The organism is Pantoea alhagi (assembly GCF_002101395.1).
In the GTDB taxonomy this organism is placed as follows: domain Bacteria; phylum Pseudomonadota; class Gammaproteobacteria; order Enterobacterales; family Enterobacteriaceae; genus Mixta; species Mixta alhagi.
In genome coordinates, this window is the sequence record NZ_CP019706.1 from 2,355,580 (window position 1) to 2,412,633 (window position 57,054).

A 57,054-nucleotide genomic window follows, 5' to 3' on the forward strand; every position below is an offset into this window, starting at 1 on the left:
GTCAGGCCGTTAGCGGTATGAAGCCCTTTTTCGGCGTTGAGTCAGACGGCTTTTTTATCGCCACCACCGGCTATACCGGCGAAAGCGGCTATGAAATCGCACTGCCGGGCGAGCAGGCCGGTGAATTTTGGCAGCAGCTGTTGGCTGCGGGCGTAAAGCCTGCCGGACTGGGGGCGCGTGACACGTTGCGTCTGGAGGCGGGGATGAATCTCTACGGCCAGGATATGGATGAAGGCGTCTCGCCACTGGCGGCGAATATGGGCTGGACGCTCTGCTGGGAGCCAGCCGATCGTCAGTTTATCGGGCGCGAGGCGCTGGAGCATCAGCGTGAAAAGGGCACCGAGAAACTGGTCGGCCTGGTGATGAAGGAAAAGGGCGTGTTGCGTAATGGCTTGCCGGTAATGTTTACCGATGCGCAGGGCAATCTGCAGCAGGGGATCATTACCAGCGGCTCTTTTTCTCCAACGTTAGGCTGCAGCATCGCGCTGGCCCGCGTTCCGGCGGGTATCGGCGAGCAGGCCATCGTACAGATTCGTAACCGGGAAATGCCGGTCAACGTCACTAAACCTATTTTTGTTCGCGCCGGTAAACCGGTCGCTCAGTAACCAGTGCAGGAGAATGCAGTGATGAGCAATGTGCCAAATGAATTAAAATATCGTGAAAGTCATGAATGGGTGCGTAAGGAAGCGGACGGCACTTATACCGTTGGCATTACTGAACATGCGCAGGAGCTGCTGGGTGATATGGTATTTATCGACCTGCCGGAAGTGGGCAGCAGCTTTGCCGCCGGTGACGACTGCGCGGTCGCGGAATCAGTCAAGGCGGCTTCTGATATTTACGCCCCGTTAAGCGGCGAGGTTGTGGCGGTTAACGATGCGCTGGAAACCTCGCCGGAGCTGGTTAACAGCGAGCCTTACGCTTCCGGCTGGTTGTTTCGCCTCAAAGCCAGCGATGAATCTGAACTGGAGCAACTGATGGATGCGGAAGCCTATCTGGCCTCCATTGATGAGTAATCTCCAGCAGGCTGTCAGCGGATAATGCGCTGACTTCCAGGTGTTAGCGGTCGGCTGCGGCTGGCCGCTTATGTTGATAGCGGTAGCCGCCCCTCAGGATTGACGATTCATGACTCAGACACTCAGCCAGCTTGAACATACTGGCGCCTTTATCGAACGCCATATCGGTCCCTCTGCCTCACAGCAGGAAAGTATGCTGCAGGCCATCGGCGCCCGTTCGCTCAGTGAGCTTATCGGCAGCATTGTTCCTGTTGATATTCAGCTGCCAGGCCCGCCCGCTATTGGCGATGCGCTCACGGAACATCAGGCGCTGGCGGAGCTAAAAGCAATCGCCAGCCGTAACCAGCGCTGCAAAACCTATATCGGCATGGGCTATACGCCGGTGCTGACGCCGCCGGTTATTCTGCGCAACATGCTGGAAAATCCAGGCTGGTACACCGCCTATACCCCTTATCAACCGGAAGTCTCACAGGGGCGTCTTGAGGCGTTACTGAACTTCCAGCAGCTGACGCTGGATTTAACCGGGATGGATATCGCTTCCGCCTCGTTACTGGATGAAGCCACCGCTGCCGCAGAAGCGATGGCGATGGCAAAGCGCGTCAGCAAGCTTAAAAATGCCAACAAATTCTTTATTGCTGATGATATCCATCCGCAAACGCTGGACGTAGTAAAAACGCGCGCAGAGACGTTTGGCTTTGAAATCCTGGTGGATAAGGCGGAGCGCGCGCTGGATCACGAGGCGCTGTTTGGCGTGCTGTTGCAACAAACCGGCACCACTGGCGAAGCGCACGACTATAGCGCGCTGATCGGCGAATTAAAGGCCCGTAAAGTGGTGGTGAGCGTGGCGGCTGACTTTATGGCGCTGGTGTTGCTGGAAGCGCCGGGCAAGCAGGGCGCGGACATCGTTTTTGGATCCGCCCAGCGTTTCGGCGTGCCGATGGGCTACGGCGGCCCACATGCAGCTTTCTTTGCCGCACGCGATGAATTTAAACGGTCAATGCCGGGGCGTATTATCGGTGTATCGCGCGATACCGCGGGCAACACCGCGTTACGAATGGCGATGCAAACGCGTGAACAGCATATCCGCCGTGAAAAGGCGAACTCTAATATCTGTACCTCACAGGTTCTGCTGGCCAATATCGCCGGTTTTTATGCCGTGTTCCACGGCCCGCAGGGACTGAAGCGTATCGCCAGCCGCATCCATCGCCTGACGGATATTCTGGCAGCCGGGCTGCAAAAAGGCGGCCTGACGCTGCGTCATCATAGCTGGTTCGATACTCTTACCGTGGAGGTTGCTGACAAGGCGGCAGTGCTGGCGCGCGCGCTCAGCTTTGGCGTTAACCTGCGTACTGATATTCATCAGGCGGTGGGTATTACGCTGGATGAAACCACCAGCCGCGAAGATATCGCCACGCTGTTTGCCATTCTGCTGGGTGATGAGCACGGGCTGGATATCGATGTGCTGGACGCCGCCGTTGCCGCTGACAGTCGTTCTATTCCGCCTGCGTTGCAGCGTCAGCAGCCGATTCTGACTCATCCGGTATTTAATCGTTATCACAGCGAAACCGAGATGATGCGTTATATGCACAGCCTGGAGAAAAAGGATCTGGCGCTGAATCAGGCGATGATCCCGCTCGGCTCCTGCACCATGAAGCTGAACGCCGCCGCTGAAATGATCCCGATCACCTGGCCAGAATTCGCCGAGCTGCACCCGTTCTGCCCGGCGGAGCAGGCTGCGGGCTATCTGCAAATGATTGGTCAGCTCTCGCAGTGGCTGGTGCAGTTGACCGGCTATGATGCGCTGTGTATGCAGCCTAATTCTGGCGCGCAGGGTGAATATGCTGGCCTGCTGGCGATTCGCCGTTACCATGAAAGCCGTAATGAAGGCGAGCGTCATATCTGTCTGATCCCGAGCTCAGCACACGGCACCAACCCGGCCTCGGCGCAAATGGCGGGCATGACGGTAGTGGTGGTGGCCTGCGATAAACAGGGCAATATCGACCTGCATGATTTGCGTCAGAAAGCAGAGCAGGCAGGCAGCGCGCTCTCCTGTATTATGGTGACCTATCCCTCTACGCACGGCGTATACGAAGAGACTATCCGCGAGGTTTGCCAGATCGTTCATCAGTATGGCGGCCAGGTTTACCTTGACGGCGCGAATATGAACGCGCAGGTCGGGATCACCACGCCGGGCTATATTGGCGCAGACGTTTCTCACCTGAACCTGCATAAAACCTTCTGTATCCCGCACGGCGGCGGCGGCCCGGGAATGGGGCCAATCGGCGTGAAAGCGCATCTGGCGCCGTTTGTGCCAGGTCATAGCGTGGTGCAGATTGATGATATGCTCACGCAGCAGGGCGCAGTATCCGCCGCGCCGTTTGGCAGCGCGTCAATTCTGCCAATCAGCTGGATGTATATTCGCATGATGGGCGCGGAAGGGCTGAAACAGGCCAGTTCGGTCGCTATCCTTAACGCCAACTATATCGCCAGCCGTCTGCAGTCCGCCTATCCGGTGCTCTATACCGGACGCGACAATCGCGTGGCACATGAATGCATTCTGGATATTCGTCCGTTAAAAGAGCAGACCGGCATCAGCGAGCTGGATATCGCCAAGCGTCTGATTGATTACGGCTTCCATGCGCCAACAATGTCATTCCCGGTTGCCGGTACGCTGATGGTTGAGCCGACTGAATCAGAAGGAAAAGCTGAACTGGATCGCTTTATCGATGCGATGCTGGCGATTCGTATGGAGATCGATCGCGTGGCGGACGGCGAGTGGCCGCTGGAAGATAACCCGCTGGTTAACGCGCCGCACACGCAGCAGGAAATGGTGGGCGAATGGACACATCCTTACAGCCGTGAGCTGGCGGTGTTCCCGGCGGGCAGCACCAATAAATACTGGCCGACGGTGAAGCGCCTGGATGACGTATTCGGCGACCGCAATCTGTTCTGTTCATGCGTGCCGCTTAGCGATTACCAGTAAGCCTGTTTAAGTGATAAAAAAGGCCGGATCTGTTCCGGCCTTCTTGTTATTAAAGCTGCTCGCCGTTGCTGGCAATCACCTGCTGATACCAGGCGAAGCTCTTTTTCTTTGAACGCGCCATGGTGCCGGTGCCGTCATCGTTTTTATCCACATGGATAAAGCCATAGCGCTTGTTGTACTGACCGGTGGTGAACGAGACGCAGTCAATGCAGCCCCACGGCGTATAGCCCATCAGCTCGACGCCATCTTCCAGTACCGCTTTTTTCATCTGCTCAATATGCGCGCTCAGGTAATCGATGCGGTAATCATCTTCAATAAAGCCGTCGGCATTCGGTTTATCAATAGCGCCGAAGCCGTTTTCCACGATAAACAGCGGCTTTTGATAGCGCTCATACAGGATATTCAGCGAATAGCGCAGGCCGACCGGATCGATCTGCCAGCCCCAGTCGGAGGCCTTGACGTGCGGATTCGGCACGCTGCCTTCGAAACCGGTAATCGAGTCACCTTCGCCTTTGGTATTCGCCTGCACCGCATTACTCATGTAATAGCTGAAGCCGATATAGTCACAGCAGCCGTTGCGCAGGATCGCTTCATCTCCGGCTTCCATTTCAATGTGATAACCTTTGCGCGCCCATTCATGCAGCGTATAAGCAGGATAATAGCCACGCATCTGTACATCGCTGAAGACATAGCGGCGGTGCATTGCTTCCTGAGCAAACATCACATCATCCGGATGGCAGGAGAAAGGATAAACCGGCACCATGGCGATCATGCAGCCAATCTGGAAATCGGGATTGATGCGATGGCCCAGCTCTACCACTTTGGCGCTGGCAACAAACTGATGGTGCATCACCTGATACATCGCCTGTTCCGGTTTTTCATGATCGGTGAAGACCACGCCTGAACAGCAATAGCCGAACAGCGGATAGTTCCAGGTACGCTGGTTATTGATTTCGTTAAAGGTCATCCAGTATTTCACTTTGTGCTGATAGCGGTTCATGACCACTTCGCTAAAACGCACAAAGAAATCGACCACTTTACGGTTCAGCCAGCCGCCATACTGTTTCACCAGATGCCACGGCATCTCAAAGTGTGACAGGGTGATCACCGGTTCGATACCATGCTTCAGCAGCTCATCGAACAGGTCGTCGTAAAATTGCAGCCCAGCTTCGTTCGGCTCCAGTTCATCGCCATTGGGAAAAATGCGCGTCCAGGCGATAGAGGTACGGAAGCATTTAAAACCCATCTCGGCAAAAAGCGCGATATCTTCTTTGTAGCGATGATAAAAATCTACCGCCTCATGGTTTGGATAGTTATAGCCGGGCTGTACGCCATCGGTCATCACGCGATCGACCCCGTGTGAGCCGCCGGAGAGCACGTCACAGATGCTGATGCCTTTACCGCCCTGATCCCAGCCACCTTCAACCTGATGCGCGGCAACGGCGCCGCCCCAGAGAAAATCCTTCGGTAATTGCTGCTTTGTCATAAAGAGATCCTTACTGTTGCAGTAAAAAGGTCTGGCTTACACAGCACCCAGTGATATTACGCGGCGGCAGGAAAATATTAGTGCAGCCGTTATCAAGGGCGCAGGAAAATATAACGGTTTGATTGCAAATGTTGACCGGAGTGTAGCAAAGCGCGGAAGAATGTCACGTTATAACGAAACGTGACAAACGTGATTTGTTACCTGAGAAAAACAGCCTGTTTTATTTCGCCTGACGGCTGGCGAGTTTACGCCCAATCGTTTCAATAATATACATGACGGGCACCTGGCTGGTAATATCAAAGCCGCCATTCATGCGTATTAATGGCATATGACAGGAGATATTAAAATCGGCCAGTTTAGCCAGCGAGCTGGTTTCGCTGTTGGTAATGGTAATGATTTTACAGCGGTGCAGGCTGAACTGGCTCGCCAGTCTGAGGATTTCCCCGGTTTCCCCCGATATGGAAAGAATAATCGCGAGGGCATCTTTATACATATCGTTACTCACCGGATAATAGGGGTCATCAATATAATTACTGAACTTACCTACATTAGAGAAAAAGCGTGCGCCATATTTCCCTAATGTCCCGGAGGTACCTGCGCCAACAAAAATAATACGCTGCGCCGCCAGAATATGCTCCACCGCCTGGCTAATTAAATTTTCGAACTCATCGTTATTAATACTTTTAAAAAAGCTGACGATTTCATTAACGCCATAATTAACGGGGCGCTGTTGCTCCTGCTCCAGATATAATTTAAAACGAATGCGAAACTCGGAATAACCGTCACACTGCATTTTTCGACAGAAGCGTAATACTGAGGTGGTAGAGACGCCAGCGGCATCCGCCAGTTCGCGAATGGTCATATACATCACCTTGTCACCGCTTTTGATCACGGTGTTGTATACCATCATCTCTGTGTCATTGAGCGTTGAAATTATACTGTGAGTAAACATGCTGTATCCGCCAGTGATCCCTGCGCCATACCTTACCAGATTTTGCCTTAATCGCCGACGGGCGCGTACAGGTTACAGAATGAGATAAATTTAATTAAGCTTACACGTGTACACTGAAATGATTGTTAGCTAGTCTGTGTGAATAAAGCTGAACAGGGGAGTCAATAACGATGCCCTTTGCATGCACAAAATATCAGCGGGACGGAGGGAGTAAGACATGGTGAATAAAAGCGGATTGTCGCCGGGATACTCGTTGGCGGAGGAAATTGCCAACAGTATCAGTCACGGTATTGGCTGTATTTTTGGGATCGTTGGGCTGATCCTGCTGCTAAGTCAGGCGCTGGAGGCGAATGCAGGCGCGATAGCCATCACCAGCTACAGTCTGTACGGCGGCAGTATGATTTTGTTGTTTCTGGCCTCGACGCTGTACCACGCGGTTCCACATCCACGTGCGAAATTTTGGCTAAAAAAGCTGGATCACTGCGCCATCTATCTGCTGATTGCCGGCACCTATACGCCCTTTTTGCTGGTGGGGCTGAAGTCTCCTCTGGCGCATAGTTTGATGGTGGTTATCTGGAGCATGGCGCTGGCGGGAATTATTTTTAAGCTGGTTTTTATCCATCGCTTTAAAGTGCTGTCGCTGGTCACCTATCTACTGATGGGCTGGCTGTCTGTTATCGTTATTTATCAGTTGGCGATAAAGCTGGCACCCGGCGGCGTCTGGCTACTGGCGGCGGGCGGCATCACCTATACGCTGGGGGTGATCTTTTATGTGGCGGATCGCATTCCTTACAATCACGCAATCTGGCATGGCTTTGTGCTGGGCGGCAGCATCTGTCACTTTTTAGCCATCTATCTTTACGTACTGTAAGCGAACAGGCATAAAAAAGGCGGCTGCATAGCCGCCTTTTACCTGCTGTTTCAGTCAGGCTTCCGCCAGCGAATAGGGAAGCGGCTGAATGGCCAGCTGGCCGCCTTCATCGCCCTGCACACGCAGCACGCTTTCCGCTTCCAGGTCGTTATTCAGTACCGCCTGAACCCATACATCGCCCGACTCCAGCTGCACCGCCGCCAGAATAGAGCCGGTGCGCCGCCAGTTTTCACCCATTCTGAGTTCCAGCGCATCGCCAGCCTCAGGCACGCGTCCTGCTTTACCTGCCAGCCAGTAAAGGGCCCGCTTGTTGGCGCCACGGAATTTGGCACGCGCCACCATCTCCTGACCGGTATAGCAGCCTTTCTTGAAGCTGATCGCCTCCAGCGCCTGTAAATTAACGGCCTGAGGGATCAGCTGCGCGCTGTTTTTTTCATCCAGCACCGGCAGGCCCGCTTCAATATCCAGCGCCAGCCACTGCTGGCTGTCGTTCAGCTGCGCTTCGCCTTCCAGCGCCTGTTTCAGCTCGCTGGCTTTTTCCACGGTGGTCACCAACAGAAAACGCTCAGCTGGAGTACCAAACCACAACAGCGTGGAATCACCATCCTGAATCACCGGTGTTTGCGCATCCGGCAAAGCGGCAAAACGGTTAGTCAGCGCGGCTCTGGCCTGAAAGCCAGCAACGCCAAGCAGCACCGCGCTGTCGTCGGCAGCGATGGTGACTTTAGAAAACACGGCGTATTTTTTCAGTTCGGTAACCTGCGTATCACGCAGACCGCGACGCACCAGATAGGCATAGCCTTCGTCACGGTGAAACAGGCGCAGGTTGCTCCACATTTTGCCTTTGGCATCGCAGTGCGCGCAGGGCAGATGCTTTTCGGCGGGCAGAGCGGCGACATCCAGCGTCACCTGGCCTTGTAAATAAGAGGTGCTGTCAGCGCCCTGAACGGAAACCAGCGCCCAGTCTTCCAGTGAAATCAATGTCAGCGGCAGGCGGGATGAGGCAACCGGCTGGCGCGGTGGAAAAGTAAAGTCAGGCATAGCGAAATCCTGAAGAGTCAGTGAATACTAAAAGTGTCTTCATATTAAAAGAGCAAGAGGGCTTTGCAACCTGTTTCCGGAAACGGACGCACAAATCGCTTGATAACCCTGTAACTTGCGAGCGTGCTATGCGGCACTCTACGCAGGAGAGGAATTTGCCTGTAACAGGCCGGAAAAAAAGCGCTACACTAGCCAGCATATTTAAGCTAACCGATGACGGAACACATGGATATTAACGATAAATCCCGTATTCACTGGGCGTGCCGCCGTGGCATGCTGGAATTGGACATCGCCATCATGCCCTTCTTTAAATATGAGTATGATTCGTTGAGCGATGACGATAAGGCGCTGTTTATCCGTCTGTTGAAGAGCGACGATCCGGATCTGTTTAACTGGCTGATGAACCACGGCGAACCGGCGGACGCCGAGCTAAAACGCATGGTGCAACTGATCCAGACGCGTAACCAGCAGCGTGGCCCGGAACGTGGTGCGGTGGCAATCTGAATTGACGCCGTCGGCATTAGCCCGGCGCGTTACCCTGGCGCTTTATTTGACGATCGCCGCCGGACTGCTGCTGTTGCCCTGGCCAATGCGGCTGATCCCCCTTATTGTCAGCCTGCTGCTGTTATTAATCATTGAGCTACGGCATCGCCTGCATGTACAGCAGCGCTGGCGCGGAGTATTAACCACGGATGAAAACCGCTGCTGGTGCTGGCAGCAACAGAGTGGTTGGGTAACGCGTCCGCCTTTTGTGCTGCCGTTTGGTGTTATCCTCTCACTGCGTACGCAACAGGGGAAACGTTTTTCACTGTGGCTGATGCGAGATAGCATGAGCGAAGCGAGCTGGCGAGCGCTGCGGCGTCTGGCAAAAGGTTATTTTTGACCGATGAATCCCGGGCAATATGCACCCGGGATAGCCTGAGCAGTAGAGCAGATCAGAGTAATGCTGCGGTTTCCGTCAGGATCTGTTCACACCACTGCGCGATGCGTTCATCGCTTTCTTCAAACTGATTCACATCATCCAGCGCCAGGCCAACAAACTGTTTGCCGTCGGCGGTAAGGGGTTTCGGGCTGGTAAATTCATAACCTTCGATTGGCCAGTAGCCGACAAACTGCACGCCCATCGGTGCCAGCAGCTCATGCAGCATGCCCAGCGCGTCAAGAAACCATTCGCCATAGCCCAACTGATCGCCCATGCCATACAGCGCTACCACCTTACCGCGCAGGTTAAGGGCCGCAATCTCCTGCCATTTTGCCTCCCAGTCTTCCTGCAGCTCCCCAAAATCCCAGGTTGGAATGCCAAGGATCAGCATATCGTACTGCTCCATTAGCGCCGGAGAATCATCCTTCAGGTTATGCAGCGTCACCAGCTCCTCGCCGATAAAATCACGAATTTTCTCGGCGGCCATTTCGGTATAACAGGTGCTGGAACCGTAAAAAAGGCCAATCTTCATACGGAACATCTACTCATAAATAGCTCAATGGGCGCAATTGTATCAGAAGGCCGCCGCTTTCAGGCATAATGCGGAGAAATTCACACGTTTGCGCAAAGAGGCAAAAGTGCAGGATAACGATCTTATTGAACAGTTTCTGGATGCGCTGTGGATCGAACGCAATCTGGCGCAAAACACCCTGGCTTCGTATCGTCAGGATCTGCAATCGTTAATCGGTTGGCTGAAACACCATGAGCGAACGCTGCTTCAGGCAGAGGCGGCAGATCTACAGGCTTTTCTTGCCGATCGCGTGGAGGGCGGTTATAAAGCCACCAGCTCAGCGCGCCTGCTAAGCGCTATGCGTCGTCTGTTTCAATATTTGTATCGCGAAAAGCTACGGGCAGATGACCCCAGCGCGTTACTTTCTTCGCCGAAACTGCCGCAGCGTCTGCCGAAAGATCTTTCGGAAGCGCAGGTCGAACGTTTACTACAGGCACCCAGCGTTGAGCAGCCGATTGAGCTGCGTGATAAGGCGATGCTGGAACTGCTGTATGCCACCGGGTTACGTGTTTCCGAACTGGTAGGTTTAACGGTCAGCGACGTCAGCCTGCGTCAGGGCGTGGTTCGCGTAATTGGCAAGGGTAATAAAGAGCGGCTGGTGCCGCTGGGGGAAGAGGCGATACACTGGCTGGAGCAATATCTGGAATATGGTCGCCCCTGGCTGCTGAATGGGCAGGTCATCGATGTGCTGTTTCCCAGCAATCGTGCGCAGCAGATGACGCGTCAAACGTTCTGGCACCGAATTAAGCATTACGCCACGGTGGCAGGCATCGACAGCGAAAAACTTTCGCCACATGTGCTGCGGCACGCGTTCGCCACGCATCTGCTGAACCACGGCGCGGATTTACGTGTCGTACAGATGTTGCTGGGACACAGCGACCTCTCCACCACACAGATTTATACGCATGTCGCCACTGAGCGTCTGCGTCAGTTACATCAACAGCATCATCCGCGCGCCTGAGGCCGTGGAATAATAAGGGAACAGGATGAAAAAAACATTTGCTATCGTCGCCTTGCTGGCTGCCGCTGTTACCGGTGTCGCGCAGGCCGACGACGCTACGATTCAGCAATCACTACGCAAACTGGGACTGCAACAGACTGAAATCCAACCTTCTCCGCTGCCGGGCATGAAGACCGTGCTCTCGGAAAGCGGCGTGCTGTATGTCACCGAAGATGGAAAGCATTTTATTCAGGGTCCGCTGTATGACGTCAGCGGCGCGCATCCGGTGAATGTTACCAATCAGCTGCTGCAGAAAAAGGTTGATGCGTTAAGTAAAGAGATGATCGTTTACAAAGCGCCAAAAGAGCAGCATGTGATAACTGTTTTCACTGATATTACCTGCGGCTACTGCCGTAAGCTGCATCAGGAAATGGCGGATTACAACGCGCTGGGCATCACCGTACGCTATCTGGCTTTCCCGCGTGAAGGGATGAATGGTCAGGTGGCGAAAGAGATGAAATCTATCTGGTGCGCGGCCGATCGCAATAAGGCCTTTGATGCAGCGATGAAAGGCGACGAAGTTTCCCCCATCGACTGCAAAATCAATCTCGATCAGCATTATCAGCTGGGCATTCTCTACGGTATTCAGGGCACGCCAGCCATCCTGCTGGAAAATGGCATGATGATCCCAGGCTATCAGGGGCCGAAAGAGATGAAACAGCTTCTTGATAAACAAAAAAGCGGTAGCTAATTAGCAGTGAATAAACCCACGCAACTCCGCCGTCGTGAGGCGGCAAACAATGCGGCGCTGCCAGCGGATCTTCACCCGCTGCTGCGCCGTCTCTATGCCCAGCGAGGCGTAATCGATGAGCGCGCCCTGGAGCGCGGCGCAAAGTTTCTGCATCCGTGGCAGGGCCTAAGCGGTATGGATCGGGCGGTTGCCTTGCTGCATCAGGCGCTGCGCGATGAGAAACAGATTATGATCGTCGGCGATTTTGATGCCGACGGCGCGACCAGCACCGCGCTTACCGTACTGGCGCTACGCAGCATGGGCGGCCGGAATGTGCAATATCTGGTGCCTAACCGCTTTGATGATGGCTATGGCCTGAGTCCGGAAGTGGTAGAGCAGGCGGCAGCGCGCGGCGCGGAGTTAATTCTGACGGTCGATAACGGTATTTCCTCACATGCGGGCGTGACCTGCGCGCATCAGAAAGGGATCCCGGTGCTGGTCACCGATCACCATCTGCCGGGCGAGACGCTGCCTGCGGCAGAAGCGATCGTTAATCCTAACCTGACCGACAGTACTTTTCCTTCAAAGGCACTGGCCGGAGTTGGCGTCGCGTTTTATTTGATGCTGGCGCTGCGGGCGCATTTGCGCGAGCAGGGCTGGTTCGACAATGGGCTGAGCGTTCCTAACCTGGCGGAGCTGCTGGATTTGGTGGCGTTAGGCACGGTGGCAGACGTGGTGCCGCTGGATGCCAATAACCGCATTCTGGTCTGGCAGGGCATGAGCCGCATCCGTGCAGGCAAGTGTCGTCCGGGGATCCGCGCGCTGCTGGAAATCGCCAATCGCGATGCGCGCCAGCTGGCCGCCAGCGATCTAGGCTTTGCGCTGGGGCCGCGTTTGAATGCGGCGGGTCGTCTGGATGATATGTCGGTCGGCGTGGCGCTGTTGCTGACGGAAGATTTAGCGCAGGCGCGCATGCTGGCCAGCGAACTGGACGCCTTAAACCAAACGCGTAAAGAGATCGAGCAGGGGATGCAGGCTGAAGCGTTGACGCTCTGTAATCAGCTGGAGCGTAGTAGCGAGACGTTGCCTTTAGGGCTGGCATTTTATCATCCTGAATGGCATCAGGGCGTGGTTGGCATTCTGGCTTCGCGCCTGAAAGAGCGCTTTCATCGTCCGGTAATCGCCTTTGCGCCAGCGGGCGACGGCACTCTGAAAGGCTCTGGTCGTTCAATCGCCGGGTTGCATTTGCGTGATGCGCTGGAGCGGCTGGATACGCTGCATCCCGGTTTGATTCTGAAGTTCGGCGGCCATGCGATGGCTGCCGGGTTGTCGCTGGAAGAGGCGAAGTTCGGGCAGTTCAGCGCGCTGTTTAGCGAGCTGGTGGGCGACTGGCTGGATGCAGAAGCCTTACAGGGCATGATCTGGTCCGACGGCGAGTTGATGGCACAGGAGCTGACCTTACCCACCGCAGAGATGCTGCGCGATGCCGGTCCCTGGGGACAGGCGTTTCCGGAGCCGGTATTCGATGGCAAATTCAAGCTATTACAGCAGCGGCTGGTAGGCGAACGTCATCTGAAGGTAATGATTGAGCCGTTAGGCGGTGGCCCGTTACTGGACGGTATCGCGTTTAACGTGGATACGCGCCTGTGGCCTGACGCCAGCGTGCGGCACGTAGAGCTGGCCTATAAGCTGGATGTGAACGAGTATCGCGGCAACCGCAGCGTACAACTGCTAATCGAGCATATCTGGCCGCTGTAAGCATAAGCTGGCAGGAGGGATCTATCTCTTCTGCCAGCGCTTGTCTCTCACTCAAATTTATTATTCGCTCATTTATTACCATCATATAATTTAAAAAAAACCAAGCGGCGGAGTATCCAGGGATGGATTGACGACGTCTTTACGGAACGGCCCGGCTGCTGCTGACGCCCTGAAACCCTGAAACCCAACATCAGCCCCGTTCGCCGCGACATTGCCGTACAAAACTACAATCTCACTGCCTTTTCGGTTAAACTCCCCTGTTATATCTCATGTCACTTCTTAAAAGATCCTAAAGCCATGTTTGAAATCAATCCGGTGAAAAATCGTATCCAGGACCTCACTGAGCGCAGCGACGTTCTTAGGGGGTATCTTTGACTACGATGCCAAGAAAGAACGCCTCGAAGAAGTAAACGCTGAACTCGAACAACCCAACGTCTGGAACGAACCTGAGCGCGCCCAGGCTCTGGGTAAAGAACGCTCCGCGCTGGAAGCCATCGTCGACACCCTTGACCAGATGACCCAGGGCCTGGAAGATGTGGCTGGCCTGCTGGAACTGGCGGTTGAAGCGGAGGATGAAGAAACTTTCAACGAAGCTGTCGCCGAACTGGACATCCTGGAGAAAAAACTGGGCGAGCTGGAATTCCGCCGCATGTTCTCCGGAGAATATGACAGCGCCGACTGCTACATCGATCTCCAGGCGGGATCCGGCGGTACGGAGGCTCAGGACTGGGCCAGCATGCTACTGCGTATGTACCTGCGCTGGGCGGAAGATAAAGGCTTCAAAACCGAAGTCATCGAAGTCTCCGATGGCGAAGTCGCGGGCATCAAATCGGCCACTATCCGTATCGCCGGTGAATACGCCTTTGGCTGGTTACGTACAGAAACTGGCGTCCATCGCCTGGTGCGTAAAAGCCCGTTCGACTCCGGCGGCCGTCGTCATACCTCCTTCAGCTCCGCCTTCGTCTACCCGGAAGTGGATGACGATATCGATATCGAAATCAACCCGGCGGACCTGCGTATCGACGTCTATCGCGCATCCGGCGCGGGCGGCCAGCACGTTAACCGTACGGAATCAGCGGTGCGTATCACCCATATTCCAACCGGCACCGTAACCCAATGCCAGAACGATCGCTCTCAGCATAAAAACAAAGACCAGGCCATGAAGCAGATGAAAGCCAAGCTTTATGAACTGGAAATGCAAAAGAAAAATGCCGAGAAACAGGCGCTGGAAGACAACAAATCTGATATCGGCTGGGGCAGCCAAATTCGCTCCTACGTGCTGGATGATTCACGTATCAAAGATCTGCGCACCGGCGTAGAAACCCGTAACACCCAGGCTGTGCTGGATGGCGATCTGGATCGTTTCATTGAAGCAAGTTTGAAAGCAGGACTCTAAATATGTCTGAACAACAATCACAAGGCGCTGATGATGCGCTGGAACTTAACAACGAACTGAAAGCGCGCCGTGAAAAACTCAGCGCGCTGCGTGAACAGGGCGTGGCGTTCCCGAACGACTTCCGCCGCGACAGCGTCTCTGATCAGCTGCACGCCCAGTACGATGATAAAGAAAACGAAGAGCTGGAAGCGCTGAATATTGAAGTCAGCGTGGCGGGTCGTATGATGACGCGCCGCATCATGGGTAAAGCGTCATTTGTTACGCTGCAGGACGTTGGCGGACGTATTCAGCTTTACGTCGCGCGTGATGACCTGGCGGAAGGCCTCTATAACGAACAGTTTAAAAAGTGGGACCTGGGCGACATCCTTGGCGCGCGCGGCAAACTGTTTAAAACCAAAACCGGCGAGCTTTCTATCCACTGCACCGAACTGCGCCTGTTGACCAAGGCGCTGCGCCCACTGCCGGATAAATTCCACGGCCTGGCCGATCAGGAAACCCGCTATCGTCAGCGCTACCTGGATCTGATCGCTAACGAAGAGTCGCGTAAAACCTTCCGTATTCGTTCGCAGATCATGGCCGGCATCCGCCAGTTCATGGTTGGCCGTGACTTTATGGAAGTGGAAACGCCGATGATGCAGGTGATCCCTGGCGGTGCTTCTGCACGTCCGTTCATCACGCATCACAACGCGCTTGATATCGACATGTACCTGCGTATCGCGCCGGAACTCTACCTGAAACGCCTGGTTGTAGGCGGTTTTGATCGGGTGTTTGAAATCAACCGTAACTTCCGTAATGAAGGTATCTCGCCGCGCCATAACCCTGAGTTCACCATGATGGAACTCTATATGGCCTATGCAGATTACAAAGATCTGATCGAGCTGACCGAAAGCCTGTTCCGCACGCTGGCGCAGGATGTACTGGGCACCACTGAAGTGCCATACGGCGACCAGATGTTTGATTTTGGCAAGCCGTTTGCCAAACTGACGATGAAAGAAGCGATTCAGAAATATCGTCCGGAAACCAGCCTCGCCGATCTGGAAGACTTTGATAAAGCGGTGGCGATTGCGCGCTCGCTGGGTATCAAAGTGGAAAAAAGCTGGGGCCTGGGCCGCGTCGTTACCGAGATCTTTGAAGAGACGGCGGAAAGTCATCTGATCCAGCCGACCTTTATCACTGAATATCCGGCAGAAGTCTCTCCGCTGGCCCGTCGTAACGACACCAACCCGGAAATCACCGATCGTTTTGAATTCTTTATCGGCGGACGTGAAATCGGCAACGGCTTCTCCGAGCTGAACGATGCTGAAGATCAGGCTGATCGTTTCCGTCAGCAGGTAGAAGCGAAAGATGCCGGTGATGATGAAGCCATGTTCTTCGATGAAGATTACGTTACCGCACTGGAGCACGGCCTGCCGCCGACCGCTGGTCTCGGCATTGGTATCGACCGTTTGGTAATGCTGTTCACCAACAGCCACACCATTCGTGACGTTATCCTGTTCCCGGCGCTGCGTCCGTCTGCGAAGTAATTCAGCGACGTTTTGTCAGAAAGGGACGCTCAGGCGTCCCTTTTTATTTTGGTTCCCGCCCCTCGGTTTCTGCTGCTCTCTGTTGAGATCCTCTTTTTCCTTTGCCATGCTCAAAAGATTCTTTCTGTGGGGAGTTGAGAACATGCAGCTAAAAGCGCGTCCCGGCTTTATTCGTCACTGGCAAGAACTGGAAGCGCCAGATGAAGCGCATTACAGCGGCAGTAGTGAGCACATGGGCATCGGCGCGCCGCTGGGGCGGGCGCTGGGATTAACACGCATCGGTATCCATCACGAGCGCCTGTTGCCCGGGCGTCGCCTCTCTTATCCACATGCTGAAAGCGCAGAAGAGGAGTTCGTCTATGTGCTGGAAGGGCAGCCTGATGTCTGGATCAATGGCGAACTCTACCCCTTACAGCCGGGCGATGCGGTGGCTTTTCCTGCGGGTACGGGGATTTGTCATACCTTTATCAATAACGGGACGGCGGAAGTCAGATTACTGGTGGTGGGTGAAGCAAACAAAGAGGAAAATCGCATCCATTACCCGCTGAACCCTGATTATGAGGCGACCCGAAACGATCGGTGGCGCGATCCGCCGTTGCAACCCCTGGGCGCGCATAACGGGCTGCCAGATAAGCCGCGAGAGTAGGATGCCGGGCTGGCAACCGGTGCTTACGATTTTATCTCTGCCGTTAGCCAGTCCGAAAACTGTGAATAAGGCACATAAAGCGCGGTATTCTTATACAGCGTTTTACCGTTTGTCTTGTCGTTAATCTTTGCGCTGTAGCCGACTATTACCCCAGCCAGCGTATCGTCAGAAGCGTTATAAACCGCGCCGCCAGACATTCCCTGTACCACGCCTGCGTCTGCCGCGACCACCACACAGCCCGGTTTATTCCAGCTGTTTTTCAGGCTGCTATTCGCCAGGTTTTTACCGGATGAAGAGACCGGCATCGCAGTATAAAAACTGTAGCCGTAGAGATTTATCCGGTCGCCCATAAAGCCGTTACGAAAGCGTGGTGGCAGATTTTTCTCGTCATTCTTATGGTAAACAATCGCCAGATCGCACTCAGGATGCCAGGCCTTAACCTTGTATAAAGAAAACTTCGCGACGTGGGCGGCGGTCAGGCTATAGTCCGCAGTCAAAGGAATAGTGGTGCCCAGCGTGCCCAGGCCCAGCACCGTGGGAATGCCGGTTACGGTCATATCAACGCGCTTTTGGGCCTCTTTACTGTATTCATAATGACCGACAGAACAACCAGTCAAACTTAAAACCAGCAGGGCAAAGCTCTTACGCATAACCACTCCACGATATAATTATTAAGCGCCGTTAATACCTTGTCAGGATATCGGCAGCCGCTGCGCTTTCTTTAGTGCCTAATATATCTGCTAAAAATCACAATAACGTTACATTTTGCCGCATTGAACGATGGTGAAGAGCAACTTTATCAAAATACTGCCGTTAATGGTTAAGGACGCTTAAAGGAATCCTCTTAAAGGCGATGTGCGCTGCGTAACTCTCCAGTGCCGGATTATTGCTCGTAGCGCAATAAACCCTTGCCGGTTTCGGGGTGTTTGTCACATTAACGCTGTGCTTTAATAGCCGCGTGACGCAATAAATAGATGCAGCATCACAACGCGTCATCCAATCCGCTGCCTGACAGCGGCCTGCCTGGAGTCTGCAATCATCGTTTCTGGAGAATGTTATGCCTGTTTCATTACTGGCGCTGGCGCTGAGTGCGTTTGCAATCGGCACCACTGAGTTCGTTATTATGGGGTTACTGCCGGAGGTGGCGGGCGATCTGCGCGTGTCGATCCCTTCCGCCGGCTGGCTGATCAGCGGCTATGCGCTGGGCGTCGCGATCGGCGCGCCGGTAATGGCGCTGCTGACCGCACGGTTACCGCGCAAGCGCACGCTGATCCTGCTGATGTCGATTTTTATTATCGGCAACATCCTGTGCGCCCTGGCTTATAGCTATAACCTGTTGATGCTGGCGCGTATTGTTACCGCGCTGTGTCATGGTGCCTTCTTTGGTATTGGTGCGGTGGTGGCTGCCAGCCTGGTTGCGCCTAATCGTCAGGCTTCAGCGGTTGCGCTTATGTTCACCGGCCTGACGCTGGCTAACGTACTGGGCGTGCCGCTCGGTACCTGGTTTGGTCAGCTGTTTGGCTGGCGCGCCACCTTCTGGGGCGTAGCGGTGATTGGCGTGCTGGCCTTTGTTGCACTGATCGTGAGTCTGCCGACCAATAAAGATGAGAAGCCGGTACATCTCGGCAGTGAAATCAGTGCGCTGGCGAACGGCAAGCTCTGGCTGTCGCTGCTGATGACGGTCTGCTTTGCGGCAGCCATGTTTGCTCTGTTTAGCTATATTGCTCCGCTGCTGTTGCAGGTTACCGGCATCAGCAATCGCGGCGTGAGCTGGACGCTGTTCCTGATCGGCGCGGGTCTGACGGTAGGCAATATCATTGGCGGTAAGCTGGCGGACTGGAAAGTCTCTTTCAGCCTGATCCTGAGCTTTGCGCTGATTGCGCTCTTCTCGCTGGCCTTTAGCTGGACCAGTCACGGACTGTGGCTGGCGGAAATCACTCTGTTTCTGTGGGCGATGGCAACATTTGCTACTGTTCCGGGGCTGCAGATTAACGTGGTGCGCCACGGTAAGGAGGCGCCAAACCTGGTTTCTACCCTCAACATTTCTGCGTTTAACGTGGGCAATGCGCTGGGAGCCTGGGTTGGCGGTGCGGTTATTGAAGGCGGCTACGGCCTGACTGCGGTGCCGGTGGCAGCCGCCGTGCTGGCTGCAATCGGCCTGATTGTCTGCCTGATTACCTTCCGTTGCGCCAACGGTAAAGCGCAGCCGGTAAACGCGTAATTCAACCGAGCGTTAATGCGCTGGCGGCCTCGTGTCGTCAGCGCTGCCCGCCTGGCTACTTTCCTCCATATTGTATCCCTTTCATTGCCTTATCCACGCTGTTTCCAGATGTTCTTATAAAAACCTGAATCATCAATCTGCTCGCCGGGAATTGTTTGGTCATCCATCGTATAACTCTTTCTGTTACCCGAACGTGTTATGCCTAATTGCGCGCTAAAGTGTGCGCTTATACCACATTGGCTTATTAACGCTTCATGTTACCTTATCTGTTTTATACAAGAGTGTTAATCTATGAAGATACACAAAATCATCACACCAAACTTTTATAAGAAGTTTAAATGTGCAGGATCGGATTGCTTAAATGATTGTTGTCACGGATGGAGTATTTACATAGATAAAAAAACACATGATAAATATATTAACTCTCCCCATCAGGAAATAAAAAACACGGCTAAAGAAAGCCTGAGGCTCACCAGGAAAGGTAAAAATAAATACTCCGTTATTCGCTTTAATGAAAACGGGAAATGCCCATTTTTTACAGCAGATAAGCTGTGTAAAATTCATCAAAAAATGGGCGGCGAAGCGCTCTCCAAAACCTGTGCAGGCTATCCCAGAACAGAGAGTACCTGGGGCGATCAGCTGCGCCGCAACATGTCCATGTCCTGCTCAGAGGTCGCACGGCTGGTGCTGTTTGAACAGGAGAGCATGCTACAGCATGAAGAGATCAATTTGATTGCATCCTCCGCTAAAAAAAATCTCAGCCACAATCACCGGTTAGGGCAGAAAAACCAGCTTATACACCTGTTTGCCTGGAATCTGGTGAGTGCGCAAAGCAACGGTATTGAAGCCAACCTGTTAGCGCTGGCGCAGTTTATTATTTATCTGCAGCGTATAAACTTTGATCTCTCTAACCGACTGCCTGAAGCGGAAGCCTTCTGTAACGAGCTAATTTTGGCGCTTAACAGCAGTCAGTTGACAGAGCATAGCGTCGCAAGCGAGCAGGCTGCTCTGTTGAAACTACGCGCCATCATGGCGATCTTTAAAGATGATATAAATGCAACGGTGCGTAATTTATCACTACGCGATAATTATATTTTAATTGCTGAGTATCTCGACAAAACAGACTCGTCTGATATTGCCGCAATACAGACGAAATTTGCCCGGGTTAATCAGCAATGGCAGCAGCTATGTACCACCTCCTGCCTGAAAGAACCCTGGGTTATGCGTAATTATTTCCGCTACCAGATCTATACCAGCTACTTTCCAGGTAACGATCTTTCCCTTATTATGAGGCAGTTTTACCGCATGGTGATGGACTATTTTTTCCTGAAGTTTTCGCTTTCCGTGAAGTCGCTGCATCAGGAAATTAACCAGCAGGATGTAGTAGAGCTGTTCGCCGATTATTATCAATACGCCATAACACCTTGATGGCGGATAAACTCAATAAAGCCATTGATGAAATCAATGGTGGCGATGATCTATCCTGCCTGCTGCTGTTAGGTTAATTGCGCTGACCGGTTAATCAAGCAGCGCTTCGAGCTTCACCTGAAACTGCACGGCCTCATGCTGCAGATGCTGGCTAAAGGCGCTAACCAGCGCCGACGCCGGACGATGCAGCGGGCGGATCAGGCTCACCGTAAAGGGCACTTCCACGCTAAAACGCCTGATGGCAATGCCGCTGGCTGCATAATCAAGCGCCGTCAGCGGATTCACCACCGAAATGCCGATACCTGCCCGTACCATCGCACATACCGACGCCGCGCTGTGTGTTTCCATAACCATCCTGCGGTGTACGTTCTGTTCATGAAACAGCGCATCCAACAGCTGACGATAACTATCGCTGCGCGACAGGCTGATATAGCTTTCCCCGGCAAAATCCTGTGGCGTAAGCTGCTTGCGCGATGTTAAAGGGTGCCCGGCAGGCAAAACGCAAACCTCATTCAGCGTTAACAGCTCGATGCGCTCCGTACCGGCGGGCGTAATATGAGTTTCGGTCAGGCCGAGATCGTGGCGCTGGGCTGACAGCCACTCTTCCAGCAGCGGGGACTCCTGCGGAATGATATTCAGGCTGAGGTCGGGATAGCGCTGTAAAAAAGGCTGGCAGAGCGGCGGCAGCAAAGATTGAGAGAAAACCGGCAGACAGGCTATGGAGAGTTCGCCCTGGCGAAACTGACGCAACCCTTCCGCTGCGCTGATAATGCGATCGAGACCGTACCAGGATCGTTGCACCTCTTCAAACAGACGCAGGCCCTGCACGGTAGGCTGCAAACGACCACGCACGCGTTCAAACAGGCTCAGCCCGGTCAATTTTTCAAAGCGAGCCAGCTCGCGGCTAACGGTTGGCTGAGAGGTATGCAGCAGTTCGGCGGCGGCGGTAAGATTGCCGCTGGTCATCACCGCGTGAAAAATCTCTATATGCCGATGGGTGATGTTAGCCATGATCTCTCCGGAAGCGAAAGCCATATCATATTTGCATAAACTCTGCAGAAACAGATATTTTTCTCTCTAAAAGGGCTATGGCGTAATAGAGAAAATTTCAAGGAGACCTCTTATGCCGCGCCCACTTAATCACGCTGACAGCGCCCTGAACGCTGCAAATCTGCTGCCGCTCACCGAACGCTATGATGGTCCATTCTGGGCTTATGACGCTGATATTATTCGCCAGCGTATCGCCCAGCTACAGCAGTTTGACGTAGTGCGTTTCGCTCAGAAAGCCTGCTCTAATATCCATATTCTGCGTCTGATGCGTGAAGCGGGCGTGAAGGTCGATTCTGTTTCACTGGGCGAAATTGAGCGCGCGCTGGCGGCAGGCTATGTGGCGGGTGGCGATGAGATCGTGTTTACCGCTGACGTGCTGGATAAACCCACGCTGGCACGCATTGCCGAGCTGCGCATTCCGGTCAATGCCGGATCGGTGGACATGCTGCATCAGCTAGGCGAGCGCTCGCCGGGTCATCCGGTTTGGCTGCGGGTTAATCCAGGTTTTGGCCACGGACACAGTCAAAAAACCAATACCGGCGGCGAAAACAGCAAGCACGGTATCTGGCACAGTGACTTGCCGCAGGCGCTGGACGCTATTCAGCAGTACGATCTGCAACTGGTCGGCATTCATATGCATATTGGTTCCGGTGTGGACTATGGTCATCTGGAACAGGTATGCGATGCGATGGTAAGCCAGGTTATCGCGCTGGATCGGGATATCACGGCGATCTCTGCCGGCGGCGGGCTGTCGATCCCTTATCGTTACGGTGAAGAGGCGATCGATACGCAGCACTATTACAGCCTGTGGCACAGCGCGCGCGAACGTATTGCGGCGCATCTGGGCCATGCGGTGAAATTAGAGATCGAGCCGGGGCGTTTCCTGGTGGCCGAGGCAGGGGTTCTGGTTGCGCAGGTTCGGGCGGTAAAAGAGATGGGCAGCCGCCATTTTGTGCTGGTGGATGCAGGCTTCAGCGATCTTATGCGTCCTTCGATGTACGGCAGTTACCATCATATTTCACTGCTTTCTGCTGACAGCGCTGCTGCGCAAAGAGAGCAGCGTGAAACCGTGGTGGCGGGGCCGCTATGTGAATCGGGCGACGTCTTTACCCAGCTGGAAGGCGGCAAGGTTGAAACCCGCCTGCTTCCGGCAACGTCACCGGGCGATTATCTGGTGTTCCATGATACCGGCGCGTACGGCGCATCGATGTCTTCCAATTACAACAGCCGTCCGCTGATCCCGGAGGTGCTGTTTGATGGCGACGAGGTGCGCGAAATCCGCCGTCGCCAGACCATTGAAGAGCTGCTGGCGCTGGAGCTATAAACAGGGGCCGTTTCTGCTGCGCTAGCGGGAACGGCCTGCTTTTTACGCCAGCAGCTCTTTACGCAGCAATACAATCTCTTCTGCCAGATCCCGGCAGAGCATAGCGTTCATCAAATGATCCTGCGCATGTACCAGGATCAAGGTCACCGGTAACTTTCCTTCGCCCTCATCAGCCCCGATCAACTGCGTTTGAATACGATGCGCTGCTTTAGAGGCTTCCGCCGAGGCAGCCAGCGCTTCGTCCGCCTGCTGCCATTCACGTCGGCGCGCTGCCTGAATAGCGCTCATCGCATGAGAACGCGCCTCACCAGCGTTAATCAACAGTTCCATGATGACCTGTTCAAAATCCATACTCACCTCGATTATTGGTATACCAGATTTGAGTTAATTATCTTATTGGAATACCAAATAAGCGAACTGCGTTAAAGCTCACAGAAAAAAGCGTGCATTCGGCTAATTTTGGTATGCCATATCAGGGAAGGGTTGGGTTGTCACAACAGGACGATTACTCACTTACCCTGAGGTTATTGCTTATGTCTCTACAGGATCGACTGATTGACTCGCTGGGAAGCTTCGCCACGCGCTTTAACAGTTATCGCTATATTATGGCGATCAAAGCCTCTTTTATTACGCTGATGCCGGTCATTATCGTGGGCGCTTTTTCAGTACTGATCTCCAATATGGTACTGGATGCTAAAAACGGCCTGGCCAGTTTCCAGGCACTCTCTTTCCTGGCCGATCTCAAACCCATCACCACCAGTATTAACTACGCCACGCTCAGCTTCCTGAATATCGGCGCGGTATTTTTAATCGGTATTGAGCTGGGGCGGATTAACGGCATCAAAACGCTGTTTCCCGGCCTGCTGGCGGTAATTTGCTTTATTGCCGTTACGCCGACCACGCTGCAGATGATGGTCGACGGGCAGATGCGGCTGGTGACCGATGTGCTGGCGAAGCAGTTTTCCGATACCAAAAGCCTGTTTCTCGGCATGTTTATCGCCATCTTATCGGTAGAAATTTACTGTCGGCTGGAGAATGTCGAGCGGCTAAAAATCAAAATGCCCGATACCGTACCGCCTAATGTTTCCGCCTCTTTCTCCGCGTTGATCCCGGCGATCATCACCGTGTCGGCTATCGCCACCTTCGGCTTTATTTTCCATCGGGTCAGTGGGCTCTACCTCTACGATGCGGTTTATCGCGTGGTGCAACAGCCGCTGGAATCGGTGGTGCAGAGCCTGTGGGGCATTTTACTGCTGATGTTTGTCGCTCAGCTGTTCTGGGTGATTGGCATTCATGGCAATCAGATGATTAAACCGATCCGTGAACCGCTGTTGCTGGGAGCGATTCTGGTGAATATGAACGCCTTCGAGCAGGGAAAAGAGGCACCCAATATCATTACCATGCCGTTTTGGGATGTCTATATGAGTATTGGTGGCTCTGGCCTGACCATCGGCCTGCTGACGGCGGTGATGCTGGCAACCAAACGAAAAGAGATGCGCGAGATCGCCAAGCTTTCGTTTGGACCAGGGTTGTTTAATATCAATGAGCCGGTAATTTTCGGCATGCCGATTATGCTGAATCCTATCCTGGCAATTCCTTTCATTATTACGCCGCTGGTAACCGGCACCATCGGCTATTTCGCAACGCTCACGGGGTTTGCGGGTAAAGCAGTGGTGATGGTGCCCTGGACCACGCCGCCGATTATTAATGCCTGGCTCTCTACCGCCGGTTCAATGGGCGCGGTGGTAACTCAGCTGGTGTGTATTGTGGTTTCGGTGCTGATCTATCTGCCGTTTGTCAAAATTGCCGCACGCCGCGCCGAAGCCGCCGAGGCAAAAGCGCTGCAGCAGCCAGAACTGGCACAGCCTTAAGGAACCGGGATGAGCAAAGTCACTATCGATATTCCCGCCGATTTTATACTGGGCGCGGCGGCGTCCGCCTGGCAAACCGAAGGCTGGCACGGTAAGAAGGCGGGGCAGGACTCTTATCTGGATGCCTGGTATCAGCACGATCGACATGTCTGGCATAACGGCTACGGCCCGGCGGTAGCGACCGATTTTATCAATCGCTACCGGGAAGATGTGGCGCTAATGAAAGCCTGTGGGCTGACGCACTATCGCACCTCCATTAACTGGTCGCGCTTTCTGCTGGATTATGAAACGGCGGAAGTGGATGAGGAGTACGCCCGCTATTACGACAACCTGCTTGATGAGATGGAGGCCAATGGCATTGAGCCGATGCTCTGCCTGGAGCATTACGAGCTACCGGCGACGCTGCTGGAAAAGTATGGCGGCTGGGGCGCGAAAAAGGTGGTGGATCTATTTGTTCGCTACGCAGAGAAGGCGCTTGCGCGCTATGCCCATCGGGTTAAACGCTGGTTTGTGTTTAACGAACCGATTGTAGTGCAAACCCGCGTATACCTTGACGCGCTGCGCTGGCCGTATCAGCAATGTACTGCGACCTGGATGCAGTGGAATCATCATAAAAATCTGGCGACCGCGCGCGTTGTGGCGTTGTTTCGCGCCGGAGGCTGGCCGGGCAGCATCGGAACGATTTTAAACCCGGAGGTAACATGGCCGCGTTCCGGCGCGCCGCACGACAGATATGCCGCAGAGATGTATGACCTGTTCTATAACCGGGTGTTTCTCGATCCGGCGATCAAAGGCGAGTATCCGCCAGCGCTGCTGCAGCTGTTAGCACAGCATCAGGTTGCGTGGGAGTACAGTGATGAAGATTTGGCATTGATCGCGGCGCATCGCGTCGATGAAGTGGGGTTGAATCTTTACTATCCGCATCGGGTAAAAGCGCCGTCGCGCGCCTGGCATACCGAAACGCCGTTTCATCCCACTTATTATTATGAACCGTTTGAGCTGCCGGGCCGCAGAATGAATCCGTCACGCGGCTGGGAAATTCAGCCACGCATTGTGGCGGATATCGCCTGCCGGATGCGTGATGAGTATGACAACTTTCCGTGGTTTATTGCAGAAAACGGCATGGGAATTGAGAACGAAGCGCGTTTCAGAAATGCACAGGGCGAGATTCAGGACGATTACCGCATCGATTTTATCGCTGAGCATTTATATGAAGCATTGCTTGCCCGTCAGGCGGGCATTAACTGTCGGGGCTATATGCTCTGGGCGTTTACCGATAACGTTTCGCCAATGAATGCCTTTAAAAATCGCTATGGCCTGATTGAAATCGATTTAGAGAATCAGCGTCAGCGACGCATGAAGAAGTCAGCGCACTGGTTTCGCCAGCTGCGCGATAGCCGCCAGCTGACCCTGACGCTGGATGATCAACCCCGGTAAGGAGCCGCAAATGAAACGTATCATACTGGCCTGCGCCGCAGGTATGTCGACCTCAATGGTGGTGACGCGCATGGAGAAAGAGGCGGCGGCACGCGGCCTGAGCTACCAGATTTATGCTATTCCGGAACAAGAGTTGCGTGAGGAGCTACAAAACTATGCTGGCGAGGTGGCCGTGGTGCTGCTGGGGCCGCAGGTACGTTTTAAGCTGGAGGAGAACCGCAAGCTGACCGATAGTCATCGGATCCCGATCGCAGTGATCGATACGCTGGCTTACGGCACGCTAAATGGCGCAAAAGTACTCGATCAGGCGCTGGCTTTGATAAACTAGCGACGTGTTGCCATCTGTTGTTACCGGTTAATCAGGCGCTACGGGATGGTGTAGTCAACGGACTAAGGGTGATGAAGTGGATAAGGGCGCAGCGCCGCAAGAGAGAAAGCAGTACCAGGAGATTGGCGAACATTTGCGCCAGCAAATTGTGGCCGGGCTTTATCCGGTTGGCTCACGCTTACCGCCGGAGCGCCATCTTGCTGAGACGTGGGGCGTGAGCCGAACGATCGTTCGCGAGGCGTTGCTGATGCTGGAGCTGGAGGGAACGGTCGATATTCGTCAAAGTTCTGGCGTGTATGTGATGCGTATTCCCAGCGCCAGCAGCGATGAAGAGGAAGCTTTTTTCCGCAGCGATGTCGGCCCATTTGAGATGTTGCAGGCGCGTCAGCTGCTGGAGAGTAATATTGCCGCTTTCGCTGCGCGCATGGCGACCAAAGCCGATATTGAGAATTTACGCCGTACGCTGGAACAGGAGCAGCGCGCAATTGCGCTGGATGATACCAGTCAGGATAACGATCGCTTGTTTCATCTTTTATTGGCGGGTGCGACGCAGAATCAGATGCTGATGGATACGGTAAAAAGTATCTGGCGGCATCATGAAAATAATCCACTGTGGCAGCAGTTGCGCAGGCATATTGAGACGCGCAGTTACCGTTTGAAGTGGCTGAGCGATCATCAGACGATTCTGGCCGCTTTGCGGCGACGCGATGTGATGGGAGCCTGGCAGGGCATGTGGCAGCATCTGGAGAATGTGAAGAATACGCTAATGGAGCTGTCGGATGCCGATGCACCAGATTTTGATGGTTATCTGTTTGAGTCAGTGCCAATTTTTCAGGGTAAGCTGGTATGAGCCGCTGGCATATTGTTCCGTTATCTGAGGCTCCGCAGTATCAGCCGCAGCTGGTGGAGTGGCTGTGGCAGGCGTTTGGCGATCAGCAGAGCCGCGCTTTTTTCGCCAGCGTGATAGAGAGCAGCGTGCGCGGTGCTGATTTCCCGCAGACGTTTGTGGCGCTGGATGGCGTGCGCCCCGTGGGGACGGTAGGCGTCTGGCGTTGCGATTTGATTAGCCGTCAGGATCTTTTCCCGTGGCTGGCGGCATTGTATGTGGATGAAAGCGCGCGCGGAAGTGGGTTAAGCGCGGCGCTGCAAAGTTATGCTGAAGCCTGGTGTCGGGCACGGGGTTTTCCGGATCTCTATTTGTATTCGTTGTGTGCGGATTATTATGAGCGTTTTGGCTGGCGTTATATCGGCGATGCGTTGGATTATCCGGATGTGGTGGTTCGCTTGTATCACAAGGCGCTGTGATAAGCGTTAGCGCGCGGGGTTTCAGTTCGTTCGGTCTCTGGCTGAGTTTAGGGTAGTTTCAGTCTGTTCGGCGGCTGGCTGAGTTTAGGGTAGTTTCAGTTCGCTCAGCGGCGGGCAGGCGCTGCGTAAAGACGTCGTGAACCCATCCCTGGGGACTCCGCCGCGTCATCCCTGACGCGGAGGCTTTACTCCGCTACCTGCCCGCCGCTTCACTTGCTCTTGTGCCTTTTGCTGCCGCCTCACTCGCTCAGCACCGTATTGGGTCGGTGTTGAACATTAATTACTTGTGCATATAATAAAATTCAACTTCATATTCATTGTCGCTTAAAACTATCACTCGATCAGGAGATGTAAAGGCTAATGAAAAATCATACGTCCCATTTATCGAAAATAGACTCAATATGAAAGCTGATAAATCTTCAACACAAAGAGATATACAAACTTCCCCTACATAGAATATATTGCAGTTAATGTTTTTTTGCACATTCAGAGTACTTGCGAACAAACTAATTAGGGAATTAATATTCAAAGGGATATTAAAAGATTTCCTTTCAATAAAATTATCAATTTTATTTATCTCCTTTAGCATTTTTCGATGCCATACGAAGTCATCCTCATGTAATAACGATATTTTAAAGGAAGTCACACCATTCAACTTAGTAGCGTAACTTTTTGCTTTCGTTAAATTTAATTTGTTTTGTAAACTAATTTTCATAATAGATATGATGATCGTAAGTTGCAGGGTCATTAATTTTCTGATACCTATCACTTTTGAAATCGTATGTTATAGGATCAGCGCCAGGTTTAGGTTGCCCTGCGTGTGCGTGAAGTCCAGTTGCCCTTGGGTCTGCCGTGTGTTCAACAACAACCTTTTTATGTCCGTAAGCATCAGTATATTCATAATATCGCCCATGCGAGCTTAAATCTTCTGAATATTTGTAATTGGTTTGACCTCTTCGTTCAGGATCGTTTCCAACTTTCCATTGCCTGTGAGGTTGCTGAGAACGAGGAATGTCAGCAAGATCTTTTGCTTTATTTAATGCCTGGCGACGATTTCTTGATTCGCCATAAATAAGATCAAGTGGATCGCTAAGACGAGTGCGCTTTCCTGAAACTGCCCCCGGCTGATTTATCTTTTGCTGCCCTGATAATGCCTCCAGCTCCCGGGCGGTGTTTAGCCGCCTTATTCCCAGGATGGATGCCCCGGCAATGGCCACGCCCCTGGTGGTTTCATTCAGCACCTGATTATAGCCCGCAGGCGCCTCCCCACCAAGTTGTTCAGCCGTTTTACGGAACCCCTCAACGTTACCGTTGTAGATACCGCCTGCGGCCAGTAACCGGCCAACGTTTTTACTGTTAAGGGTATGGTAAACAGCCGGCTGGCTTCCTCCCCTGAGCTGCCCTGAAGAGGTGGGAGTGGGTTTTCCACCAGAATACCGGTAGTCGCGCTTACTCACCGCAAGATTGAACGCGGCGATGATGCTGTTTGCCCCGTCAAATCTGAACAGCGTCTTATCCCGGCAAATAAGCATGCCGTTATCGTCGATGTAAAACAAACCGGCGGGCAGCACAGAGACATCATTCAGGCAGACAACCTCACCACGCTCCGTCAGGGCTTTCAGTTGTTCCTTTGAACGCCTTCCGTATTCGGGAAGCGTTGCGGCAAGCGGATGGGCGGATTTGGGGAAGATGTTGACGATGTAGAGCGAATTGTTCCAGCGGTCATCAAACCGGTAGTCCTGTTCGATGTGTCGCCATGCCGCAAGAGGGCTGATAATCCGTTCAAATGATGCAGGGGCAAGGGTATCCCGTGACAGGCAGATAAGGCGGTTCCCTGGCAGACTCGCTCCCATATTAAACATCCTGTTTAATTTATGTGCGCGGGGAGTTTACGCTATGCATGAACAAAAAAACAAACATCTACTCATTAACGTCAGGTAGATGCTTGTTCTGTTGGCCCTGAGTGATAGTCACTGTTATTACATTCTTTTTAACCCGGCGGGCTAACAGAATGCCTGCGCACCAGCGTGGGGTTAAACGTATTTGTCACTTCCGGCAGCGGCTGATTATTTGCTAACGCTAATGCCAGCTCGGCAGCCTGCTGCGCCATCGTCACAATCGGGTAACGGATGGTAGTTAAACGCGGGCGTACATAGCGCGACACCAGCACATCATCAAAGCCAATTAACGACATCTCCTCCGGCACGCGAATGCCATTATCGCTCAGCACGGCTAACGCACCCGCCGCCATCGAATCGTTATAACAGGCGACGGCGGTAAAATTTCGTCCGCGACCTAACAGCTCTGTCATCGCCTGCTCGCCGCCCACCTCGTCCGGCTCGCCAAATGCCACCAGCCGATCGTTACAGGGCAAACTGTGCTCCTTCAGCGCATCGTAATAACCCTGCAAACGCTCCTCGGCATCGGAAATCGTATGCGTCGAACAGATAAAGGCGATCTGATCGTGGCCCTGCTGAATCAAATGCCGCGTTGCCAGCCAGGCGCCATAACGATCGTCCAGCGCAATACAGCGCTGCTGAAAAGCAGGCAAGGAGCGGTTAAGCAGCACCATGCCTGGCATCTGCTGCATCAGCTTCTCCAGCTCCTCGTCAGGGATCTTCTTGGCATGTACCACCAACGCCGCGCACCGATGACGCATTAGCTGCTCAATCGCCTGCCGCTCTTTAACTTCATTATGATAACCATTACCAATCAGCAAAAAATTGCCGGTCTGCCAGGCAATCTCATCAACGGCCTTCACCATCGCACCGAAAAACGGGTCGGAAACATCACCAACAACTAAACCTATGGTCTCCGTCGACTGCTGCGCCAGCGCACGCGCGTTAGCGTTCGGGTGATATTGCAACTCCTCCATCGCGCTAAACACCGCCAGACGAGAATTTTCACTGGCCTTGGGCGAATTATTGATAACGCGAGAGACGGTGGCGACAGAAACACCCGCCAGTTTGGCGACATCCTTTATCGTAGCCATGAATAGAGAACCTTCCGGGGTAAACGCTTACACATACCAAGAGTGTTGCGGAAAAGACCCACAAGTTCAACCGCACAGAATGTCAGCCCCGTCGCAAAGCGCGCCGATTATTGCGCTTTTATTTTTCATGCGGGAAAAGCTACTATGCCTCTCTTTACCTTTCGCTGACGCCTGCGCCCGCACGATGACGATCAAAAAAGTTCCACATCTCGCCCACTGGGGCGCCTTTACCGCCGTAACCGAAAATGGCCGCCTTATCGGCTGCGAACCCTTTTTTGCCGACAGCAATCCTTCACCGATGCTGCAAACCATCCCGCAACTGGTCTATTCGGACAAACGTATTCAGCAGCCGATGGTGCGTCGCTCCTGGTTAAAGGCGCGGGAAAACAGCGATCGCACGCTGCGTGGACGTGAGGATTTCATCGCGGTGGACTGGGAAACTGCGCTTGATCTGGTAGCAGAGGAAAATCAGCGCGTGCGCGAGCGTTACGGCGCCAGCGGCATCTTCACTGGATCCTATGGCTGGTCTTCAGCTGGACGGGTAAACCATGCGCGAACGCTGGTCCGGCGCTTTTACTTCAACGGCGGCGGCGGGGTTGATCAAACAGGTAACTACAGTTGGGGCTCTGCACAATTCTTCCTGCCTTATGTGATCGGCACTTATATGCCGCTGACCGGACGCGTAACCGACTGGCCGAGCGTTATCGAACATGCGGAAGTGGTGTTGGCTTTTGGCGGTCTTGCGCTGAAAAATGCGCAGGTTGCATCGGGCGGAGCGGGCGAACATACCCTGAAACCAGCCCTGAAGCAGCTGGCGCGAAAAGGCACACGCGTTATTAACGTCAGTCCGCTACGCGATGATTGTCCCGCCTTCCTGAATGCCGACTGGATCGCGATTCGCCCCAACACGGATGTTGCTCTGATGCTGGCGCTGGGTTATGAAATTGAACGCCTTGGCGCGGCGGATCGTGACTTCCTTGATAGTCACTGCGTTGGTTATCCGCAGCTGCGGGCGTATCTGCTGGGACAAAGCGACGGCATAGCGAAAACGCCGCAGTGGGCCAGCGCCATTACCGGCGTGCCGGCGGAACGCATCGCCGGGCTGGCGCGTCAGCTGGCGGGTAAACGCAGCTTTATCACCTGTTCCTACGCGGTACAGCGCGCGCATCGCGGTGAACAACCTTACTGGATGATGATTGCGCTCTCCGCCATGCTGGGACAGCCGGGCCTGCCGGGTGCGGGCTTCTCGTTTGGGCATGGATCCATGAACAGCGTAGGCAATCCCAGAATCGATACGCCTGCACCGCAGTTGCCCACCGGACCTAACCCGGCCGGGCTGGCGATCCCGGTTGCGCGCATTTGCGATATGCTGCTGCAACCTGGCGAAAGCTATGCCTTTCAGGGAAAAACGCATCACTATCCAGATATTCATCTGATGCACTGGGCGGGCGGTAATCCTTTCCATCATCATCAGCAGCTCAACCGGCTGGTTGAGGGCTGGCAGCGGCCAGATACGATTATTGTGCAGGACATTGTCTGGACGGCGGCGGCGAAAATGGCCGATATCGTCCTGCCAGTGACCACTACCCTTGAGCGTAACGATATTGGCGGATCTTCGCGCGATCGCTATGTTTTCGCCATGCATCAGGCGGTTGCCCCACAACATCAGGCGCGTAACGATTTCGATATTTTCGCCGATCTGGCGGAGCGCCTCGGCTATCGCGAGCGCTTCACTGAAAACCGTAATGAGATGCAATGGATCGCCCATCTTTACCGGCAGTGCGGTGAAGCGCAGCAGCACAAAGGGGTGCAGTGGCCGTCATTTGAGCAGTTCTGGCAGCGCGGCTATGCCGAAGTGCCAGCCAGCGAGCGCGACTATGTTTTTATGTCTGACTTTCGCGCCGATGCTCAGGCCAGCCCGCTGAAAACACCCAGCGGAAAAATTGAGCTATTTTGTCAGGCTATTGCGGATTATCAACTGGACGACATGGCGGGGCATCCGGAGTGGCGCGCGCCGCAGGAGTGGCTGGGCAGTGAACAGGCGGATCGTTTTCCACTGCATCTGATCTCTGTTCAGCCCGCAGATCGCTTGCACAGCCAGCTTGATGCAACGCCAAACGTCCAGGCGAATAAAACCGCCGGTCATGAAACGCTGTGGATGCATCCGCAGGATGCAACGGCACGCGGCATCAGCGATGGCGATGAAATCGAGGTGTTTAACGCGCGAGGCATGATGCTGGCCGGGGTGCAACTGAACCCTGGCCTGGCACCCGGCGTGGTGGTCATCTCTACCGGTGCCTGGTTCGACCCGGGCTTTGGCGGAGCCTGGCAACCCTGGGATCGTGCCGGGAATCCTAATGTACTGACGCTGGATATTGGTACCTCGCTATTAACGCAGGGGCCAAACGCAATGTCCTGCCTGGTAGAGATCCGTCAGCGGAAAACATTGCAAAAGAGCTGATAAATCACATAGCTGGTTACATTTTGCGGGCAACTGTTGCGAATCATTGATAGCCGCCCCTCTCTGCCGCTTGGTACATTTTAAGTCCCAGAGGTATTGATGGGTGAACATCAACAAGTTTTTGATTACACCAACCTGCGCAGATGCGCAGGTTTTTTTTGCCCGCATTAAGGTCATGGACCATGCCCCGCATACAAAAATTTCTTGGAAAAGATCAGATTAAAGCGCCGTTCAATCCGTTTCGGTTTCGCCTTATTTGTCTGGGGGTGGTGGGGTGTCTGGCTGTTTTGCTGGCCCGTGTCGCCGATCTCCAGTTAATCAATCATCCAATGCTGGAACACGAAGCGGATCAGCGCTCGTTGCGTACCGTTACCCTGCCCACGAACCGGGGTACCCTGCTGGATCGCAATGGCGAAACGCTGGCGCTTAGCGTTCCTTCACGCGACATCATTGCCGATCCGCAGCGCGTACTGGAAGCGCAACCCGATTTCACCAGCCCTAAATGGCAATATCTGGCTAATGCGCTTAATCAACGCCCGGAACAGATACAGCAGCAAATTACCGCTAACCCGCATCGCCGCTTCCTTTATCTGGGGCGTAAAATCGAACTGGGCATCGCCAAAGATATCAGCAAGCTGCATCTGAAAGGCATCAGCACCGTTTATAACGACAGTCGGTTTTATCCGATGAGCGAAGCGGCGGCACCGCTTATTGGCATTGTCGGCGCTGATAACACCGGTCTGAACGGGCTGGAAAAAGGCTATGACAAAGTGCTACAGGGGCAGCCGGGCTTCGAGAAATATCGCCAGGATCGCGAAGGCAACATCATCGCAATGATCGATTATCAGCCGCCGAAACAGCCGCCTACCGTACAGCTCAGTATCGATAAGTTCGATCAGTACACGCTTTACAGCAAACTGCGCGATGGCGTGCTGCTGAATAAAGCCGATTCCGGTGCGGCGGTACTGGTAAAGATTGATACCGGGGAAATCCTTGGGATGGCCTCTTATCCGTCATTTAACCCGAACAACTATGCGGACGTCTCGCCTGCGCAGATGCGCAACGTGGCGATCAATGACAGCTTTGAACCCGGCTCAACGGTAAAACCATTGGTGGTAATGGAGGGGCTGGAGCGTGGCCTGGTGCGGCCTGATTCCGTGCTGGATACCACGCCGTACCGCGTTAACGGTCACCTGATCCGCGACGTTGGCCACTGGCCGCGCCTGACCATGACCGGCATCCTGCAAAAATCGAGTGACATCGGCGTATCGCACATTGCGCTGGCGATGCCGGCAGAAGCGCTGGTAAATACCTATCACGCTTTCGGCCTTGGCAAGCCCACCGGCCTTGGGCTGACCGGCGAAAGCGTCGGCTATTTTCCGCTGCATCGTCAGCGTTGGGCTGATATTGAACGCGCAACCTTCTCGTTTGGCTATGGATTACGCGTAACGCCGTTACAGATCGCCCGTGAATATGCCACGCTGGGCAGCTACGGTATTTACCGACCGCTTTCCATTACCAAAGTTACGCCGCCGGTACTGGGTAAACAGGTCGCTAATCCGGAAACGGTAAAAACGGTAGTGCATATGCTGGAAAGCGATGTGTTGCCGGGCGGCACCGGGATCCGCGCAGCGGTGCCGGGCTATCGGTTAGCCACCAAAACCGGTACGGCAGAGAAAATGGGCAGTAGCGGTAAATATGATGGCGGTTACGTTAACTACACCGCTGGCATTGCGCCTGCCAGCGATCCGCAGGTAGCTCTGGTGGTGATGATTAACCATCCAACCGCAGGCGATCACTTTGGCGGCTCGGTCGCCGCGCCGATTTTCGGCAACATTATGGGGCCGGTACTGAAACATATGAACATTGCCCCTGATGCGCTGGTAAACGCCGCCCCCCACTAATACATCCTTGCTCTTCGATATGATAAAAACCGTGCGGTCAGTTAGACCGCGCGGTTTTTTAAGCTGTCAGCGTTGAGTTCAGCGTGCCTTTGCTGCATGGTTATAACCAGTTTTTTCGGCAGCTAAGGAGCTGGCATGCTTTTTAATTTCTTCCGTTTTCTGTTTCGTCTGCTGTGGCGCGTACAGCTGCGCGGTGATCTCTCCGGGTTGCGTAAAGAAAAGGTGCTGATTGCGCCTAATCACGCGTCGTTTCTGGACGGAGCCTTGCTGGCGCTGTTCCTGCCGGTAAAACCGGTTTTCGCTGTCTATTCCAGCATCAGCGATAAGTGGTATATGCGTCTGCTTAAGCCGATGGTGGATTTTGTACCGCTCGATCCTGGGCGGCCTATGTCGCTTAAATATCTGGTGCGCACGCTTAATGAAGGGCGTCCGGTCGTCATTTTCCCGGAAGGGCGCATTACCATCACCGGCGCTTTAATGAAAATTTACAGCGGCGCTGGCTTTGTCGCGGCCAAATCGCAGGCGACAGTGGTGCCGATGCGCATCGAAGGCGCGGAATATACGCCTTTTGGCCGACTCGGCGGCATCTTCAAGCGTCGCCTGTTTCCGCGTATTACCCTGACGGTACTGCCGCCCACCCTGATACCCATGCCCAACGCGCCGCGTGCCCGCGATCGTCGTGCGCTGGCCGGTGAGCACTTGCATCATATTATGATGGAAGCGCGCATGGCGGTGCGTCCGCGCGAAACCTTGTTCGAGGCTCTTCTTAGTGCCCGTACCCGCTACGGCTGGTTTAAGCGCTGTATCGAAGATATTAATTTTGCGCCGGACAGCTACACCGGGCTGCTGAAAAAATCGCTGGGCGTGGGGCGCATTCTGGAGCGCTACACGCAGTCGGGCGAATATATCGGCCTGCTGCTGCCGAATACCACCGTGACCGCCGCCGCGATTTTTGGCGCCACACTGCGCGCACGCGTACCGGCGATGCTGAACTATACCGCCGGGGTAAACGGCCTGACCAGCGCGGTGACTGCCGCCCAAATAAAAACCGTTTTCACCTCACGACAGTTTCTGGATAAAGGCAATCTGTGGCATCTGCCGCAGGGGATCCCGCAGGTTCAGTGGATCTTCCTTGAGGATCTGAAAGATACGCTGACGGGTAAAGATAAGCTGTGGATCCTGGCGCATCTGCTGCTTCCCCGACGCGCGATGCTGCCGCAGCGGGCGGAAGATGCGGCGATGGTGCTGTTTACTTCCGGTTCGGAAGGCAACCCGAAAGGGGTGGTGCACTCCCATAAAAGCCTGCTGGCGAACGTGGAACAGATTCGTACCGTCGCGGATTTTACGCCACGCGATCGCTTTATGGCCTCGCTGCCGTTGTTCCATGCATTCGGCCTGACGGTTGGCCTGTTTACGCCGCTGTTTACCGGCGCTCAGGTGTTTTTATATCCCAGCCCGCTGCACTATCGCATCGTGCCGGAGCTGGTTTATGACCGTAACTGCACCGTGCTGTTTGGCACCTCGACCTTCCTTGGCAACTATGCTCGCTTCGCCAACCCCTATGATTTCGCCCGCCTGCGCTATGTGGTCGCCGGAGCGGAGAAACTGCAGGAAAGCGTGCGTCAGCTCTATCAGGAGCGCTTTGGGATTCGCATTCTTGAAGGCTATGGCGTTACCGAATGCGCGCCGGTGGTATCGATTAACGTACCGATGGCGGCAAAACCGCATACCGTTGGCCGTCTGCTGCCAGGTATGGATTCACGACTGATGTCGGTGCCGGGCATTGAGCAGGGCGGGCGGCTACAGTTGCGCGGGCCGAATATCATGAATGGTTATCTGCGCGTGGAGCGTCCCGGCGAGCTGGAGCCGCCAGTGGCCGACAATGGCGAAGGCGTGATGGAGCCGGGCTGGTATGACACTGGCGATATCGTCAGCTTTGATGAGGGCGGCTTCTGTCAGATTCAGGGCAGGGCGAAACGCTTTGCGAAAATTGCAGGCGAAATGGTTTCTCTGGAAGTGGTTGAGCAAATCGCGCTGAAAGCCTCACCGGAGAAACAGCACGCCGCCACCATTAAGCCGGACGGCAATCGCGGCGAAGCGCTGGTACTGTTCACCACCGACCGCGAACTGCAGCGTGATCGCCTGCAGCAGGCGGCCCGCGAACTGGGCGCGGCAGAGCTGGCGATACCGCGAGATATTCGTTTCCTGCAACAGCTGCCGCTGCTGGGCAGCGGTAAGCCCGATTTCGTCACGCTGAAAAAAATGGTGGAAGAATGACACTCCCCGTTCATGGATCTTCATTAATGTCGCGCGGCATGCTGGCGGTAATTGTTGCCCAGTTTTTCTCCGCTTTTGGTGATAACGCGCTGCTGTTCGCAACGCTGGCGCTGCTGAAAAACCAGCACTATCCCGACTGGAGCCAGCCGGTGCTGCAGATGGTATTTGTCGCTACCTATATTCTGCTGGCACCTTTTGTCGGCCAGCTGGCAGACAGTTTTGCCAAGGGACGGGTAATGATGCTGGCGAACGGCCTGAAATTGCTGGGTGCGCTGGTGATCTGCTTTGGCTTCGATCCATTTGTTGGTTATGGGCTGGTGGGCATCGGCGCGGCGGCCTATTCACCCGCCAAGTACGGCATTCTTGGTGAGATCACCAATGGCGAACAGCTGGTAAAAGCCAATGGCCTGATGGAAGCCTCTACCATTGCGGCGATCCTGCTGGGATCGATGGCGGGCGGCGTACTGGCGGACTGGCACCTGCTGGCGGCACTGTTCGCCTGCGTGGTGGCCTACGGACTGGCGGTCGCCGCCAACCTGCTGATCCCGAAGCTGCAGGCGGCGCGTCCCGGTCAAAGCTGGCATCCGCTGGCAATGACGCGTAGCTTTTTTCAGGCGGCACGGCTGCTGTGGCGCAATGGTGAAACACGCTTTTCGCTGTTAGGCACCAGCCTGTTTTGGGGCGCGGGCGTAACGCTGCGCTTTTTGCTGGTGCTGTGGGTGCCGGTTGCGCTGGGCATCACCGACAACAAAACCCCCACGCTGCTGAATGCGATGGTAGCGATCGGCATCGTGATTGGCGCGGCGGCGGCGGCAAAGCTGGTTACGCTGAAAACCGTCGGGCGCTGTATGCCCGCAGGCGTTCTGATTGGCGTCGCGGTAGTGATTTTTGCGCTACAGCAGACCCAGCTGAACGCCTATGCGCTGCTGATGGTCATCGGCGCACTGGGTGGCTTTTTTGTGGTGCCGCTGAATGCGCTGCTGCAGGAGCGCGGCAAACAAACGGTCGGTGCAGGCAACGCTATTGCGGTACAGAACCTGGGGGAGAACAGCGCCATGCTGTTGATGCTGGGCCTCTATTCACTGGCGATCCGTCTGGGTGCGCCGCCGGTTGCAACCGGCGTGGGCTTTGGCGCGCTGTTTGCGCTCGCTATCGCCATGCTCTGGGGCTGGCAGCTGGCGCAAAAGCGTCGCGGATAGAAAAGTAAGCAGGCGCAGCGTTCAACGCTGCGCCGCTGTTTTACGGCGCGGGATAGGTGTAGCGACGATGAATCGCTTCCAGCTGTTCCAGTAGCTCACCGCTGAGCGTCAATTGATAGCTGTCGATATTGCTCTGCAGCTGTTCAGGCGTCGTAGCGCCCAGCAGCGTGCTGGCGACAAAAGGCTGCTGACGCACAAAGGCCAGCGCCATCTGTGCCGGATCGATCCCGTGGCTGCGTGCCAGCTCGACATATTCCGCTACCGCCTGTTGAGACTGCTCACCGCTGTAACGCGTAAAGCGGCTAAACAAGGTATTTCGCGCCCCGGCCGGACGCGCGCCGTTCAGATATTTACCGCTAAGCGTGCCGAAAGCGAGGCTGGAATAAGCCAGCAGCTCGACGCCTTCATGCTGGCTAATCTCCGCCAGGCCCACTTCAAAGCTACGGTTGAGCAGGCTATAGGGATTCTGAATGGAAACAATACGCGGCAGCTCATGCTTTTCCGCCAGCTGCAGATAACGCATTACGCCCCACGGCGTTTCATTCGAGACGCCGATATAACGGATCTTACCGGCGCGCACCTGCTCGGCCAGCGCCTCCAGCGTTTCCAGCAGCGTAACCGGCACGCTGGTATCCGTGTACTGATAGCCCAGTTTGCCAAAACAGTTAGTTTGACGCTGCGGCCAGTGCACCTGATAAAGGTCGATATAATCAGTGTTCAGACGCTTCAGGCTGGCTTCCAGCGCCACGCGAATATTTTTGCGATCCAGCACCTGAGCCGGACGAATACCGGCATCGCTGCCGCGTGATGGTCCGGCAACTTTAGTCGCCAGTACGATTTTGTCGCGGTTGCCGCGCGCCTTTAGCCAGTTGCCGATATAGCTTTCGGTCAATCCCTGCGTTTCCGGGCGTGGCGGAACAGGATACATTTCCGCGGTGTCGATGAGGTTAATGCCGCAACTAACGGCTAAATCCAACTGGGCATGGGCATCGGCTTCGCTATTTTGCTCACCAAACGTCATGGTTCCCAATCCCAGCTGGCTGACTTCCAGCGTACTGTGGGGGATACGGTGATAGTGCATTTGCCGGCTTCCTTTTGTCATTATGGGGAAAAACTTGGCGGTGCGATTTCAACAAGCACCATTTCGACTATAGCGGGCAGTGACGTGGGGGGAAAGAGGAGAGTGATGGTTCAATTTATCGATAAGCGCCGGAGGCTGTTGCAAAGTCGGCGCTTATATCTGATTACCGCTCAATGATGGAAGAGACCTCATCACCGTTGATCTGCATTTCATTACCGGCCTGATCGGTATATTTGACCAGCCCTGTATCCTTATCAATTTCCGGCTTGCCGTCAGTCATAATCATATGACCATCCTTAGTGGACATGACGTAACTGCTGCTGCAGCCGCTTAACAGCATCATCATGGTCAACACAGCCACGCTGGTAATCCGCTTCATTATCTTTTCTCCTGGTGATTATTCCAACTACACAGTGTAGTAATAAAATATTTACTGCCCAGGATTAATCGCAGGATTCTGAAAAAAGCGCGGGGGAGGAAATATCCGGCCGCAGCCGGATATTGAGGAACAGCAATTACTGGGCGGATTTCTTGCCACGCAGCAGATTAAGGCTCTCTACCGCCATTGAGAAGAACATCGCGAAATAGATATAGCCCTTCGGCACATGGATATTGAAGCTTTCCAGAATCAACGTAAAGCCGACCAGAATAAGGAACGCGAGCGCCAGCATTTTCACTGACGGATGGCGATCGACAAACTCCCCGATGCCTTTCGCCGCGAACATCATTACGCCAACCGCAACCACTACCGCAGCCATCATAATAAACAGGTGGTCGGACAGGCCCACTGCGGTAATCACCGAGTCGAGGCTGAAAATAATATCCAGCACCATGATCTGCACGATAGCTCCGAAGAAGGAGTGAACGTTGGTTTTATGCTCCTCATTATTGCCTTCGATGCTTTCATGGATCTCCATGCTCGATTTCCACAGCAGAAACAGACCGCCGCCAAGCAGAATTAAATCACGCGCGGAAAAGGAGTGATCAAACAGGGTAAACAGCGGGTCGGTGAGCTTAATGACCCATGCAATAGAAGCCAGCAGCCCTAAACGCATCAGCATTGCGCCCATCAGGCCAATACGTCGTGCGCTATTCTGTCGATTTTTTGGCAGTTTTGCCACAACCAGGGAGAGGAAAATAATATTATCGATGCCCAGCACGATTTCAAGTATGGTCAGCGTGCCGAGGGCCAGCCAGGCATTGGGATCTGCAATCCAGTCAAACATTGTAACATTGCATCCTAAACGAAAGTTAAACGGTGATTATACGCATCGCCTCACATTCTGGAAAAGATTAAAGCAAAAAATGACGGGCCAGCAGCGGGGCGGTAAAACTTTTTTTCAGATAAAAACCGCGCGGCAGCGTCATAATCGGCTGACCATGCTCGCCGATGCCTTCAGTTAACGCCTTGCTGTTGGCCGCTTTGGGACGGATCTGCAACACCTCGCCGTGGCGGGCGGTGATGCGCTCCACCTGGCCTAATACAATCATATCCATCAGCTCTTCCCAGTCGCGCTGCAGCAGCTCCTCTTCCTGCTGCGTTGGGCTCCACAGCAGCGGCGCGCCAACGTGTCGTGTCGCCAGAGGGATAGCTCGATCGCCTTCCACCGGGATCCACAGTACCCGTGTCAGCTTATGACGCACGTGGCTGTTTTCCCAGGTCACGCCGCTATTGCCGGTCAGCGGCGCAACGCAAACAAATGTGGTCTCCAGCGGGCGACCCTGCGCATCAACTGGAATTGTTTTTAACTCGACGCCGAGATGGGCAAAATCACGTTCAGGCTTGCTGCCGGCACTGGCGCCAAGATACATCTCCAGCAGCATGCCGACCCAACCTTTATCACGACGTAAATCCGCAGGCGTGGCGATACCGGCCTGCTGCGCCAGCTCGCCCAGCGTATAGCCTGCCAGCGCCTGCGCACGCGCCAGTAATATCTCTTCATCTGGCGGTGGCGTAGTGAGAAAACGTGGTGCCATATTCCCTCTGTTTATTGCTCAAAAAATAACCACCCTGTTCAGGTATCTTTTCTGTAGACTGATGGGCGGTAATATCAGGGAATAATAGCATGATAAATCTTGGGATTTTATTTCGCTGCGCTACAGGAAGAGCAAACGGCGTTGCTGTTTTACCCACATTGTCACCGGCAATGAACAGGATCTTACACCTGGTTATCCACAGAAACGTGGGATAACTCAGCTTTTTCTCGCATACTGTTTCCATTTACAGCCTTGACGCAGGGCTTTTTTACTGGGCGCAGCCATTTTGTGCATAACTTTATCGCATATTCTGTGGATAAAATCGGCGATGGGCGATCTTTCGCCAGTAAAGGATCCTTGCGGGTATAAACAGTACGTCCAGGGCCTGAACTGCGGCTAATAATGAAAGGAATGTTTTTAAAATAAACGAGTTATCAATATTGCGTCTGCCAGGTGTTTCTGCGCTATTTCACGCTTTTCCCACTCGGTTACCATGTTCTGCACAAAGATATCCACAGAAAAAGTGAATAAAATTGGGCTTTTTAGCCGTCAGCTGTTTATAACTATGATGAAAACTGTGAGTTATCCCCCTGTTGTGGGTTATTCACAGCCGCAAGCAGTGGTTTACCGCCTGTAAGGAGTATGAAACAATCAGACTATCTGAATTTCAGTTTGAGGTAGTCCCGTGATCGACGATGATGGCTACCGCCCAAATGTTGGTATTGTAATCTGTAACAGACAGGGACAGGTATTGTGGGCCCGGCGTTTCGGACAGCACTCCTGGCAGTTTCCTCAGGGTGGCATTAATCCTGGCGAAACGGCGGAACAGGCCATGTACCGCGAACTCTTTGAAGAAGTCGGCTTGCACCGTAAAGATGTGCGCCTGCTCGCCTCTACCCGAAACTGGTTACGTTATAAGTTGCCGAAACGTTTGGTGCGTTGGGACACGAAGCCGGTATGTATCGGCCAGAAACAGAAGTGGTTTCTTCTGCAGTTGATGTGCAATGACGCAGATATCAACATGCAAACCAGCAGCACGCCAGAATTTGACGGCTGGCGCTGGGTCAGCTTTTGGTATCCGGTTCGTCAGGTTGTCTCCTTTAAACGCGACGTTTATCGCCGCGTGATGAAAGAGTTTGCCGCTGTGGTCATGCCATTGCAGGAGAGTGCAACGCAGCGCAATACGCCTGCTTATCGACGGAAAAGAGGTTAAGCCACGCTGATGATGCTGACTCAGTTGCGTGAGATTGTAGAGAAAGTGGCAGGCGCTCCGCGCCTCGAAGAAGCGCTTGAGATCCTGGTAAACGAAATCTGTTTCGCCATGGAAACTGAAGTCTGCTCCATTTATCTCGCCGATCACGATCGTCGTTGCTATTACCTGATGGCGACGCGCGGACTGAAAAAGCCGCGCGGTAAGATCGTCACGCTGGCTTTTGATCAGGGTATCGTCGGGCTGGTTGGACGGCTGGCGGAACCGATCAACCTGGCGGATGCGCAAAGCCACCCCAGCTTCAAATATATTCCTTCGGTTAAAGAGGAGCGCTTTCGCTCCTTCCTCGGCGTGCCGATCATTACCCGACGTCAGCTGCTGGGCGTACTGGTAGTGCAGCAGCGCGAGCATCGCCAGTTTGATGAAAGCGAAGAATCTTTCCTGGTCACGCTCGCTACACAACTTGCCACGCTGATCACCCAATCTCAGGTTAGCCAGCTGTTTGGTCATTTCCGCCAAAAACGCGTGCGTGCGCTGGCGGCAGCGCCTGGCGTGGCGGTTGCGCCTGGCTGGGTCGATACCACGCAGCCTTCGCTGGAGCATGTTTTCGCCGCTTCGACGCTGGATGTCGGGCGCGAGCGTGAACGTCTGTCGCAGGCGATGAGCGAGGCAAGCAACGAATTTCGTCGCTTCAGCAAACGCTTCAGCGCCAGCGTGCAGAAAGAGAGCGCGGCGATCTTCGATCTTTATTCCCACCTGTTAACCGATGCGCGGCTTAAGCAGGATCTGTTTGCCGAGATCGACAGCGGATCGGTGGCGGAATGGGCGGTAAAAAAGGTCATCGAGAAATTCGCCGCTCAGTTCGCCAGCCTGCAGGACACCTATCTGCGCGAGCGCGCGGGCGATCTGCGCGTGTTGGGCCAGCGCCTGCTGTTTCATCTTGATGATACGTTACAGGGCACCAATACCTGGCCGGAACGGTTTGTGCTGGTGGCGGATGAGCTAACGGCAACCACGCTGGCGGAGCTGCCGCAGGAGCGGCTGGCAGGCGTCGTGGTGCGTGACGGCGCGGCTAACTCCCATGCGGCAATCCTGGTGCGGGCGATGGGCATTCCGACAGTGATGGGCGCGGATATTCTGCCTGAGCTGTTAAATAAGCGCCTGCTGATCGTTGACGGCTATCGCGGCGAATTGCTAATCGATCCAGAACCGGTACTGATCCAGGAATATCAACAGCTGGTCAGCGAAGAAAATGAGCTGAGCCGACTGGCGGAAGATGACGTTGAGCAGATCGCCAGGCTGAAAAGCGGCGAACGCATTCAGGTTATGCTGAATGCGGGCCTGAGCGCTGAGCATGAGCAGGCAATGGATAACTGGGTGGACGGCATAGGCCTGTACCGCACTGAAATCCCGTTTATGCTGCAAAACGGCTTCCCCTCTGAAGAGGAACAGGTGGCACAGTATCAGGGCATGCTGCAGCTGTTTCTGAATAAGCCGGTAACCCTGCGCACGCTGGATATCGGCGCGGACAAACAGCTGCCCTACATGCCCATCAGCGAAGAGAACCCCTGCCTGGGCTGGCGCGGCATACGCCTGACGCTCGATCAGCCAGAGATCTTCCTGGTGCAGGTGCGCGCGATGCTGCGCGCTAACGCCGCCAGTGGCAACCTCAGCATTCTGCTGCCGATGATCACCAGCATCGATGAGATTGACGAAGCGCGTCGTCTGATCGATCGCGCCGGCAAAGAAGTGGAAGAGATGCTGGGCTATGAGATCCCTGAGCCGCGCATTGGCATTATGATCGAAGTGCCCTCCATGCTGTTTATGATCCCGCATCTGGCCAGACGCGTTGACTTTGTATCCGTCGGCACTAACGATCTGACGCAGTATCTGCTGGCGGTGGATCGCAACAATACCCGCGTAGCCAACCTGTATGATTCGCTGCATCCGGCAATGCTAAAAGCGCTGAAGTCGATTGCTGAATCTGCGCGCGAAGCGCAGATCGATCTCTGCCTGTGTGGTGAAATGGCGGGCGATCCCATGTGCGTGGCGCTGCTGATTGGTCTGGGCTATCACCATCTGAGCATGAACGGCAAAAACGTGCCGCGTGTGAAGTATCTGCTGCGCCACATCGACCATGAAGAGGCACAGGTGCTGGCTGAACGCAGCCTGCAGGCGCAAACGGCAACTGAAGTCCGTCATCAGGTCGCGGCCTTTATGGAGCGACGCGGTTTGGGCGGGCTAATTCGCGGCGGCCGCTAAGGCATTTATCCACGTTTACATTTCGATGAACCCGGTATAAAACGGCTATGCTATCATGCCTGGCCGGTTTTTCCTGGCTGAGAGGCGCTGTGTATTACGCGGCGCGCAAGGAGTGAACTATCCATCGTCCAGCCTGTGGACGGATGACATTAATGGTGAAAGATGAATAGCTATCTGGCTTTCCCTCAATTCGATCCGGTGATTTTTTCCATCGGGCCTGTCGCCCTGCACTGGTACGGCCTGATGTATCTGGTTGGGTTTATTTTTGCGATGTGGCTGGCGGTACGACGGGCCAACAAGCCCGGCAGCGGCTGGAAAAAAGAGGAAGTGGAAAACCTGCTGTACGCGGGCTTCCTGGGGGTTTTCCTCGGTGGTCGTATCGGCTACGTGCTGTTCTATAACCTGCCGCTGTTTCTGGAGAATCCGCTTTATTTGTTCAAAGTCTGGGATGGCGGCATGTCGTTCCACGGTGGGCTGATTGGCGTTATCATGGTGATGATGTGGTTTGCGCATCGAACGAAACGTCATTTCTTTCAGGTCGCTGACTTTATTGCGCCGCTGATCCCCTTTGGGCTGGGCGCTGGTCGTCTTGGTAACTTTATTAACGGTGAGCTTTGGGGCCGCGTCGCGCCGAACTTCTCCTGGGCGATGTTGTTCCCGGGTTCGCGCAGCGAAGATGTGGCGCTGGTTGCCACACACCCTGAATGGCAATCACTGCTGGCAACTTACGGCGTGCTGCCGCGCCATCCTTCACAGCTCTATGAGCTGGTGCTGGAAGGCATCGTGCTGTTTGCCATCCTTAACCTGTTTATTCGCAAGCCGCGCCCGATGGGCAGCGTTTCCGGCTTGTTCCTGATTGGCTACGGCGCGTTCCGCATTATCGTGGAGTTCTTCCGTCAGCCTGATGCTCAGCTGGGCCTGTTTAGCGGCATCAGCATGGGACAAATTTTGTCGATACCGATGATTCTGGCCGGCATTATCATGATGATTTGGGCGTACCGTCGTCGCCCGCAGCTACAAACAGGTGAACAGAAATGAAGCAGTATCTGGCATTAATGGAGAAAGTGCTGAACGAGGGCACGCCGAAAAACGATCGCACCGGAACCGGCACGCTGTCAATTTTTGGCCACCAGATGCGTTTCAATCTGCAGGAAGGCTTTCCGCTGGTGACCACCAAACGCTGCCACCTGCGCTCAATTATTCATGAGCTGCTGTGGTTCCTGAACGGTGACACTAATATCGCCTATCTGAAGGAAAACAACGTCTCGATCTGGGATGAGTGGGCCGATGAAAATGGCGATCTCGGACCGGTTTATGGCAAACAGTGGCGCAGTTGGGGCGCAGCTGATGGTCGTCAAATCGACCAGCTGGCGAAGGTACTGGAGCAGCTGAAAAACGATCCCGACTCGCGTCGAATTATCGTTTCAGCCTGGAACGTTGGCGAACTGGATGAGATGGCGCTGGCACCATGCCATGCGTTCTTCCAGTTTTACGTGGCGGATGGCAAGCTCTCCTGCCAGCTTTACCAGCGCTCCTGCGATGTGTTCCTGGGGCTGCCGTTTAATATCGCCAGCTATGCGCTGCTGGTGCATATGATGGCGCAGCAGTGTGATCTGGAGCCGGGAGATTTTGTCTGGACCGGCGGCGATACGCACCTTTACAGCAACCATCTGGAACAGGCGCGGTTGCAGCTGACCCGCGAACCGCGTCCGCAGCCGAAGCTGGTCATCAAACGCAAGCCCGCCTCGCTGTTCGATTACCGCTTCGAAGATTTTGAAATCGAAGGCTACGATCCGCATCCCGCCATTAAAGCGCCGGTGGCGATATAACCCCGGCACGCCAGCAGCGCACACCCGCGCCGCTGGCGTCTGTTCTGAGCGGCTGAGGCTGGCGACAGCTTTCCGCTGCCAGCGGACAGCGATCGCGAAAAAAGCAGCCCTGCGGCAGCTGTCGATTCCCCGGCAGCTCGCCCTTCTTATCCGTTATTTCTCCTTCCAGCGAACGATCGATGCGCGGCACTGAATCCAGCAGCAGACGCGTATAAGGGTGACGCGGCTGCGTTAACACCTGCTCCGTCGTGCCTAACTCCACGATCTGTCCCAGATACATCACCGCTACCCGATCGCTCATATGACGTACCACCGAGACGTTATGCGAAATCAGCACATAGGTCAGCTCACGTTCACGCTGTAGCTTAACCAACAGGTTAAGAATTTGGGCCTGTACGGAAATATCCAGCGCAGAGGTCGGTTCATCCAGCACGATGATATCGGGCTGTGCCGATAGCGCGCGGGCAATGGCAATACGCTGACGCTGCCCGCCGGAAAAGGCGTGCGGCAGACGGTCAAGGTACTCGGGACGAATGCCGGTCAGCAGCGCCAGCGACTGCGCCAGTTCACGGCGCTGCGCCTCGCTATTATGTCGCTGGATCCAGACCGGCTCGGTAATAATGCGCCATACCGGCAAACGTGGGTCAAGCGAAGAGAGTGGATCCTGAAACACCATTTGCATGCCGCTGCCCGGAGGTGAGTCAGTATTGCGCGTGCGATGGCATATTCCGCTGGCCGGTTTGATCATGTTCATTAGCAACTGCGCCAGCGTACTTTTACCGCAGCCTGATTCGCCAACGATGCCCAATGTTTCACCACGAGAAATCTGTAAATCCAGACCGTTTAGCGCATGCACACGCTCGGTAACTTTACCGCGCCAGTTAGTGCGCGCCGGGAAATTAACGTAAACGTTCTCCAGCGCCAGCAATATTTCAGACATGTCGTTGCTCCAGTTGCGGATGCCAGCAGGCGGCCAGCCGGGCATCAGGGCCGCACGGGCTCAGGGAAGGAGATTGCCGACAGCGGTCATCGGCGGCGAAGCAGCGTTCGCGAAAGGCGCAGCCAACAGGCAGCTGCGTCAGATTGGGCACCGTACCGGGAATCGCGGGCAGCTCGGCACGGGGGGCGCAGGCCTCTGGCGCACAGCGTAGCAGTCCAACGGAGTAAGGATGTGTCGGCTGGGCAATGACCTGCTGTGTGACGCCACTTTCGATCACCGTTCCGGCGTACATTACATACAGGCGATCGCACAGCTGTGAAACCACCGCCATATCGTGGCTGATAAACAGCACGGCAGTACCGCTGGCGCGCGCTTTTTGTTTCAGCAGGCGCAGCACCTGACGCTGCACGGTAACATCCAGTGCCGTAGTGGGCTCGTCAGCAATAATCAGCTCCGGTTCGCAAGAGAAGGCCAGCGCAATCATTACCCGCTGGCGCATACCACCAGACAGTTCAAAGGGATAACGTTGCATCACCTGCGACGCATCGGCAATCTGCATCTCCGTCAGCAGCGCAATCGCCTTTTGCTGTGCCTCGTGCGCAGAGAGAGGCTGATGCTGGCGAATCACCTCGGTCATCAACTGGCCGATACGGCGAGTGGGATTCAGGGCCGTCATCGGCTCCTGAAAAATCATCGCCACCTTTGCGCCGCGCAGCTGTCGCATCTGCTTTTCGCTGGCGTTAAGCACGTCCTGACCCAACAGCTGCACGCGGCCACCGTTGATACGATAGCTGCCATTAGGCAGCAAACGCATCGCCAGCATCGCCGTCACCGATTTGCCAGAGCCGGATTCACCCACCACGCCGACGATTTCGCCTCGATGGACCGCTATTGATACACGGTTAAGGGCATGGATTTCGCCCTGGAAAACAGGAAAGCTGAGCTGTAAATCCTCAATGGCAAGCAGGGGCTCATTCATTAATGGCGTCCTCCGGTTTTAGGATCGAGCAGGTCGCGAAGCCCGTCGCCGAACAGGTTAAAGCCAACAGCGGTGAGCATGATGGCTAAACCGGGAAACGTGCAGTACCACCATTGATCCAGAACGTAGTTGCGTCCATTGGCGACCATTGCGCCCCATTCGGCAGTAGGCTGCTGTGCCCCAAGACCGATAAAACCCAGAGTGGCAGCCATCAAAATGGCGGTGCCGATATCCAGCGAAGCCTGCACCACCAGCGGCGGCAGAGTGTTACGTAGCACGTGCCAGCCGATCAGATGCCAGCGCGATGCGCCAAAAGTGCGTGCCGCCTGTACATAAGCAAACTGGCGCACCACCAGCGTCTGCCCACGCGCCAGTCGCACATAAAAAGGAATACGCACAATGGCGATGGCCAGCATGGCGTTGAAAAGGCTTGGCCCAAGGGCTGCCGCCAGTGCCATGGTCAGCACCAGCGACGGGATCGACAGCATAATATCCATCACCCGCATAATCAGCGCGTCAGCCCAGCCACCCAGTACGCCAGAGAAACAGCCAAGCAGGGAGCCGATGCCGCCCGACACCACCACGACCGCCAGTCCGGCAACAATCGACTGCTGGCTGCCGATTAGCACCCGGCTGAAAAGATCCCGACCCACTTCATCGGTGCCAAACCAGTGTGCGGCGGAGGGGGGCTGTAGACGCGCCGACAAATCAACGGCATTGGGATCGAACGGCGTCAGCCACGGGGAAAACAGCATCAGCAGCAGCATCAGCAGCATGATAGCGCCGCCGGTCAACGTTAGCGGACTCTGCCTGAGCAGCCAAAACGCCTTGCTGACGCGCCGCCTGCCGGGCGCTTTTACCGGGGTCAGTCGGGCCTCACTTATTGTCATGTATTGCCTCCACGACCAATACGCGGATCGATCCATAAATAGAGCAGATCTACCATCAGGTTAACCAGCACATAAGCAAACGACACCACCACCGCAAATCCCATCACCGCCGGGAAATCGAGCGACTGAATCGAAGCCACAACGTAAGCTCCCATGCCGGGCCAGGAGAAAACGGTTTCTGTTAGCACCGCGCCGTACAGAAGATCACCCAGCGCCAGACCTAACACAGTTATTGAAGGGATAAGGGCGTTAGGCAGCGCATGTGTCATCACAATGCGCCAGCCTGGCAACCCGCTGGCGCGAGCGGTACGAATATAATCTTCACTGAGCTGCTCCAGCATGGCTGAGCGGATCTGGCGCGCCACGATGCCGAGATGCACAAAGGCCAGCGTCAGCGCAGGCAGGATCAGGTGCTGTAGACTGTTAAAAAAAGCTTCGCTGTCACCGGCGAGTAACGAATCGATCAGATACAAACCGGTGACGTGCGCGGGCGGATCGAGCCAGTCATCCAGCCGACCGCCGCCGGGCAGCAGATTAAGATGTCCGTAAAACAGCACAATAACCCCCAGCCCTAACCAGAAAGCGGGCGTGGAAATGCCGGTAATGGCCAACAGGCGTACCAGATGATCAAGCCAGCGGTTGCGGAACACCGCCGACAACACCCCAAGCGGCACGCCGATCAGCAGCGCCAGCAGCAATGCACACAGCGCCAGCTCCAGCGTGGCCGGGAAGAACAGACGAATGTCCGCCAGCACCGGCCTGCCGGTACGAATCGAGGTGCCAAGATCGCCATGCAGGAGATCGCTGACATAATGGATAAACTGCTGCCACAGCGGCAGATCCAGTCCCAGCTGGTGACGAATATGCTGCACCATCTCATCGCTGGCGCGATCGCCCGCCAGCAGGCGCGCAGGATCGCCGGGGATCAAGTGAGAAATAATAAAGGTAATAACGCACACGCCGATCATTACCAGCAGCAGCCCCCAACAGCGCTGCCGCAGAATGCTCCACAGAGTCATAGTTCCGGCCTTATTATCAGGCGACGCACAAACTGCGCCGTTACTTGCTCATGGTGGCAACGTTATAAACCTGCTCCAGCATCGGGTTATAAACAAAGCCCTGTACCGCCTTATTCATCGCAACCTGATAATTTTTCTGGAACAGATAAACGTAAGCTGCGTCATCAATCACTTTATGTTGCGCCGCCTGATAATCACGGGTGCGTGCAGCCTGATCGGTGGTGGCTATCGCCTGTTTCAGCAGGGCGTCTACCTGCGGGTTACTGTAAAAGGCGCGGTTGCCCGGCAACCCTTTTTTATCCGACTGGAACCAGTAGTTCATATACATATAGGGATCGGCGAAATCCGGGCTCCAGTTGCCGATGGCGATGTCATAATCGCCTTTGCCGATGCGGTCACGCATCGTGGCGTTCGCCAGCTTTTCGAGTTTTACGCTGATGTCCAGCGCGCCGAGACTGGCCTGGGTAGCAAGTGCAATCGGCTCCCAGTTGGGATCGCTGTCTGAATAGAGGAAAGAGAGCGTTTTCGGCTTGTTGGCGACCTTATCCCAGGCGGCTTTGGCCTGAGCCGGATCGTTACTGTATTGCATGGCTTGTGCATCGAAGCCCCACATGCCCTCCGGGATTGGCCCGCGCATCTGTTTGCCGTTGCCCGCCAGAATGCCTTTCACCATGCCCTGATAGTCGGTTGACCAGGAAATCGCGCGTCGCAGCTCCACCTGATCCAGAGGGGATTTCGCATTATTCAGATAAAGATAGGTCACGCGCAGCGAGGGATACTCCGCCACTCTGACCTTATCCTCTTTTTTCAGCGCGCTAAGCTGATCCACCGGCAGCGATTCAGCGATATCAATATCACCGCGCGTTAGCTGCAGGCGGCGTGAAGCGCTTTCGCCAATAATTTTGATGGTTACGCGTTTAAAGGTTGGGCGCTTGCCGTTGTAATGCGGATTGGGGACCAGCACCAGTTGCTGACCTTTTTGCCAGCGTTGCAGCATATAGGGGCCAGAGCCGGCGGTATGCTCCGCCAGCCAGCCGCGCGCATCGTCGCTGGCGTGCTGCGCCAGTACTGCCGGATTAAGAATTGCTGCGCCGTCGTTAGCCAGCGTGTAAAGGAAAGGCGCGAAAGGGGTGCTAAGCGTAAAGCGCACGCTATGGGTATCCAGCGCTTCAACTTTCATATCGCCGGGAAAAGCTTCTGACGGCCCCTGCGCTACCTTCAGCAGGCGTTCAAAAGAGGCTTTTACTGCGGCAGCGGTGACCGGCGTACCGTCGGCAAATTTTGCCTGCGGATTAAGCGCAAAGGTCCATACTTTTTGGTCATCCGAGGTCTGCCAACGCATTGCCAAATCGCCCTCTATCTGTGTCGACCCTTTTCCCCCCTCGGTCTTATACTGCACCAGCCGTTGATAGGCCGGATAGGTTACCGCCCAGTCGTTATTATCAATGGTGACGGCCGGATCGAGCGTTTGCGGATCGGCAGCCTTTCCGATAACCAGCATCTCTTTGGGTACCGCTGCCAGCGCGGGTGTCACCATCGCGCTAATGACAACGGCAAGCAGCGTCGGACGCAGCAGACAATTCGCAATAGCATTTTTCATGGCAGGCTCCTGGTTAAAGTGAACGGGTTGTTGTTATAGAGGGAAGCGCGGGACAGCTAAAACGATCGCTGAGCAGCGGATAGCGAACTGAATCGGGCAGTTCAAAGTGCCACCATTCGCTGCTAATACCGACAAAGCCGCCAGCCTGCATAATGGCATTCAGTATCAGACGGTTACGGTGCGCCGCTGCGGAAATATCCGGGCTCCAGAGATGTGAACGCGCGTTCATCTCATCAAAATCGGTGCCCATATCCAGCAGAGCGCCTGCTTCATCGCGTAACGTGACGTCAATGGCCGTGCCGCGACTGTGATGAGAGCCCAGCGAAACGGCCATAACATATTGCGGGTCCGGGCAGGCCAGCCAGAGATGCTGCTGCGCCAGCTGCGGACGCCAGGCGTCATACACCACCAGCGTCAAACCGGCCAGCCGCGCCACCTCCACACTGCGCGCCAGCGCTTTCGCCGCGTCGGGATGCAGTAAACAACGCGCCTGCTGATAGATGACATAGCCGGTGATATTGTCCGGCGAGGCATATTTCAGGTCGATCTCTAACTGTGGAAAAGCGTCGGCCAGATCGACCAGTTCAACTTCCTGCGTCATGCATTTCCCCTGATCAACGTTCAAATTGTCCAAACTCTTGCTGTAGCTGACGGTTGATCGCCAGCCTGTCAGCCAGACGGTCGCCAAGATGTTCAACCACAGCGGAAAGCAGCAGGTTAAACAGGCAGCTCAGCGGTGCCAGCGAATCCCAAAAGTGGCCGGTATCGGTTTTCACCTGGAGTAAATCCAGTGGATAATCACGCGCCCACGGGCACCAGACATCGGTAACCAGCGCCAGCGGTACCTGACGCTCGCAGGCTACGCGGCAAAAGTGGCGAGCAATAGTGGAATAGGCGCGGGTATCGGTCACTACCACATAGGGCGAGGTACATTCAGAATTAAGCGTCTCGATCCAGCTTCCCGAGAGCCCCTCGACGTAGCTGACATGCGGACGCAGATATTCCAGGTGGCTAAAAAAGGCGTTGGCGATGCCGCGAGTGGACTGAATGCCCAGCACAAACACCGCCCCGGCATTGGCCAGCCGCTGACTGACACGGTCAAACGCCTCGCTTTGTGCCAGCTGATAAACCTGTGTAATGGCATCCAGCTCCAGCGACAGTGACTCGCGATAGCGATCGGGCGGACGCTTCTGCTGCTGCCAGGCGTCGAGACGATCGGTAACCCCCCACGGCTTATAGGTTATTTGCGGTGTATCACGCAGACTTTGTCGGACTTCATCAAGGTTACGGTAGCCCAGGCGTCGTAAATAACGGCCCACGGTAATGCCGCTGGTTCCAGTGGCGCGGGCAATGCTGTCGGCGGTTTCAAACGGGATTTGATCGGCATGGGTCAGCAGCCAGCCGGCGATGCGCTTGCCGCTTGGTGTTTGCTGAGCAAAGGTACTCTCAATGCGGGCAATCAACGTTGGCTTAACCATTCTCGCCACCTCAATGTTATCAGGCTCTCAGTGCTGATCTTTCTGTTATTGGTTTAACAAAGCAGAAGTCATGCCAGGTTTAAGCAACAGGCAAAGCCGCGCAGAGAAAGGGAAACAGGCTGAGTTACTGATTATGTCTTAACAAAAGTTCAACAAATGTGCAGCTTCGCGCATTTTTGGTGCAGAGGTTGCTGCGTCAGACGTGAGCAGCTTGTGGCATGGCAGACGTCACAGCGCAGCGCAACGAGCTGTAAAGCGATTAAAAAAGCGGGAAGCAAGCCCGCAATCCATCAATATGTCACTGGTCGCGACGCTTCAGCCCGGCACAATAGCGCCATGAAAAAAACGCGTACCAATGGATTTACCCTGGTGGAACTGCTGCTGGTGCTGACGATAGCTGCGTTGCTGAGTCTCGCTTCGTTGCAGGGATGGCAAAGCTGGCAGCAGCGTCAGCGCATGCAGGAAACCGCCCGGCAGCTGCAGCGCTTTTTACACGGCGTGCGCGCCTGGGCCAACTGGCATAACCGGGAACAGCCGTTATGGCTGTTGACGGGCGAAAGGTGGTGTCTTGGCAGCGGGGCCGTGCCTGCGGCGGGCTGTGATAGCGGCAGACGTTTACAACTGCTGGCGCCGCATCCGCAGGTTCATATTATCGCCATTGAAGGTGCACCGGGGTTTTACGGTAAACGCAACGTGGCAAAAGCAGGACACATAATTTTTGGTGAAGGCTCGCTGCGCTGGCGCATGATTATCTCCTCACGTGGCCGCATTCGGCTTTGCCAGGTCGCGCCATGTCTGTGAAACAGGCAGGTTTTGGTCTGATGGAAATGATGATCGCAATGGCGCTGAGCGGCATTTTAATGCTGGGGGCGCTGCGTCTGCTGCCGCACCTGCAGCGGCAGAATTTGCAGCTGCAAAGCCAGATGCGTTTACAGGAAGAGCTGCAGCAAATAATGAGCGTGCTGGAAAAAGCGATTCGGCGAGCGGGTTACTGTCACGGTTTCTGCCAGGGAACGCCGCTTATCATTCAACAGCGCTGTCTGTTAATCAGGTGGGATGAAAACAGCAACGGTCGCTGGGAAGGGCCGGAGCATGAGGAGAGCGAATGGTACGGATACCGGCTCCGCAATCAACGGCTGGAAATACAGCGCGGCGTGCGCAGCTGCAACGGAAGCGGTTGGGAGAGCCTGTCCGATCCGGCCACGCTAACCATTGGCGAACTGGCTTTCACCCGCGTCGGGCTGCAGGTGAAGGTGACGCTCGACGGCGAATCATCAAACTTTTCCATGCCAGCACTCAGGCTGCAAAGCGTCGTCAGCACCCACAACTTGCCTTAAGAGAGGATGGCGGCATGGCAATAGCGATGGTGCTGCTGATGCTACTGCTCGGCTCTGGTCTGCTGCATGCCACGCGGCAACAGCTGGACGGTGCGCTGTCGCTGGTTACGGATGAACGTCAGTTCCTGCGGGAGCATCACCAGGCGCTTTCGGCGCTGGCCTGGGGGGCAAGGCTGAGCTGGCCAACTCAACAGGGCTGGCACTGCCGACAACAGCCGACGTATGGCTGGCGCGCCTGCATACTGCTCAGGCATAACGGTGAAGCACTGCTGCGCGGTGCCGGAGAGTCATCAACAGGGGAGGCGCTGGCGCTATGGCAGTGGCTGACGCCAGCAGCAGAGGGGCGCTGGCAACCGCTGGCACATGGCTGGCTCGATTTTTGCCCGCTTCCTCTGTCAGAGAGCTGCCTGCCTGATGCCGGATGAAAGAGGTTTTAGCATAGTGGAAATGCTGCTGGCGCTGCTGCTGTTTGCCATCAGTTTAACGGCGCTGCTGCACTATCAGCAGATGCTGGCGGCTGGCTTTTATCAACAGTGGCAACAGCGCGAGGCGTGGCGCGTGGCGGCTCTGCGTCTGCAGGGGCAGGAGAGCGAAGGCTGGCAAACCTCGCTACACAAACTGCCTGCTGTGGAGGGCTGCCTGTTATGGCGGGCCACCGCTTTCCGGTCCGGCCTCTCTCCTGTTACGCTGGACCAGCTGCGCTGCGATAATAGCGTTCCGCACCGTTGAAGCCGCCCACAGGCCTATTGTTATTCATCGTACTTTTGCGCTTTTTTTGCGCGACGGTTGCATTAGCCAATTTAAGGGGTAGAGTGTCCCCGCGCTGACGCGCCGTAGCAGCACTGAACAGGAGCCAACATGTTTACGGTTTATCACTCCAACCAGCTCGATATTCTTAAATCGCTGGCGGCGTATCTGATTGAAAACGAACCGTTACGCGACCCTTTTCAGTCCGAGGTGGTGCTGGTGCAAAGCCCGGGCATGGCGCAGTGGCTACAGATGCAGCTGGCACAGCAGTTCGGGATTGCAGCCAATATCGCTTTTCCGCTGCCCGCCTCTTTTATCTGGGATATGTTTGTGCGCGTCTTGCCCGGCATCCCCAAAGAGAGCGCCTTTAATAAAGCCAGCATGAGCTGGAAGCTAATGACGCTGCTGCCCGATCTGCTGCGGCAGGAGGCGTTTCGCCCGTTGCAGCACTATCTCAACGACGACGATGACAAACGTAAGCTGTTCCAGCTGGCTTCGCGCGTGGCCGATCTTTATGACCAGTATCTGGTCTATCGCCCGGAATGGCTGAACAGTTGGCAGCAGGGGAAAATGATCGATGGGCTGGGCGAGGCGCAGCAGTGGCAGGCCCCGCTGTGGGCTGCGCTGGTGGAATATACCCGCGATCTCGATCAGCCAGAGTGGCACCGCGCCAACCTGTATGCGCGTTTTATTCAAAAGCTGGAAAGCAGCGAATCACGTCCGGCGGGCTTGCCCGACCGCGTCTTTATCTGTGGGATCTCCGCGCTGCCGCCTGTCTATCTGCAGGCGCTACAGGCGCTGGGCAAGCATATCGATATTCATCTGCTGTTTACCAATCCCTGTCGGCACTACTGGGGCGATATCCAGGATTACGCGTTTCTGGCGAAACTTCAAAGCCGCCACCGTCGCCATCATCAGCAGCAGCAGGAAATTGCCCTGTTTCGCGATCCCGACGCAGCCTCTTCATTATTTAACGATGCCGGGGAGCAACAGCTGACCAACCCGCTGCTGGCCTCGTGGGGTAAACTGGGGCGCGATAACCTCTATCTGCTGGCGCAAATGGAGGCGCGGGAAAT

At 54.9% G+C, this 57,054-nt stretch carries 54 protein-coding genes (2 of these 54 cut by a window edge); 33 read left to right on the top strand and 21 right to left on the bottom strand.

Translation table 11 applies throughout. The annotated features are described in order from the left end of the window. The 3 genes from gcvT to gcvP all read left to right on the top strand — a co-directional run. Window positions 1-605: the 3' portion of a glycine cleavage system aminomethyltransferase GcvT gene (gcvT, locus tag B1H58_RS11000; RefSeq protein ID WP_085070251.1), read on the top strand. Its footprint begins 490 nt before the window's first position; 605 of the gene's 1,095 nt are visible here — the last part of the coding sequence; the start codon falls outside the window, past its left edge; the stop codon is at window positions 603-605. 21 nt (window positions 606-626) lie between these two features. Then, on the top strand, window positions 627-1,013 hold the full coding sequence (gcvH, locus tag B1H58_RS11005; RefSeq protein ID WP_085070253.1) for a glycine cleavage system protein GcvH: 387 nt from the start codon (window positions 627-629) through the stop codon (window positions 1,011-1,013). A 109-nt stretch (window positions 1,014-1,122) separates the two neighbouring features. Beyond that, on the top strand, window positions 1,123-3,996 hold the full coding sequence (gene gcvP, locus B1H58_RS11010; RefSeq protein ID WP_085070255.1) for an aminomethyl-transferring glycine dehydrogenase: 2,874 nt from the start codon (window positions 1,123-1,125) through the stop codon (window positions 3,994-3,996). 49 nt (window positions 3,997-4,045) lie between these two features. Here gcvP and B1H58_RS11015 read toward each other — a convergent pair whose 3' ends face one another. Beyond that, window positions 4,046-5,482 (bottom strand): 6-phospho-beta-glucosidase, encoded by a 1,437-nt coding sequence (locus B1H58_RS11015; protein ID WP_085070257.1) that lies wholly within the window; start codon window positions 5,480-5,482, stop codon window positions 4,046-4,048. Window positions 5,483-5,702: 220 nt separating this feature from the next. Continuing rightward, window positions 5,703-6,434 carry a MurR/RpiR family transcriptional regulator gene (locus tag B1H58_RS11020; protein WP_085070259.1) on the bottom strand — a complete coding sequence of 244 codons (732 nt, stop codon included), beginning with the start codon at window positions 6,432-6,434 and terminating at the stop codon, window positions 5,703-5,705. A 217-nt stretch (window positions 6,435-6,651) separates the two neighbouring features. Here B1H58_RS11020 and trhA point away from each other — a divergent pair, with 217 nt between their 5' ends. Continuing rightward, entirely contained in the window at window positions 6,652-7,305 is a 654-nt protein-coding gene (gene trhA / locus B1H58_RS11025; RefSeq protein ID WP_085070261.1) for a PAQR family membrane homeostasis protein TrhA, read from the top strand. 54 nt (window positions 7,306-7,359) lie between these two features. Here the strand turns inward: trhA and ygfZ are convergent, their stop codons facing one another. Continuing rightward, the gene (gene ygfZ / locus B1H58_RS11030; RefSeq protein WP_085070263.1) at window positions 7,360-8,346 is read right to left on the bottom strand and encodes a tRNA-modifying protein YgfZ; all 987 of its coding nucleotides are present in this window, start codon (window positions 8,344-8,346) and stop codon (window positions 7,360-7,362) included. Between the two features lie 225 nt (window positions 8,347-8,571). Here ygfZ and sdhE point away from each other — a divergent pair, with 225 nt between their 5' ends. Continuing rightward, window positions 8,572-8,850 (top strand): FAD assembly factor SdhE, encoded by a 279-nt coding sequence (sdhE, locus tag B1H58_RS11035; RefSeq protein ID WP_085070265.1) that lies wholly within the window; start codon window positions 8,572-8,574, stop codon window positions 8,848-8,850. Next, complete coding sequence (locus B1H58_RS11040; RefSeq protein WP_167373287.1) at window positions 8,834-9,229, top strand: protein YgfX; 396 nt, start codon at window positions 8,834-8,836, stop codon at window positions 9,227-9,229. Before sdhE ends, B1H58_RS11040 begins: the two co-directional genes overlap by 17 nt. Window positions 9,230-9,281: 52 nt before the next feature. Here the strand turns inward: B1H58_RS11040 and fldB are convergent, their stop codons facing one another. After that, window positions 9,282-9,800, bottom strand: coding sequence for a flavodoxin FldB (gene fldB, locus B1H58_RS11045; protein ID WP_085072289.1), 519 nt, complete (start codon window positions 9,798-9,800; stop codon window positions 9,282-9,284). A 106-nt stretch (window positions 9,801-9,906) separates the two neighbouring features. Between fldB and xerD the strand changes: the two genes are divergently transcribed. The 6 genes from xerD (at window position 9,907) to B1H58_RS11075 (ending at window position 16,832) form a co-directional block, all read left to right on the top strand. Beyond that, complete coding sequence (gene xerD / locus B1H58_RS11050; protein ID WP_085072288.1) at window positions 9,907-10,800, top strand: site-specific tyrosine recombinase XerD; 894 nt, start codon at window positions 9,907-9,909, stop codon at window positions 10,798-10,800. A gap of 25 nt (window positions 10,801-10,825) precedes the next feature. Beyond that, window positions 10,826-11,530, top strand: a complete 705-nt coding sequence (gene dsbC, locus B1H58_RS11055; RefSeq protein WP_085070269.1) for a bifunctional protein-disulfide isomerase/oxidoreductase DsbC — start codon at window positions 10,826-10,828, stop codon at window positions 11,528-11,530. A gap of 6 nt (window positions 11,531-11,536) precedes the next feature. Then, window positions 11,537-13,267, top strand: coding sequence for a single-stranded-DNA-specific exonuclease RecJ (recJ, locus tag B1H58_RS11060; RefSeq protein ID WP_085070271.1), 1,731 nt, complete (start codon window positions 11,537-11,539; stop codon window positions 13,265-13,267). 297 nt (window positions 13,268-13,564) lie between these two features. Then, a protein-coding gene (gene prfB, locus B1H58_RS11065; RefSeq protein WP_157130167.1) for a peptide chain release factor 2 occupies window positions 13,565-14,663 on the top strand; the annotation gives its coding sequence in 2 pieces (ribosomal slippage) (window positions 13,565-13,639 and window positions 13,641-14,663; 1,098 coding nt in all). Window positions 14,664-14,665: 2 nt separating this feature from the next. Continuing rightward, window positions 14,666-16,186 carry a lysine--tRNA ligase gene (gene lysS / locus B1H58_RS11070; protein ID WP_085070273.1) on the top strand — a complete coding sequence of 507 codons (1,521 nt, stop codon included), beginning with the start codon at window positions 14,666-14,668 and terminating at the stop codon, window positions 16,184-16,186. A gap of 142 nt (window positions 16,187-16,328) precedes the next feature. After that, window positions 16,329-16,832, top strand: a complete 504-nt coding sequence (locus B1H58_RS11075; protein WP_085070275.1) for a cupin domain-containing protein — start codon at window positions 16,329-16,331, stop codon at window positions 16,830-16,832. Between the two features lie 23 nt (window positions 16,833-16,855). On the opposite strand, the gene B1H58_RS11080 is transcribed toward B1H58_RS11075, so the two are convergent. After that, window positions 16,856-17,482, bottom strand: coding sequence for a hypothetical protein (locus B1H58_RS11080; protein WP_085070277.1), 627 nt, complete (start codon window positions 17,480-17,482; stop codon window positions 16,856-16,858). A 407-nt stretch (window positions 17,483-17,889) separates the two neighbouring features. On the opposite strand from B1H58_RS11080, the gene B1H58_RS11085 reads away from it, so the two are divergent. Further along, a complete protein-coding gene (locus tag B1H58_RS11085) occupies window positions 17,890-19,053 on the top strand; it encodes an MFS transporter (RefSeq protein ID WP_085070279.1) in 1,164 nt (387 codons plus the stop codon). Between the two features lie 291 nt (window positions 19,054-19,344). Next, window positions 19,345-20,481 (top strand): flagellin lysine-N-methylase, encoded by a 1,137-nt coding sequence (gene fliB, locus B1H58_RS11095; protein WP_208615316.1) that lies wholly within the window; start codon window positions 19,345-19,347, stop codon window positions 20,479-20,481. A 90-nt stretch (window positions 20,482-20,571) separates the two neighbouring features. Here the strand turns inward: fliB and B1H58_RS11100 are convergent, their stop codons facing one another. Then, complete coding sequence (locus B1H58_RS11100; RefSeq protein ID WP_085070285.1) at window positions 20,572-21,492, bottom strand: LysR family transcriptional regulator; 921 nt, start codon at window positions 21,490-21,492, stop codon at window positions 20,572-20,574. Window positions 21,493-21,604: 112 nt separating this feature from the next. Between B1H58_RS11100 and lysA the strand changes: the two genes are divergently transcribed. Next, the gene (gene lysA, locus B1H58_RS11105; RefSeq protein WP_085070287.1) at window positions 21,605-22,855 is read left to right on the top strand and encodes a diaminopimelate decarboxylase; all 1,251 of its coding nucleotides are present in this window, start codon (window positions 21,605-21,607) and stop codon (window positions 22,853-22,855) included. 42 nt (window positions 22,856-22,897) lie between these two features. On the opposite strand, the gene B1H58_RS11110 is transcribed toward lysA, so the two are convergent. Beyond that, window positions 22,898-23,206, bottom strand: a complete 309-nt coding sequence (locus tag B1H58_RS11110) for a PTS lactose/cellobiose transporter subunit IIA (protein WP_085070289.1) — start codon at window positions 23,204-23,206, stop codon at window positions 22,898-22,900. A 182-nt stretch (window positions 23,207-23,388) separates the two neighbouring features. Here B1H58_RS11110 and B1H58_RS11115 point away from each other — a divergent pair, with 182 nt between their 5' ends. From B1H58_RS11115 to B1H58_RS11135, 5 genes are all read left to right on the top strand, one after another. Further along, a complete protein-coding gene (locus B1H58_RS11115) occupies window positions 23,389-24,726 on the top strand; it encodes a PTS sugar transporter subunit IIC (protein ID WP_085070291.1) in 1,338 nt (445 codons plus the stop codon). A gap of 9 nt (window positions 24,727-24,735) precedes the next feature. Beyond that, window positions 24,736-26,163 (top strand): glycoside hydrolase family 1 protein, encoded by a 1,428-nt coding sequence (locus B1H58_RS11120; protein ID WP_085070293.1) that lies wholly within the window; start codon window positions 24,736-24,738, stop codon window positions 26,161-26,163. Between the two features lie 10 nt (window positions 26,164-26,173). Beyond that, window positions 26,174-26,491 (top strand): PTS sugar transporter subunit IIB, encoded by a 318-nt coding sequence (locus tag B1H58_RS11125; RefSeq protein ID WP_085070294.1) that lies wholly within the window; start codon window positions 26,174-26,176, stop codon window positions 26,489-26,491. 76 nt (window positions 26,492-26,567) lie between these two features. Next, window positions 26,568-27,341 carry an FCD domain-containing protein gene (locus tag B1H58_RS11130; RefSeq protein WP_085070295.1) on the top strand — a complete coding sequence of 258 codons (774 nt, stop codon included), beginning with the start codon at window positions 26,568-26,570 and terminating at the stop codon, window positions 27,339-27,341. Next, window positions 27,338-27,796, top strand: coding sequence for a GNAT family N-acetyltransferase (locus B1H58_RS11135; RefSeq protein ID WP_085070297.1), 459 nt, complete (start codon window positions 27,338-27,340; stop codon window positions 27,794-27,796). Before B1H58_RS11130 ends, B1H58_RS11135 begins: the two co-directional genes overlap by 4 nt. Window positions 27,797-28,500: 704 nt before the next feature. Here the strand turns inward: B1H58_RS11135 and B1H58_RS21025 are convergent. Together B1H58_RS21025 and galR are read right to left on the bottom strand one after the other, a co-directional pair. Next, window positions 28,501-29,649: a DUF8093 domain-containing protein gene (locus B1H58_RS21025; RefSeq protein WP_237172360.1), complete on the bottom strand. Its 1,149-nt coding sequence runs from the start codon at window positions 29,647-29,649 to the stop codon at window positions 28,501-28,503. A gap of 137 nt (window positions 29,650-29,786) precedes the next feature. Further along, window positions 29,787-30,788: an HTH-type transcriptional regulator GalR gene (galR, locus tag B1H58_RS11150; protein WP_085070301.1), complete on the bottom strand. Its 1,002-nt coding sequence runs from the start codon at window positions 30,786-30,788 to the stop codon at window positions 29,787-29,789. Window positions 30,789-30,972: 184 nt separating this feature from the next. Between galR and B1H58_RS11155 the strand changes: the two genes are divergently transcribed. From B1H58_RS11155 to lplT, 4 genes are all read left to right on the top strand, one after another. Beyond that, complete coding sequence (locus B1H58_RS11155) at window positions 30,973-33,249, top strand: molybdopterin guanine dinucleotide-containing S/N-oxide reductase (protein ID WP_085072291.1); 2,277 nt, start codon at window positions 30,973-30,975, stop codon at window positions 33,247-33,249. 182 nt (window positions 33,250-33,431) lie between these two features. Further along, window positions 33,432-35,153: a penicillin-binding transpeptidase domain-containing protein gene (locus B1H58_RS11160; RefSeq protein WP_085070303.1), complete on the top strand. Its 1,722-nt coding sequence runs from the start codon at window positions 33,432-33,434 to the stop codon at window positions 35,151-35,153. Window positions 35,154-35,288: 135 nt separating this feature from the next. After that, entirely contained in the window at window positions 35,289-37,430 is a 2,142-nt protein-coding gene (gene aas / locus B1H58_RS11165; protein WP_085070304.1) for a bifunctional acyl-ACP--phospholipid O-acyltransferase/long-chain-fatty-acid--ACP ligase, read from the top strand. Then, window positions 37,427-38,629: a lysophospholipid transporter LplT gene (gene lplT / locus B1H58_RS11170; protein WP_085070306.1), complete on the top strand. Its 1,203-nt coding sequence runs from the start codon at window positions 37,427-37,429 to the stop codon at window positions 38,627-38,629. Before aas ends, lplT begins: the two co-directional genes overlap by 4 nt. A 40-nt stretch (window positions 38,630-38,669) precedes the next feature. Here the strand turns inward: lplT and B1H58_RS11175 are convergent, their stop codons facing one another. The 5 genes from B1H58_RS11175 to B1H58_RS20820 form a co-directional block, all read right to left on the bottom strand. Beyond that, on the bottom strand, window positions 38,670-39,710 hold the full coding sequence (locus B1H58_RS11175) for an NADP(H)-dependent aldo-keto reductase (RefSeq protein WP_085070308.1): 1,041 nt from the start codon (window positions 39,708-39,710) through the stop codon (window positions 38,670-38,672). A gap of 163 nt (window positions 39,711-39,873) precedes the next feature. After that, window positions 39,874-40,089 carry a YgdI/YgdR family lipoprotein gene (locus B1H58_RS11180; RefSeq protein ID WP_085070310.1) on the bottom strand — a complete coding sequence of 72 codons (216 nt, stop codon included), beginning with the start codon at window positions 40,087-40,089 and terminating at the stop codon, window positions 39,874-39,876. 136 nt (window positions 40,090-40,225) lie between these two features. Further along, on the bottom strand, window positions 40,226-40,936 hold the full coding sequence (locus tag B1H58_RS11185; RefSeq protein WP_085070312.1) for a TerC family protein: 711 nt from the start codon (window positions 40,934-40,936) through the stop codon (window positions 40,226-40,228). Window positions 40,937-41,003: 67 nt separating this feature from the next. Then, the gene (mutH, locus tag B1H58_RS11190; RefSeq protein ID WP_085070314.1) at window positions 41,004-41,687 is read right to left on the bottom strand and encodes a DNA mismatch repair endonuclease MutH; all 684 of its coding nucleotides are present in this window, start codon (window positions 41,685-41,687) and stop codon (window positions 41,004-41,006) included. Continuing rightward, on the bottom strand, window positions 41,650-41,931 hold the full coding sequence (locus B1H58_RS20820; protein ID WP_167373272.1) for a hypothetical protein: 282 nt from the start codon (window positions 41,929-41,931) through the stop codon (window positions 41,650-41,652). The genes mutH and B1H58_RS20820 overlap by 38 nt, the downstream gene beginning before the upstream one ends. 441 nt (window positions 41,932-42,372) lie before the next feature. Between B1H58_RS20820 and rppH the strand changes: the two genes are divergently transcribed. The 4 genes from rppH (at window position 42,373) to thyA (ending at window position 46,988) form a co-directional block, all read left to right on the top strand. Beyond that, entirely contained in the window at window positions 42,373-42,900 is a 528-nt protein-coding gene (gene rppH, locus B1H58_RS11200; RefSeq protein ID WP_085070316.1) for an RNA pyrophosphohydrolase, read from the top strand. Between the two features lie 12 nt (window positions 42,901-42,912). Next, window positions 42,913-45,159, top strand: coding sequence for a phosphoenolpyruvate--protein phosphotransferase (gene ptsP / locus B1H58_RS11205; RefSeq protein WP_085072293.1), 2,247 nt, complete (start codon window positions 42,913-42,915; stop codon window positions 45,157-45,159). A gap of 162 nt (window positions 45,160-45,321) precedes the next feature. Further along, window positions 45,322-46,197: a prolipoprotein diacylglyceryl transferase gene (gene lgt / locus B1H58_RS11210; protein WP_085070317.1), complete on the top strand. Its 876-nt coding sequence runs from the start codon at window positions 45,322-45,324 to the stop codon at window positions 46,195-46,197. Continuing rightward, the gene (gene thyA, locus B1H58_RS11215; RefSeq protein WP_085070319.1) at window positions 46,194-46,988 is read left to right on the top strand and encodes a thymidylate synthase; all 795 of its coding nucleotides are present in this window, start codon (window positions 46,194-46,196) and stop codon (window positions 46,986-46,988) included. Before lgt ends, thyA begins: the two co-directional genes overlap by 4 nt. Here thyA and B1H58_RS11220 read toward each other — a convergent pair. Genes B1H58_RS11220 through B1H58_RS11250 form a run of 7 tightly spaced genes read right to left on the bottom strand, consistent with a single transcriptional unit; the run spans window position 46,966 to window position 53,894 of the window. After that, complete coding sequence (locus B1H58_RS11220; protein WP_085070321.1) at window positions 46,966-47,928, bottom strand: oligopeptide/dipeptide ABC transporter ATP-binding protein; 963 nt, start codon at window positions 47,926-47,928, stop codon at window positions 46,966-46,968. The two genes, thyA and B1H58_RS11220, sit on opposite strands and share 23 nt — an antisense overlap. Next, window positions 47,921-48,907, bottom strand: coding sequence for an ABC transporter ATP-binding protein (locus B1H58_RS11225; RefSeq protein ID WP_085070323.1), 987 nt, complete (start codon window positions 48,905-48,907; stop codon window positions 47,921-47,923). The genes B1H58_RS11220 and B1H58_RS11225 overlap by 8 nt, the downstream gene beginning before the upstream one ends. Beyond that, on the bottom strand, window positions 48,907-49,797 hold the full coding sequence (ddpC, locus tag B1H58_RS11230; RefSeq protein ID WP_085070325.1) for a D,D-dipeptide ABC transporter permease: 891 nt from the start codon (window positions 49,795-49,797) through the stop codon (window positions 48,907-48,909). Before ddpC ends, B1H58_RS11225 begins: the two co-directional genes overlap by 1 nt. Beyond that, entirely contained in the window at window positions 49,794-50,816 is a 1,023-nt protein-coding gene (locus B1H58_RS11235) for an ABC transporter permease (protein ID WP_085070327.1), read from the bottom strand. Before B1H58_RS11235 ends, ddpC begins: the two co-directional genes overlap by 4 nt. Before the next feature lie 40 nt (window positions 50,817-50,856). Then, window positions 50,857-52,416, bottom strand: coding sequence for an ABC transporter substrate-binding protein (locus tag B1H58_RS11240; protein ID WP_085070329.1), 1,560 nt, complete (start codon window positions 52,414-52,416; stop codon window positions 50,857-50,859). A gap of 13 nt (window positions 52,417-52,429) precedes the next feature. Beyond that, the gene (gene ddpX, locus B1H58_RS11245; RefSeq protein ID WP_085070331.1) at window positions 52,430-53,017 is read right to left on the bottom strand and encodes a D-alanyl-D-alanine dipeptidase; all 588 of its coding nucleotides are present in this window, start codon (window positions 53,015-53,017) and stop codon (window positions 52,430-52,432) included. Window positions 53,018-53,030: 13 nt separating this feature from the next. Beyond that, on the bottom strand, window positions 53,031-53,894 hold the full coding sequence (locus B1H58_RS11250) for a MurR/RpiR family transcriptional regulator (protein ID WP_085070333.1): 864 nt from the start codon (window positions 53,892-53,894) through the stop codon (window positions 53,031-53,033). Window positions 53,895-54,107: 213 nt separating this feature from the next. Here B1H58_RS11250 and B1H58_RS11255 point away from each other — a divergent pair, with 213 nt between their 5' ends. From B1H58_RS11255 to recC, 5 genes are all read left to right on the top strand, one after another. Beyond that, window positions 54,108-54,695 (top strand): prepilin-type N-terminal cleavage/methylation domain-containing protein, encoded by a 588-nt coding sequence (locus B1H58_RS11255; RefSeq protein WP_237172370.1) that lies wholly within the window; start codon window positions 54,108-54,110, stop codon window positions 54,693-54,695. After that, window positions 54,692-55,231 carry a prepilin peptidase-dependent protein gene (locus B1H58_RS11260; RefSeq protein WP_418304152.1) on the top strand — a complete coding sequence of 180 codons (540 nt, stop codon included), beginning with the start codon at window positions 54,692-54,694 and terminating at the stop codon, window positions 55,229-55,231. Before B1H58_RS11255 ends, B1H58_RS11260 begins: the two co-directional genes overlap by 4 nt. 14 nt (window positions 55,232-55,245) lie before the next feature. After that, a complete protein-coding gene (locus B1H58_RS11265; RefSeq protein WP_085070339.1) occupies window positions 55,246-55,656 on the top strand; it encodes a DUF2509 family protein in 411 nt (136 codons plus the stop codon). Continuing rightward, entirely contained in the window at window positions 55,646-55,960 is a 315-nt protein-coding gene (locus B1H58_RS11270; RefSeq protein ID WP_085070341.1) for a prepilin-type N-terminal cleavage/methylation domain-containing protein, read from the top strand. Before B1H58_RS11265 ends, B1H58_RS11270 begins: the two co-directional genes overlap by 11 nt. 129 nt (window positions 55,961-56,089) lie before the next feature. Further along, window positions 56,090-57,054: the 5' portion of an exodeoxyribonuclease V subunit gamma gene (recC, locus tag B1H58_RS11275; RefSeq protein WP_085070343.1), read on the top strand. The gene runs 2,425 nt beyond the window's last position; only the first 965 of its 3,390 coding nucleotides appear in the window; its start codon is at window positions 56,090-56,092; the stop codon falls past the right edge of the window.

What these genes read in the sequence shown, in the direction of transcription:
- B1H58_RS11125 (WP_085070294.1), top strand. Translation starts at nt 26,174, where the DNA reads ATGAAACGTATCATACTGGCCTGCGCCGCAGGTATGTCGACCTCAATG.
- B1H58_RS11250 (WP_085070333.1), bottom strand. Translation starts at nt 53,894, where the DNA reads ATGGTTAAGCCAACGTTGATTGCCCGCATTGAGAGTACCTTTGCTCAG.
- B1H58_RS11180 (WP_085070310.1), bottom strand. Translation starts at nt 40,089, where the DNA reads ATGAAGCGGATTACCAGCGTGGCTGTGTTGACCATGATGATGCTGTTA.
- fldB (WP_085072289.1), bottom strand. Translation starts at nt 9,800, where the DNA reads ATGAAGATTGGCCTTTTTTACGGTTCCAGCACCTGTTATACCGAAATG.
- fliB (WP_208615316.1), top strand. Translation starts at nt 19,345, where the DNA reads ATGAAGATACACAAAATCATCACACCAAACTTTTATAAGAAGTTTAAA.
- ptsP (WP_085072293.1), top strand. Translation starts at nt 42,913, where the DNA reads ATGCTGACTCAGTTGCGTGAGATTGTAGAGAAAGTGGCAGGCGCTCCG.
- mutH (WP_085070314.1), bottom strand. Translation starts at nt 41,687, where the DNA reads ATGGCACCACGTTTTCTCACTACGCCACCGCCAGATGAAGAGATATTA.
- thyA (WP_085070319.1), top strand. Translation starts at nt 46,194, where the DNA reads ATGAAGCAGTATCTGGCATTAATGGAGAAAGTGCTGAACGAGGGCACG.
- lysA (WP_085070287.1), top strand. Translation starts at nt 21,605, where the DNA reads ATGCCGCGCCCACTTAATCACGCTGACAGCGCCCTGAACGCTGCAAAT.
- sdhE (WP_085070265.1), top strand. Translation starts at nt 8,572, where the DNA reads ATGGATATTAACGATAAATCCCGTATTCACTGGGCGTGCCGCCGTGGC.
- B1H58_RS11110 (WP_085070289.1), bottom strand. Translation starts at nt 23,206, where the DNA reads ATGGATTTTGAACAGGTCATCATGGAACTGTTGATTAACGCTGGTGAG.
- dsbC (WP_085070269.1), top strand. Translation starts at nt 10,826, where the DNA reads ATGAAAAAAACATTTGCTATCGTCGCCTTGCTGGCTGCCGCTGTTACC.
- B1H58_RS11175 (WP_085070308.1), bottom strand. Translation starts at nt 39,710, where the DNA reads ATGCACTATCACCGTATCCCCCACAGTACGCTGGAAGTCAGCCAGCTG.
- aas (WP_085070304.1), top strand. Translation starts at nt 35,289, where the DNA reads ATGCTTTTTAATTTCTTCCGTTTTCTGTTTCGTCTGCTGTGGCGCGTA.
- gcvH (WP_085070253.1), top strand. Translation starts at nt 627, where the DNA reads ATGAGCAATGTGCCAAATGAATTAAAATATCGTGAAAGTCATGAATGG.
- gcvP (WP_085070255.1), top strand. Translation starts at nt 1,123, where the DNA reads ATGACTCAGACACTCAGCCAGCTTGAACATACTGGCGCCTTTATCGAA.
- B1H58_RS11225 (WP_085070323.1), bottom strand. Translation starts at nt 48,907, where the DNA reads ATGAATGAGCCCCTGCTTGCCATTGAGGATTTACAGCTCAGCTTTCCT.
- B1H58_RS11085 (WP_085070279.1), top strand. Translation starts at nt 17,890, where the DNA reads ATGCCTGTTTCATTACTGGCGCTGGCGCTGAGTGCGTTTGCAATCGGC.
- lysS (WP_085070273.1), top strand. Translation starts at nt 14,666, where the DNA reads ATGTCTGAACAACAATCACAAGGCGCTGATGATGCGCTGGAACTTAAC.
- ddpX (WP_085070331.1), bottom strand. Translation starts at nt 53,017, where the DNA reads ATGACGCAGGAAGTTGAACTGGTCGATCTGGCCGACGCTTTTCCACAG.
- B1H58_RS11135 (WP_085070297.1), top strand. Translation starts at nt 27,338, where the DNA reads ATGAGCCGCTGGCATATTGTTCCGTTATCTGAGGCTCCGCAGTATCAG.
- B1H58_RS11120 (WP_085070293.1), top strand. Translation starts at nt 24,736, where the DNA reads ATGAGCAAAGTCACTATCGATATTCCCGCCGATTTTATACTGGGCGCG.
- lplT (WP_085070306.1), top strand. Translation starts at nt 37,427, where the DNA reads ATGACACTCCCCGTTCATGGATCTTCATTAATGTCGCGCGGCATGCTG.
- B1H58_RS11015 (WP_085070257.1), bottom strand. Translation starts at nt 5,482, where the DNA reads ATGACAAAGCAGCAATTACCGAAGGATTTTCTCTGGGGCGGCGCCGTT.
- ygfZ (WP_085070263.1), bottom strand. Translation starts at nt 8,346, where the DNA reads ATGCCTGACTTTACTTTTCCACCGCGCCAGCCGGTTGCCTCATCCCGC.
- B1H58_RS11020 (WP_085070259.1), bottom strand. Translation starts at nt 6,434, where the DNA reads ATGTTTACTCACAGTATAATTTCAACGCTCAATGACACAGAGATGATG.
- B1H58_RS11185 (WP_085070312.1), bottom strand. Translation starts at nt 40,936, where the DNA reads ATGTTTGACTGGATTGCAGATCCCAATGCCTGGCTGGCCCTCGGCACG.
- trhA (WP_085070261.1), top strand. Translation starts at nt 6,652, where the DNA reads ATGGTGAATAAAAGCGGATTGTCGCCGGGATACTCGTTGGCGGAGGAA.
- B1H58_RS21025 (WP_237172360.1), bottom strand. Translation starts at nt 29,649, where the DNA reads ATGGGAGCGAGTCTGCCAGGGAACCGCCTTATCTGCCTGTCACGGGAT.
- B1H58_RS11220 (WP_085070321.1), bottom strand. Translation starts at nt 47,928, where the DNA reads ATGTCTGAAATATTGCTGGCGCTGGAGAACGTTTACGTTAATTTCCCG.
- galR (WP_085070301.1), bottom strand. Translation starts at nt 30,788, where the DNA reads ATGGCTACGATAAAGGATGTCGCCAAACTGGCGGGTGTTTCTGTCGCC.
- B1H58_RS11115 (WP_085070291.1), top strand. Translation starts at nt 23,389, where the DNA reads ATGTCTCTACAGGATCGACTGATTGACTCGCTGGGAAGCTTCGCCACG.
- B1H58_RS11265 (WP_085070339.1), top strand. Translation starts at nt 55,246, where the DNA reads ATGGCAATAGCGATGGTGCTGCTGATGCTACTGCTCGGCTCTGGTCTG.
- B1H58_RS11270 (WP_085070341.1), top strand. Translation starts at nt 55,646, where the DNA reads ATGCCGGATGAAAGAGGTTTTAGCATAGTGGAAATGCTGCTGGCGCTG.
- lgt (WP_085070317.1), top strand. Translation starts at nt 45,322, where the DNA reads ATGAATAGCTATCTGGCTTTCCCTCAATTCGATCCGGTGATTTTTTCC.
- B1H58_RS11100 (WP_085070285.1), bottom strand. Translation starts at nt 21,492, where the DNA reads ATGGCTAACATCACCCATCGGCATATAGAGATTTTTCACGCGGTGATG.
- B1H58_RS11075 (WP_085070275.1), top strand. Translation starts at nt 16,329, where the DNA reads ATGCAGCTAAAAGCGCGTCCCGGCTTTATTCGTCACTGGCAAGAACTG.
- B1H58_RS11155 (WP_085072291.1), top strand. Translation starts at nt 30,973, where the DNA reads ATGACGATCAAAAAAGTTCCACATCTCGCCCACTGGGGCGCCTTTACC.
- B1H58_RS20820 (WP_167373272.1), bottom strand. Translation starts at nt 41,931, where the DNA reads ATGGAAACAGTATGCGAGAAAAAGCTGAGTTATCCCACGTTTCTGTGG.
- B1H58_RS11160 (WP_085070303.1), top strand. Translation starts at nt 33,432, where the DNA reads ATGCCCCGCATACAAAAATTTCTTGGAAAAGATCAGATTAAAGCGCCG.
- B1H58_RS11235 (WP_085070327.1), bottom strand. Translation starts at nt 50,816, where the DNA reads ATGACTCTGTGGAGCATTCTGCGGCAGCGCTGTTGGGGGCTGCTGCTG.
- ddpC (WP_085070325.1), bottom strand. Translation starts at nt 49,797, where the DNA reads ATGACAATAAGTGAGGCCCGACTGACCCCGGTAAAAGCGCCCGGCAGG.
- B1H58_RS11080 (WP_085070277.1), bottom strand. Translation starts at nt 17,482, where the DNA reads ATGCGTAAGAGCTTTGCCCTGCTGGTTTTAAGTTTGACTGGTTGTTCT.
- B1H58_RS11240 (WP_085070329.1), bottom strand. Translation starts at nt 52,416, where the DNA reads ATGAAAAATGCTATTGCGAATTGTCTGCTGCGTCCGACGCTGCTTGCC.